This window comes from Micromonospora sp. NPDC049060, assembly GCF_040649055.1.
GTDB lineage: Bacteria > Actinomycetota > Actinomycetes > Mycobacteriales > Micromonosporaceae > Micromonospora > Micromonospora reichwaldensis.
In genome coordinates this window covers 1-53,193 of sequence record NZ_JBEZEV010000039.1, presented here as the reverse complement: position 1 = coordinate 53,193, position 53,193 = coordinate 1, and the positions used below count along the sequence as shown (strand labels likewise).

The 53,193-nt window shown below is 73.5% G+C and carries 52 protein-coding genes, 1 tRNA gene and 1 riboswitch; of the genes, 14 read left to right on the top strand and 39 right to left on the bottom strand.

The features are described from left to right. Positions 1–915: tetrahydrofolate dehydrogenase/cyclohydrolase catalytic domain-containing protein (locus AB0B83_RS16535; RefSeq protein ID WP_357578913.1), on the bottom strand; the 915-nt coding region annotated here is incomplete at its 3' end. A gap of 241 nt (positions 916–1,156) precedes the next feature. Here AB0B83_RS16535 and AB0B83_RS16530 point away from each other — a divergent pair. After that, the gene (locus AB0B83_RS16530; protein ID WP_357578912.1) at positions 1,157–2,311 is read left to right on the top strand and encodes a glutamate--cysteine ligase; all 1,155 of its coding nucleotides are present in this window, start codon (positions 1,157–1,159) and stop codon (positions 2,309–2,311) included. 44 nt (positions 2,312–2,355) lie between these two features. On the opposite strand, the gene AB0B83_RS16525 is transcribed toward AB0B83_RS16530, so the two are convergent. Together AB0B83_RS16525 and AB0B83_RS16520 are read right to left on the bottom strand one after the other, a co-directional pair. Next, a complete protein-coding gene (locus tag AB0B83_RS16525) occupies positions 2,356–3,936 on the bottom strand; it encodes an NAD(P)-binding domain-containing protein (RefSeq protein WP_357578911.1) in 1,581 nt (526 codons plus the stop codon). Positions 3,937–4,039: 103 nt separating this feature from the next. Next, positions 4,040–4,819 carry an endonuclease/exonuclease/phosphatase family protein gene (locus AB0B83_RS16520; RefSeq protein ID WP_357578910.1) on the bottom strand — a complete coding sequence of 260 codons (780 nt, stop codon included), beginning with the start codon at positions 4,817–4,819 and terminating at the stop codon, positions 4,040–4,042. A 192-nt stretch (positions 4,820–5,011) separates the two neighbouring features. On the opposite strand from AB0B83_RS16520, the gene AB0B83_RS16515 reads away from it, so the two are divergent. Beyond that, the gene (locus AB0B83_RS16515; RefSeq protein ID WP_327028355.1) at positions 5,012–5,791 is read left to right on the top strand and encodes a TSUP family transporter; all 780 of its coding nucleotides are present in this window, start codon (positions 5,012–5,014) and stop codon (positions 5,789–5,791) included. Positions 5,792–5,834: 43 nt separating this feature from the next. On the opposite strand, the gene AB0B83_RS16510 is transcribed toward AB0B83_RS16515, so the two are convergent. Next, positions 5,835–6,446: a malonic semialdehyde reductase gene (locus AB0B83_RS16510; protein WP_357578909.1), complete on the bottom strand. Its 612-nt coding sequence runs from the start codon at positions 6,444–6,446 to the stop codon at positions 5,835–5,837. Between the two features lie 100 nt (positions 6,447–6,546). On the opposite strand from AB0B83_RS16510, the gene AB0B83_RS16505 reads away from it, so the two are divergent. Both AB0B83_RS16505 and AB0B83_RS16500 read left to right on the top strand, forming a co-directional pair. Continuing rightward, positions 6,547–6,915 (top strand): helix-turn-helix domain-containing protein, encoded by a 369-nt coding sequence (locus AB0B83_RS16505; protein WP_357578908.1) that lies wholly within the window; start codon positions 6,547–6,549, stop codon positions 6,913–6,915. A 54-nt stretch (positions 6,916–6,969) separates the two neighbouring features. Then, positions 6,970–7,746, top strand: coding sequence for a GNAT family N-acetyltransferase (locus tag AB0B83_RS16500; RefSeq protein ID WP_357578907.1), 777 nt, complete (start codon positions 6,970–6,972; stop codon positions 7,744–7,746). Between the two features lie 49 nt (positions 7,747–7,795). Here AB0B83_RS16500 and def read toward each other — a convergent pair whose 3' ends face one another. After that, complete coding sequence (gene def / locus AB0B83_RS16495; protein ID WP_357578906.1) at positions 7,796–8,305, bottom strand: peptide deformylase; 510 nt, start codon at positions 8,303–8,305, stop codon at positions 7,796–7,798. A 10-nt stretch (positions 8,306–8,315) separates the two neighbouring features. Next, positions 8,316–9,104 carry a TetR/AcrR family transcriptional regulator gene (locus tag AB0B83_RS16490; RefSeq protein WP_357578905.1) on the bottom strand — a complete coding sequence of 263 codons (789 nt, stop codon included), beginning with the start codon at positions 9,102–9,104 and terminating at the stop codon, positions 8,316–8,318. A 73-nt stretch (positions 9,105–9,177) separates the two neighbouring features. On the opposite strand from AB0B83_RS16490, the gene AB0B83_RS16485 reads away from it, so the two are divergent. Then, positions 9,178–10,161 carry an ATP-binding cassette domain-containing protein gene (locus AB0B83_RS16485; protein ID WP_357578904.1) on the top strand — a complete coding sequence of 328 codons (984 nt, stop codon included), beginning with the start codon at positions 9,178–9,180 and terminating at the stop codon, positions 10,159–10,161. Continuing rightward, positions 10,158–10,955 carry an ABC transporter permease gene (locus tag AB0B83_RS16480; RefSeq protein ID WP_357578903.1) on the top strand — a complete coding sequence of 266 codons (798 nt, stop codon included), beginning with the start codon at positions 10,158–10,160 and terminating at the stop codon, positions 10,953–10,955. The genes AB0B83_RS16485 and AB0B83_RS16480 overlap by 4 nt, the downstream gene beginning before the upstream one ends. Before the next feature lie 21 nt (positions 10,956–10,976). Here the strand turns inward: AB0B83_RS16480 and AB0B83_RS16475 are convergent, their stop codons facing one another. The 3 genes from AB0B83_RS16475 to AB0B83_RS16465 all read right to left on the bottom strand — a co-directional run bounded on the left by AB0B83_RS16475 (position 10,977) and on the right by AB0B83_RS16465 (position 16,013). Beyond that, the gene (locus AB0B83_RS16475) at positions 10,977–13,676 is read right to left on the bottom strand and encodes a hypothetical protein (protein WP_357578902.1); all 2,700 of its coding nucleotides are present in this window, start codon (positions 13,674–13,676) and stop codon (positions 10,977–10,979) included. Positions 13,677–13,785: 109 nt separating this feature from the next. Beyond that, positions 13,786–15,402, bottom strand: coding sequence for a hypothetical protein (locus AB0B83_RS16470; protein ID WP_357578901.1), 1,617 nt, complete (start codon positions 15,400–15,402; stop codon positions 13,786–13,788). Between the two features lie 98 nt (positions 15,403–15,500). Next, positions 15,501–16,013 carry a MarR family transcriptional regulator gene (locus tag AB0B83_RS16465; RefSeq protein ID WP_357578900.1) on the bottom strand — a complete coding sequence of 171 codons (513 nt, stop codon included), beginning with the start codon at positions 16,011–16,013 and terminating at the stop codon, positions 15,501–15,503. Between the two features lie 50 nt (positions 16,014–16,063). Here AB0B83_RS16465 and pip point away from each other — a divergent pair, with 50 nt between their 5' ends. Next, positions 16,064–17,023 (top strand): prolyl aminopeptidase, encoded by a 960-nt coding sequence (pip, locus tag AB0B83_RS16460; RefSeq protein WP_357578899.1) that lies wholly within the window; start codon positions 16,064–16,066, stop codon positions 17,021–17,023. A 64-nt stretch (positions 17,024–17,087) separates the two neighbouring features. Here pip and AB0B83_RS16455 read toward each other — a convergent pair whose 3' ends face one another. Together AB0B83_RS16455 and AB0B83_RS16450 are read right to left on the bottom strand one after the other, a co-directional pair. After that, positions 17,088–18,743, bottom strand: a complete 1,656-nt coding sequence (locus AB0B83_RS16455; RefSeq protein WP_357578898.1) for an L-lactate permease — start codon at positions 18,741–18,743, stop codon at positions 17,088–17,090. A gap of 137 nt (positions 18,744–18,880) precedes the next feature. After that, a complete protein-coding gene (locus AB0B83_RS16450) occupies positions 18,881–20,080 on the bottom strand; it encodes a chorismate-binding protein (RefSeq protein ID WP_357578897.1) in 1,200 nt (399 codons plus the stop codon). Positions 20,081–20,203: 123 nt separating this feature from the next. Here AB0B83_RS16450 and AB0B83_RS16445 point away from each other — a divergent pair, with 123 nt between their 5' ends. Further along, complete coding sequence (locus tag AB0B83_RS16445; protein ID WP_151456036.1) at positions 20,204–20,404, top strand: DUF5999 family protein; 201 nt, start codon at positions 20,204–20,206, stop codon at positions 20,402–20,404. 127 nt (positions 20,405–20,531) lie between these two features. Here the strand turns inward: AB0B83_RS16445 and gcvP are convergent, their stop codons facing one another. Together gcvP and AB0B83_RS16435 are read right to left on the bottom strand one after the other, a co-directional pair. Continuing rightward, positions 20,532–23,378, bottom strand: a complete 2,847-nt coding sequence (gcvP, locus tag AB0B83_RS16440; protein WP_357578896.1) for an aminomethyl-transferring glycine dehydrogenase — start codon at positions 23,376–23,378, stop codon at positions 20,532–20,534. Positions 23,379–23,451: 73 nt separating this feature from the next. Beyond that, a riboswitch (glycine riboswitch) is annotated at positions 23,452–23,550 on the bottom strand. Between the two features lie 104 nt (positions 23,551–23,654). Then, positions 23,655–24,515 (bottom strand): NAD-dependent protein deacetylase, encoded by an 861-nt coding sequence (locus tag AB0B83_RS16435; protein ID WP_357578895.1) that lies wholly within the window; start codon positions 24,513–24,515, stop codon positions 23,655–23,657. 75 nt (positions 24,516–24,590) lie between these two features. On the opposite strand from AB0B83_RS16435, the gene AB0B83_RS16430 reads away from it, so the two are divergent. Next, on the top strand, positions 24,591–25,250 hold the full coding sequence (locus AB0B83_RS16430) for an SDR family oxidoreductase (RefSeq protein ID WP_357578894.1): 660 nt from the start codon (positions 24,591–24,593) through the stop codon (positions 25,248–25,250). 28 nt (positions 25,251–25,278) lie between these two features. Here the strand turns inward: AB0B83_RS16430 and AB0B83_RS16425 are convergent, their stop codons facing one another. The 15 genes from AB0B83_RS16425 to AB0B83_RS16355 form a co-directional block, all read right to left on the bottom strand. After that, complete coding sequence (locus AB0B83_RS16425; RefSeq protein WP_357578893.1) at positions 25,279–25,908, bottom strand: hypothetical protein; 630 nt, start codon at positions 25,906–25,908, stop codon at positions 25,279–25,281. Continuing rightward, positions 25,905–27,122, bottom strand: coding sequence for a globin domain-containing protein (locus tag AB0B83_RS16420; RefSeq protein ID WP_357578892.1), 1,218 nt, complete (start codon positions 27,120–27,122; stop codon positions 25,905–25,907). The genes AB0B83_RS16425 and AB0B83_RS16420 overlap by 4 nt, the downstream gene beginning before the upstream one ends. Before the next feature lie 3 nt (positions 27,123–27,125). Continuing rightward, positions 27,126–28,301 (bottom strand): nitric oxide synthase oxygenase, encoded by a 1,176-nt coding sequence (locus AB0B83_RS16415; protein WP_357578915.1) that lies wholly within the window; start codon positions 28,299–28,301, stop codon positions 27,126–27,128. 384 nt (positions 28,302–28,685) lie between these two features. Continuing rightward, positions 28,686–29,270, bottom strand: a complete 585-nt coding sequence (locus tag AB0B83_RS16410) for a MerR family transcriptional regulator (RefSeq protein ID WP_151454620.1) — start codon at positions 29,268–29,270, stop codon at positions 28,686–28,688. 187 nt (positions 29,271–29,457) lie between these two features. After that, positions 29,458–29,922: a bifunctional nuclease family protein gene (locus AB0B83_RS16405; protein WP_311413267.1), complete on the bottom strand. Its 465-nt coding sequence runs from the start codon at positions 29,920–29,922 to the stop codon at positions 29,458–29,460. A gap of 176 nt (positions 29,923–30,098) precedes the next feature. Beyond that, positions 30,099–30,800 (bottom strand): MerR family transcriptional regulator, encoded by a 702-nt coding sequence (locus tag AB0B83_RS16400; protein WP_357578891.1) that lies wholly within the window; start codon positions 30,798–30,800, stop codon positions 30,099–30,101. Between the two features lie 50 nt (positions 30,801–30,850). Further along, positions 30,851–31,303, bottom strand: a complete 453-nt coding sequence (locus AB0B83_RS16395; RefSeq protein ID WP_089000305.1) for an FHA domain-containing protein — start codon at positions 31,301–31,303, stop codon at positions 30,851–30,853. A 213-nt stretch (positions 31,304–31,516) separates the two neighbouring features. Further along, positions 31,517–31,897 (bottom strand): glycine cleavage system protein GcvH, encoded by a 381-nt coding sequence (gcvH, locus tag AB0B83_RS16390; RefSeq protein WP_151454622.1) that lies wholly within the window; start codon positions 31,895–31,897, stop codon positions 31,517–31,519. 54 nt (positions 31,898–31,951) lie between these two features. After that, positions 31,952–32,935 (bottom strand): DUF881 domain-containing protein, encoded by a 984-nt coding sequence (locus AB0B83_RS16385; RefSeq protein WP_357578890.1) that lies wholly within the window; start codon positions 32,933–32,935, stop codon positions 31,952–31,954. A gap of 10 nt (positions 32,936–32,945) precedes the next feature. Further along, positions 32,946–33,278, bottom strand: a complete 333-nt coding sequence (locus AB0B83_RS16380; protein WP_089000302.1) for a small basic family protein — start codon at positions 33,276–33,278, stop codon at positions 32,946–32,948. Then, the gene (locus AB0B83_RS16375) at positions 33,275–34,219 is read right to left on the bottom strand and encodes a DUF881 domain-containing protein (protein WP_357578889.1); all 945 of its coding nucleotides are present in this window, start codon (positions 34,217–34,219) and stop codon (positions 33,275–33,277) included. Before AB0B83_RS16375 ends, AB0B83_RS16380 begins: the two co-directional genes overlap by 4 nt. Then, on the bottom strand, positions 34,216–34,782 hold the full coding sequence (locus AB0B83_RS16370; protein WP_357578914.1) for a CDP-alcohol phosphatidyltransferase family protein: 567 nt from the start codon (positions 34,780–34,782) through the stop codon (positions 34,216–34,218). Before AB0B83_RS16370 ends, AB0B83_RS16375 begins: the two co-directional genes overlap by 4 nt. Before the next feature lie 389 nt (positions 34,783–35,171). Further along, a complete protein-coding gene (locus AB0B83_RS16365; protein ID WP_357578888.1) occupies positions 35,172–35,642 on the bottom strand; it encodes a MarR family transcriptional regulator in 471 nt (156 codons plus the stop codon). A 53-nt stretch (positions 35,643–35,695) separates the two neighbouring features. Further along, positions 35,696–36,874 carry a PP2C family protein-serine/threonine phosphatase gene (locus AB0B83_RS16360; RefSeq protein WP_357578887.1) on the bottom strand — a complete coding sequence of 393 codons (1,179 nt, stop codon included), beginning with the start codon at positions 36,872–36,874 and terminating at the stop codon, positions 35,696–35,698. Positions 36,875–37,190: 316 nt separating this feature from the next. After that, the gene (locus AB0B83_RS16355) at positions 37,191–37,940 is read right to left on the bottom strand and encodes an SAM-dependent methyltransferase (protein WP_357578886.1); all 750 of its coding nucleotides are present in this window, start codon (positions 37,938–37,940) and stop codon (positions 37,191–37,193) included. Between the two features lie 120 nt (positions 37,941–38,060). On the opposite strand from AB0B83_RS16355, the gene AB0B83_RS16350 reads away from it, so the two are divergent. From AB0B83_RS16350 to AB0B83_RS16340, 3 genes are all read left to right on the top strand, one after another. Beyond that, the gene (locus tag AB0B83_RS16350) at positions 38,061–38,942 is read left to right on the top strand and encodes a universal stress protein (RefSeq protein WP_357578885.1); all 882 of its coding nucleotides are present in this window, start codon (positions 38,061–38,063) and stop codon (positions 38,940–38,942) included. Positions 38,943–39,040: 98 nt separating this feature from the next. Continuing rightward, the gene (locus AB0B83_RS16345; protein ID WP_132237733.1) at positions 39,041–39,253 is read left to right on the top strand and encodes a phosphatidylethanolamine-binding protein; all 213 of its coding nucleotides are present in this window, start codon (positions 39,041–39,043) and stop codon (positions 39,251–39,253) included. Continuing rightward, on the top strand, positions 39,250–39,729 hold the full coding sequence (locus AB0B83_RS16340) for a hypothetical protein (RefSeq protein WP_357578884.1): 480 nt from the start codon (positions 39,250–39,252) through the stop codon (positions 39,727–39,729). Before AB0B83_RS16345 ends, AB0B83_RS16340 begins: the two co-directional genes overlap by 4 nt. On the opposite strand, the gene AB0B83_RS16335 is transcribed toward AB0B83_RS16340, so the two are convergent. Beyond that, positions 39,726–39,929, bottom strand: a complete 204-nt coding sequence (locus tag AB0B83_RS16335) for a hypothetical protein (protein ID WP_132237737.1) — start codon at positions 39,927–39,929, stop codon at positions 39,726–39,728. The genes AB0B83_RS16340 and AB0B83_RS16335 overlap by 4 nt on opposite strands. 120 nt (positions 39,930–40,049) lie before the next feature. On the opposite strand from AB0B83_RS16335, the gene AB0B83_RS16330 reads away from it, so the two are divergent. After that, positions 40,050–40,700, top strand: coding sequence for a hypothetical protein (locus tag AB0B83_RS16330; protein ID WP_357578883.1), 651 nt, complete (start codon positions 40,050–40,052; stop codon positions 40,698–40,700). Between the two features lie 5 nt (positions 40,701–40,705). Here the strand turns inward: AB0B83_RS16330 and AB0B83_RS16325 are convergent, their stop codons facing one another. From AB0B83_RS16325 to AB0B83_RS16280, 10 genes are all read right to left on the bottom strand, one after another. Continuing rightward, the gene (locus tag AB0B83_RS16325) at positions 40,706–40,891 is read right to left on the bottom strand and encodes a hypothetical protein (protein WP_148710079.1); all 186 of its coding nucleotides are present in this window, start codon (positions 40,889–40,891) and stop codon (positions 40,706–40,708) included. Between the two features lie 52 nt (positions 40,892–40,943). Continuing rightward, positions 40,944–42,233 carry a hemolysin family protein gene (locus tag AB0B83_RS16320; RefSeq protein WP_357578882.1) on the bottom strand — a complete coding sequence of 430 codons (1,290 nt, stop codon included), beginning with the start codon at positions 42,231–42,233 and terminating at the stop codon, positions 40,944–40,946. A 1-nt stretch (position 42,234) separates the two neighbouring features. Beyond that, positions 42,235–42,432, bottom strand: coding sequence for a hypothetical protein (locus tag AB0B83_RS16315; protein WP_089000292.1), 198 nt, complete (start codon positions 42,430–42,432; stop codon positions 42,235–42,237). Positions 42,433–42,472: 40 nt separating this feature from the next. Further along, positions 42,473–44,236 carry a selenocysteine-specific translation elongation factor gene (gene selB, locus AB0B83_RS16310; protein ID WP_357578881.1) on the bottom strand — a complete coding sequence of 588 codons (1,764 nt, stop codon included), beginning with the start codon at positions 44,234–44,236 and terminating at the stop codon, positions 42,473–42,475. A 3-nt stretch (positions 44,237–44,239) separates the two neighbouring features. Further along, entirely contained in the window at positions 44,240–45,544 is a 1,305-nt protein-coding gene (selA, locus tag AB0B83_RS16305) for an L-seryl-tRNA(Sec) selenium transferase (RefSeq protein WP_357578880.1), read from the bottom strand. A 19-nt stretch (positions 45,545–45,563) separates the two neighbouring features. Then, positions 45,564–45,659 (bottom strand) — tRNA-Sec (locus tag AB0B83_RS16300). Between the two features lie 45 nt (positions 45,660–45,704). Beyond that, positions 45,705–46,784 carry an NrfD/PsrC family molybdoenzyme membrane anchor subunit gene (gene nrfD / locus AB0B83_RS16295; RefSeq protein WP_357578879.1) on the bottom strand — a complete coding sequence of 360 codons (1,080 nt, stop codon included), beginning with the start codon at positions 46,782–46,784 and terminating at the stop codon, positions 45,705–45,707. Further along, positions 46,781–47,905, bottom strand: coding sequence for a 4Fe-4S dicluster domain-containing protein (locus tag AB0B83_RS16290; protein WP_357578878.1), 1,125 nt, complete (start codon positions 47,903–47,905; stop codon positions 46,781–46,783). Before AB0B83_RS16290 ends, nrfD begins: the two co-directional genes overlap by 4 nt. After that, positions 47,895–51,194, bottom strand: coding sequence for a formate dehydrogenase (gene fdh, locus AB0B83_RS16285; protein ID WP_357578877.1), 3,300 nt, complete (start codon positions 51,192–51,194; stop codon positions 47,895–47,897). Before fdh ends, AB0B83_RS16290 begins: the two co-directional genes overlap by 11 nt. Positions 51,195–51,646: 452 nt before the next feature. Further along, on the bottom strand, positions 51,647–52,237 hold the full coding sequence (locus tag AB0B83_RS16280; RefSeq protein ID WP_357578876.1) for a hypothetical protein: 591 nt from the start codon (positions 52,235–52,237) through the stop codon (positions 51,647–51,649). Positions 52,238–53,002: 765 nt separating this feature from the next. Here AB0B83_RS16280 and AB0B83_RS16275 point away from each other — a divergent pair. Continuing rightward, positions 53,003–53,193: hypothetical protein (locus tag AB0B83_RS16275; protein ID WP_357578916.1), on the top strand; the 191-nt coding region annotated here is incomplete at its 3' end.

Here is a 53,193-nt window from a genome sequence, read left to right as displayed (position 1 = left end):
CCACCACACCGGGACACGCGCGCGCCACGTGTCCGGACCACCCCACCGAGGAGAACCGATGATGGCGCGGCGGGCGGCGTCGAGGGCGTTGCGGAAGAGCATGGCGACGGTGGTGGGGCCGACTCCGCCGACGCGGGGGGTGATGGCGCCGGCGACGTCGGCGCAGGTTTCGGCGACGTCGGGCAGGAGGCGTCGGCCTTCGTAGCGGACGCCTCCGCCGATGACGACGGCGCCGGGGCGGACGTGTTCGGGTTGGATGATGCCGGGGACGCCGGCGGCGGCGATGAGGATGTCGGCGCGTCGGGTGTGGGTGGCCCAGTCGGGGACGCCGGTGTGCACGACGGTGACGGCGGCGTTGGCGGTGGGTCGTTTCTGGGTGAGCAGCAGGGCGAGGGGGCGGCCGAGGGTGGCGCCGCGGCCGAGGATGACGACGTCGCGGCCGGCGACGGGGATGTCGTGGAAGGCGAGCAGGGCTTCGATGCCGGCGGGTGTGCAGGGCAGGGGTCCGGGCAGGCCGAGGGCGAGGCGTCCCATGTTGAGGGGGTGCATGCCGTCGACGTCGAGGTCGGGGTCCATGGTCTGCAGGGCGCGGTCGTAGTCGAGGTGTGCGGGGATGGGGTGCTGGATGAGCAGGCCGTGTACGTCGGGTGCGGTGTTGAAGTCGGCGATGGCGTGGTGCAGGTCGGCCTGGGTGGCGGTGGCGGGCAGGTGTACGTGGGGTGAGGCGAAGCCGAGTTCGCTGGCCTGGCGTTGCTTGATGCGGATGTAGCCGGCGCTGGCGTCGTCGTCGCCGACGAGGATGGTGGCGAGGCCGGGGGTGGTGCCTGCGGCGCGTAGTGCGGTGACGCCGGCGGCGACGTCGGTGAGGATGTGGTCGGCGACGGGGGTGCCGGGCAGGAGTCGGGCGGTGGGCATGGTGCTCCTCTGCCGGCGGGGCCCAGGCGGTCGACCTCCGCGCGTGGAGCTCCCCGATGGTTTGGTGCCCATCCTCTGGCCGCCAGTCGCGTCTGGGGTCAGCTTGCCACAGGGGGTCGGGTGTGGTGTGTCCTGGTGGGTGGCTGCGGCGTCGGCGTACTGACTGTGGGTGTCCCGTTGGTCACTGGTTCGGGCTACCCTGTCGGCCTGTCGGTGTCGGGCGCTCGCCCGGGTGTCGTGAGTGGAGGCCGTGGTGCCGGTGCTGGTCGGCGGGGATGGTGTGGTGTCGGGTCCGCGGTTGGGGGTGGAGGAGGAGTTTCTGCTGGTGGATCCGGTGAGTCGGGGTGTGGTGCCGGGTGCGGGGGCGGTGGTGGATCGGGCGGTGGCGCGGTTGGGTTCGCGGGTGTCGGGTGAGATCACGACGTTGCACGTGGAGACGAGGACGGATCCGACGTCGTCGGTGCGGGGGTTGTTGGAGCAGTTGGTGGAGGCTCGTCGGGTGGTGGCGGAGTGCGCGGCGGTCGACGGGTTGCGGATCGTGGCGACCGGTACGCCGGTGTTGCCGGGTGCGACGTCGCCGCCGGTGACGCGGGGGCCGCGGCAGGATCGGGGTACGGCGACGTTCCGGGGGTTGCACGACGAGTTGGCGATCTGTGCGTTGCACGTGCATGTGGAGTTGCCGGATCGGGAGCGGGCGTTGCTGGTGAGCAATCATCTGCGGGCTTATCTGCCGTTGTTGATCGCGTTGACGGCGAATTCGCCGTACTGGGAGGGGCGGGATTCGGGTTATGCGGGTTGGCGGTCGGTGATCTGGTCGCGGTGGCCGGTGGCGGGGCCGCCGCCGCGGTTCACGTCGGTGGCTCACTACGAGCGGGTGGTGGAGATGTTGGCGGCGGCGGGGGCGGTGGTGGATCCGGGGACGTTGTTCTGGGACATCAGGCCGTCGGTGACGCATCCGACGTTGGAGGTGCGGGTGTCGGACGTGCCGGTGTCGGCGCGGGAGTCGGCGTTGGTGGCGGCGTTGGTGCGGGCGTTGGTGGTGCGGGGGTTGGAGGCGGTGGATCGGGGTGATCATGGTCCGGAGTTGCCCGGGGAGTGGTTGCGGGCGGCGTACTGGCGGGCGGCGCGGGACGGGTTGGAGGGTTCGTTGCCGGAAGTTGGTTCGGGTCGGTTGCGTCCGGCGCGGGAGGTGTTGGGTGAGGTGGTGGGGTCGTTGGCGCCGGTGTTGCGGGCGTGTGGGGACGAGGAGCTGGTGCGGGGCTGGTCGGAGCGGTTGTTGGCGGTGGGTGGTGGTGCGGTGCGGCAGCGGGCGGCGGCGGGTCGTCGGGGTCGGTTGACGGATGTGGTGGATTTTCTGGTGGCGCAGACGGTGGTGGACGAGTTGCAGCCGGCGTAGGTGGGTGGTGGTTCAAGTTGGACCGGTGGTGGGGTGGCCCGGGGTCAGCGGTTGCGGTGCAGTTCGCGGGTGAAGTAGTCGCGCAGGGGTGTGACGTGGCGGTCGGGGCGGCGCCATTCGGCGAGCAGGTCTTCGAGCAGGTGGAGTTCGTTGACGAGGGTGTCGCCGTGGTAGCGGCGGATGACGGGGTGGATGAAGGCGCTTTCGGCGGCGCGGTCGGGTTGGGGGTGGCGTTCGATGGCGAAGACGTCGCCGTAGTCGTCGCGGCCCCAGCGGAGGCTGACGGTGTAGTAGTGCGGGTGGTCGTGGAAGCGGGCGCGGACGTGGTCTTCGGGCAGGTCGGTGTAGTGGCGTAGTTGGCCGTGGGGGTCGACGACGAGGGCGTCGCAGAGGAATTCGAACTGGGTCCAGAGGGCGGAGCTCCAGTTGACCCGGTCGAGGACGAGGGTGGTGAGGGTGTCGGGGTCGGGGTCGACGAGGGTGTGTGGCAGGGGTACGCCGTCGTAGCGTTCGCGTAGCAGGGCGGTGAGGGTGCGCAGGTTGTAGCGGAATCCGTCGATGAAGGCGGAGGAGGCTTTCTTGAGGTCGCGGTCCTGGGCGAGGGTGCCGGCGAAGTAGAGGCCGTCGATGTTGGTGGACTGCCAGTCGCCGGTGGTGGTGGGCATGCGGCCGTTGGGGATCATGTCGGGTCGGCAGGTGGGGTCGAAGGGGCTGGTGTCCATGGTGAACCCGGTGCAGCGCAAGACGGTTTCGTAGTCCATGACGGCGGTTTCGCCGTCGGCGTGGGTGTAGGTGAGGTGCACCTGGTAGCGGTTGTCGACGGGGCGGATCTCGTCGATGACGCAGTCGAGTACGGAGTGCAGGGTCTTGAACTGGTAGCTGTCGAGGACGGCGCCGTGGTGGCCGCGGACGTCTCCGGGGTGTTTGGTGTTCCAGGCCAGGCGTAGTGGGCGGGGGCTGGCGAGGTGGATCATGGCGGCGTGGCCGAGGATCGCGGAGGCGGTTTCGAACGCGGAGTTGCCCTTGCCGAGGATGAGGACGCGTTGGCCGGCGTAGTGGGCGGGGTCGGTGTGCATGTCCTCGTAGCCGGTGGCGTGTTCGATGCCGCGGATGTCGGGGATGTTGGGGCGGCCCCAGCCGGTGGCGACGATGAGGCAGTGGCAGTGCAGGACGCGGTCGGGGGTGTGGACGAGGAAGCCGTCGTCGAGGCGTTCGATCCGGTTGGCGGGGGTGTCGAAGCGTACGGCGAGTTGGTGGTAGCGCTGGAAGTCGGTGAGGTAGCGCACCATGTCGTCGGCGTGGGGGAAGTATTCGCTGCTGTACTTGGCGAAGGGCAGGTCGGCAGGTTCGTGCAGCAGGGAGTTCCAGTCCCAGCGCAGGCGGATCTCGGGGTCGGTGCTGGTGGTGTGGACCTTGTTGAGGGAGATGAGCCGGCGGTGGCGGGGGAAGTGGCGGAAGAATTCGGCGGGTGCGGGGGCGCGTTCGAGGGTGACGTAGTCGCAGCCGGCCTGTTGGAGGTAGTAGCTGAGTTGGATGCCGGCTGGTCCGGCTCCGATGATGACGTACCGGTGGTGTTCGGTGGTGGGGTCGTGGTGGCTCGTCGGGCCTGGGGTGGGTGCCGTCACGCCAGAGACCTTCGCCGATGCGGCGGGTTGGTGTCAACGCTGGGTGGGGTGACGGTGACGCGACCGCTGGTGAGGGGTGTGGTCTCCCCCGCCGGGTGTGCGGTCAGCCGAGGTCGACCAGGAGGGGGCGGTGGTCGGAGATGGTGGACAGGGGGGTGTGTACGGCGGTGACGGGTGGCAACTGGTCGAGGCCGTGGCGGTCGGCGAGGATGTGGTCGAGTTGGACGCGGGGTTGCCCGGCGGGGTAGGTGGGGCGGCGGCCGAGGGGGTGCCAGCCGGTGAGGAGTCGGGCGGGGCCGGCGGGCAGGTTGAGGTCGCCGAGGAGGATGCGTGGGGCGGGCAGGGTGCGCAGGGCGCGGACGGTCTGGCGGAGTTGGTGGGCGTTCCAGCCGGGGACGAAGGACAGGTGGGTGGCGGCGACGGTGAGCCGTCCGTGTGGGGTGTCGAGGACGGCGGCGAGGACGACGCGGGGTTCGTCGCGCAGGAGGATGAGTCCGCCGCGGGGGCCGGGGACGTAGACGGGTGAGCGTACGGGGGCGGGGCGCAGTCGGGTGACCTGCCAGGTGTGGACGCGGTGGCGGGTGACGAGGCCGACGCCGTAGCAGGGTTCGCCGTGTCCGTCGTCGTCGTGGGTGAGGGGGCGGAACTGTTCGCCGGGGGTGCCGACGACGGCGGCGGCGAAGCGGTGTTCGCCGGCGTCGAGGGCGCGGGCGGCGATGGCGGTGAGGTCGAGTTTGCCGCTGCGGCTCTGGTCGCGGTCGACTTCCTGCAGGGCGAGGACGTCGGCGTCGAGGGCGGTGACGGCGGCGGTGAGCCGGTCGGGGTCGACGAGTCCGTCGGCGAGGGACCGGCCGTGCAGCAGGTTGAAGGTGGCCAGGCGCACGCTTGCACCCTACGTGGCCGTGGGAGGGTTGCCGGGTGTTGAAGGTGTTGTTGTGCTCGATGCTGCTGTTCGTGGCCCTGGGTTCGGTGGGTGTGTGGCTGCGCCGGCGGCGGGGTCGGTGACCTGGGGTTCTGGTGAGGCTGGCCACAGGCGGCGTCGTGGGGTGGGTGGCGGTGGGCAGAATGGCGGCCCGTGGATGTGGATCCCCTGTCGTTGACGACCCTGCTCGCCGCGGCCGCGATGGCCGGTTGGATCGACGCTGTGGTGGGCGGTGGTGGTCTGCTGCTGTTGCCGGTGTTGATGGTGGCGGCTCCGGGGATGCCGGTGGCGTCGGCGTTGGCCACGAACAAGTTGACGGCGATCGCGGGTACGACGACGGCGGCGGTGACGTACGCGCGGCGTACGAAGATCGACTGGGCGGTGGCGGGGCCGTCGGCGGTGCTGGCGATGTGTTGCGCCGGGGTGGGTGCGGCGTTGGCGGGGGCGGTGCCGGCGTCGGCGTACCGGCCGGTGGTGCTGGTGGTGCTGGTGTCGGTGGCGGCGTTCGTGGTGTTGCGTCCGCGGTTGGGGGTGGTGGCGCAGCCGCATCGGCGTACGCGGGTGCGGGTGGGTGTGGCGGTCGCGGTGGCCGGGGTGGGTATCGCCCTGTACGACGGGCTGGTGGGTCCGGGTACGGGGACGTTCCTGGTGGTGGCGTTCACGGCGCTGGTGGGGGCGGACTTCGTGCACGGCTCGGCGATGGCGAAGGTCGTGAACGTGGGCACGAACCTGGGGGCGTTGGCGGTGTTCGCGGCGACGGGGCACGTGTGGTGGCTGCTGGGGGCGGCGATGGCGGTGTGCAACATCGCGGGGGCGGCGTTGGGGGCGCGGATGGCGTTGCGGCGTGGCTCGGGTTTCGTGCGGGTGGTGCTGTTGGTGGTGGTGCTGGCGTTGGTCGGCAAGTTGGGCTTCGACCAGTGGGTGGCGGCCTGACGGTCGCCACCCACTGCTCGTCGGTCCCCCGTTGGTCGCCGGGTCAGGCGTGTCGGACGACGTCGGTGTAGTCGAGGCGGGGCAGGCGGGGGAACCAGGCGTTCTCGCCGGGGCGGCCGATGTTGACCACGAGCAGGGTCTTCCAGGTGTTGTCGGCGAAGAACTCGCGGTCGATGGCGGCGGCGTCGAAGCCGGCCATGGGGCCGGCGGCGAGGCCGGCGGCGCGGACGGCGAGCAGGAAGTAGCCGATCTGGAGGGTGGCGTTGAAGCGGGCCATGCCCTCGCGGACCTCGGGCTTGCCGGCGAGGTCGTCGCGCATCTGGGGTCGGATGGGGAAGATCTGCGGGATGAACTCGTGGAAGTCGGTGTCGGCGGCGAGTACGGCGACCATGGGGGCGCTGGCGGTCTTGGCCTTGTTGCCTTCGCTCATGTGGGCGACCAGGCGGGTGCGGGCCTCGCCGGGGCGGACGTAGAGGATGCGCAGGGGCTGGGTGTTGGCGGCGGTGGGTGGGAACTTGGCGAGTTCGAAGATGGCCTGGAGGTGTTCGTCGGTGACCGGCTCGTCGGTGAAGGTGTTGGCGGTGCGGGCGTCGGTGAACAGCAGCGCCTGGGCCTCGGGGTCCAGGTTGATCAGGGGCGAGTGGACGTCGGTCATCGGGGTGTCTCCATCGAATCGGCTGACTTGCTTCGGTAACGGTAGCAGCTAGCTTTTTACTAGTCCCTTGTTCGGGGGATGTCCGCCGTATCCTGGGGTCATGACGGTCAGGCCACAGGTGGGCGAGACGCCCCGCACGTGTGACGGGGGCGTCGCCCGGGCCTTCGCGTTTCTCGGCAAGCGGTGGAACGGCATGCTCCTGAGCACCCTCGCCGACGGGCCGGCCGGGTTCGCCGAGCTGGCCCGCGCCCTGCCCGGGATCAGCGAGTCGGTGCTCTCCGACCGGCTGGGCGAGCTCGTGCGGGTCGGGCTGGTCAGCCGCAGCGTCCGGCAGGGTCCCCCGGTGGGGGTGAGCTACGAGCTCACCGGGCCGGGCGCGGCGCTGCTGCCGGTGCTCGACGCGTTGGGCCGGTGGGCGCACGAGAACCTTCCCGCCGAGCCGGAGACGACCACGTCGCCGGGCTGCTGAGGACGCCCGGCGACCGGGCGCAGCGCCCCGCGCCGGATGTGTGATCATCGGCGGATGCCGGTACGCGCCGAACACGACCGGACCGTCCTGGCCGCGCTGCTCGGGCGGGACCCGGTGCTGCACGCGTACCAGCTCGGTGACCTGGACGACTTCTTCTGGCCGTACACCTCCTGGTTCCGCCGCGACGAGGAGGTGGCGTTGCTCTACCACGGCGCGGACCCGCCCACGTTGCTGGCGTTCGCGGCCCCGCCACGGGTGGACCGGCTGGCGACGCTGCTGCGCCAGCTGGCGCCGGTGCTGCCGGCGCGCCTGTGGGCGCACCTGTCTCCCGGCCTGGAGCCGGCCCTGGCCGGGGTGTTCCGGATTGACGCGGCCGGCCCGCACCACCGGATGGCGCTTACCGACGCGGCGCGGCTGGACGCGGTGACCCCGGCGGGATCGGTGCTGGGCGCCGACGACCTGCCGGCGCTGCGCCGGCTGTACGACGTGGCCTACCCGGGCAACTGGTTCGACCCGCGGATGCTCGACACCGGCCAGTACGTGGGCGTGCGCGACGGCGGGGAGCTGGTGGCGGTCGCCGGGGTGCACGTGTTCTCCCCCGCGTACCGGGTGGCGGCGCTGGGCAACGTGACCACCCATCCCCGGCTGCGCGGGCGGGGGCTGGCCGGTGCGGTGGTGGCCGCGCTGTGCCGGCGGCTGCGCGAGCACGTCACGCACGTGACGCTCAACGTGAAGGCGGACAACGCGGCGGCGTTGCGGCTGTACGGGCGGCTGGGCTTCACCCGGGTGGCCGACTACGGCGAGTACGCGCTGCGCGCTCACGACAGGTGAGCGCCCACGGTCGGGGCGCCCGCGCCGGCCGGCGCGGGCGCGGGCCGGGTCAGCCGCGGCGGCTGGGTGAGTCGAAGCGGCCGGCGCGGATCTCCCGCAGCGCCTTGCGGCGGGTGTCGCCGCGCAGGGTGTCGACGTAGAGGCGGCCGGCGAGGTGGTCGGTCTCGTGTTGCAGGGCCCGGGCGAGGAAGCCGCTGCCGGAGATGGTCAGCGGCTCGCCGTGCTGGTCGAAGCCGTGGGCGGTGGCGTGCAGGGCGCGCGAGGTCGGGAAGTAGAGCCCCGGGATGGACAGGCAGCCCTCGTCGTCGTCCTGCAACTCGTCCGACAGCTCCAGCGTCGGGTTGACCAGGTGGCCGCGGTGGCCGTCGGCGTCGTAGACGAACACCTGGGCGTTGACGCCGATCTGGGGGGCGGCGACGCCGGCGCGGCCGGGGGCGCCGAGCAGGGTGTCCATCAGGTCGGTGACCAGGGCGCGCAGGTCGGCGTCGAAGCTGGTGACGGGCTCGCTGGGGGTGCGCAGCACGGGGTCACCGATGATCCTGATGGGGCGCATCGTCATGTCGGCCAGGTTATCGCTCGCCGGTCGTGGCGGCGGCGTCCGGGCGGGTGGCGACGAGGACCTCGATGCCGTCGAGGATGCGGGCCAGGCCGAACTCGAAGGCGCCGTGGGGGTCGGCGGCGGCCTGGTACTCCTGGCCGGCGGCGGTGCCGACGCGGGCGGCGAGGGGGTAGCGGCGCGGGTCGAGGGCCTTCTCCAGGTACGGGGCGTGGGCCTGCCACCACTGCTGCTCGGTCATGCCGGTGCGCGCGGCGGCCTGGGCGGCCTCCACGGCGCTGCGCACGGCGCCGTGGACGTAGCCGGAGACGAGGGTGACGACGGCGTCCATCTCCAGGTCGGTCAGGCCGATGCCGTCGACGGCGCGCAGCTCGTACTCGTAGCGCGCGATGACGTTGGGGCCCAGCGGGGGGCGGGTGGTGGCGACCTGCAGCAGCCAGGGGTGGCGCAGGTAGAGCGCCCAGGTCTCGCGGGCGACGTGGGTGAGCCGCTCCCGCCAGCCGCCGGGCACGTCGTCGGGGCGGACGGTCTCGCCGTAGACGGTGTCGAGCATGACGTCGAGCAGTTCGCCCTTGCCGGGGACGTAGGTGTAGAGGGACATGGTGCCGACGCCGAGTCGTTCGGCGACGCGGCGCATGGACAGGGCGGCGAGGCCCTCGGCGTCGGCCACCTCGATGGCGGCGCGCACGATGCGGTCCACCGACAGGTCGGGCCGGCCCTTGCGGCTGGTGCGTTCGCGGGTACGCCAGAGCAGGGCGAGGCTGCGCGCGGGGTCGCCGGTGCCGCTGTACTCGGTCGTCATCCCGGCACTGTATCGTCCGCCGTACCGTATGCCGTACGGTACGGTGTACGGACCGAGTGGATGGAGGGCGCGGATGCACCACGACGGACCGGCCGTCGAGGCGGAGGGACTGCGCAAGCGCTACGGCGGCACGCAGGCCCTCGCCGGCCTCGACCTGACGGTGCCCGCCGGCACCGTGTGCGGCCTGCTCGGCCCCAACGGGGCGGGCAAGACCACGGCGGTACGGGTGCTGAGCACCCTGCTGCGGCCCGACGCCGGCGCGGCGCGGGTGGCCGGCGCCGACGTGCTGCGCCACCCCGAGCGGGTTCGCGCCCGCATCGGCCTGGTCGGCCAGCACGCCGCGCTCGACGAGGTGCTCAGCGGCCGGCAGAACCTGGTCCTGTTCGGCCGGCTGCACCACCTCGGCGGCGCGCGGGCCCGCGCCCGGGCCACCGACCTGCTCGCCCGCTTCGACCTGACCGACGCCGCCGACCGGCCGGTCGGCACGTACTCCGGCGGGATGCGCCGCCGTCTCGACCTCGCGGCGAGCCTGATCCTCGACCCGCCGGTGCTCTTCCTCGACGAGCCCACCACCGGCCTCGATCCGCGCGCCCGGGCGCAGGTGTGGGACGCGGTGCGCCGGCTCGTCGCCGGCGGCACCACCGTGCTGCTGACCACCCAGTACCTGGAGGAGGCCGACCAGCTCGCGCACACCGTCCGGGTCGTCGACGCCGGGCGGGTCGTCGCCGACGGCACCCCGGAGCAGCTGAAGACCGCCCTCGGCGGCGACCGCGTCGACGTCGTGCTGACCCGCGCCGACGACCTGGACCGGGCGGTACGCGTCGTCGGCGCCGCCGTCGCCGCGACCCCGCTCGTCGACGCGGCGGGCCTGCGCCTCAGCGTCGCCGTCACCGGGCGGGTGGCCGCGCTGGGCGCCGTGCTGCGGGCCCTCGACGACGCCGGCCTCACCGCCGCCGACGTCGCGGTGCGCCGCCCCACCCTCGACGAGGTGTTCCTGCGGCTCACCGACGGCCACTCCCCCACGACCCGCCTCGACGAGGACAGGGTGGGCGCATGAGCACGACAGGCGTGCGCTGGGCCGTCGCCGACACCGTCACCCTCACCGGCCGGGCGCTGGCGCATTGGCGGCGCCAACCCGGGCAGTTCGTCGTCGGGCTGCTCTTCCCGGTGCTGATGGTGCTGATGTTCGGCTACCTGTTCGGCGGCGCGATGAGCGTGCCCGGCGGCGGCGACTACCGGGAGTTCCTGCTGCCCGGCATGTTCGCCATGACGGTGCTCTTCGGCATCGAGTCGACGTACGCGGCCGTGGCCACCGACACCGCGCGCGGGGTCACCGACCGGTTGCGGTCCCTGCCGATGACGCCCTCGGCGGTGCTCACCGGTCGGGCCGCCGCGGACCTGCTGCACTGCGCCGCCGCGCTGGCCGTCATGCTCGCCTGCGGGGTCGCCGTCGGCTGGCAGTGGCGGGCCGGGGCACCGGCGGCGCTGGCCGCCGTCGGGCTGCTCCTGCTGCTGCGCTTCGCCCTGATCTGGGTCGGCATCCACCTGGCGCTGGTGCTGCGCGCGCCCGGGTCGGTGGTGGTGCTGCAGATCCTGGTCTGGCCCGTCGGGTTCACCTCCAACGCGTTCGTCTCCCCCGACACCATGCCCGGCTGGCTCGCCGCCGTGGCCGGGTACAACCCGCTGTCGGCGACCGTCGCGGCCTGCCGGGAACTGTTCGGCAACCCCGGCTGGGGCGGCGAGTCGTTCGCCGCGCAGCACGCCGTCGCGCTCGCCGTGGCCTGGCCGCTGCTGCTGACCGCCGTGTTCGGGCCCCTGGCGGTACGCCGGTACCGCGTGCTCGGCCGGTGACGGACACCCGAACCGGTGGCGTCACAACTGCTGGCCGGTCCTGGGGTCGTAGCTCACCTCCACCGCCACCACCTGGTCGGTGGGCAGCACCTCGATCCACTGGTCGAAGACCTCGTACGGGGCCGCCGGGCGGAAGCCGCCGTCGAGCGGGTCGAACCCGGTCTCGAAGACCTTCTCGGCCACGAGGGTGTTGGCGATCTGCGTGTTGTCCTTCTGCAACTTGAGCGCGAGGATGTTCAGGACCTGCCCGACCGTCTTGTTCCGGTACTCCTCGGGATCGCCCTCCTGGAACGGGTAGGGAAGCCCCAGCGCCGCCTGCCCCTCCACGTTGGCCTGCTTGAGCCACTCCAACGCCGCCTGTTCGCGCCCGGGTCGTACGGGCAGGACCGCCTTGGCCCACGCGGCGTTGAGGAACTCGTTGCGGCGCGCGTCGCCGTCGGCCTGGATCAACCAGCCCAGTGAGCTGCCCGAGGGGGCCGGCTGGGTCTGCTCGGTGATGAGGTAGTTCACCCGCCACTCGTCGGAGACCGTGCCGTCCGGGTTCATCGTGTTCGTCTTGTCGGTGTGGGAGTACCAGGTGACCACGGTCCGGTCCGCGAGGACGCTCGGGTCCCGCACCGGGTACTTGCCGAGGCTGCTCTGGGTGGGCGGGGCAGGCACCGGCGTGGTGGTGGGTGGCGGGGTGACCTCGCGGGGCCGCCAGTAGTCCGGTGCCACGAAGTACAGCATCTCGTCGACGTCGAAGATCTGCCGGAGCAGCTCCGAGCCCAGATACAGGTCCGCGAACAGGTCGAACGGCTTCAGCTTCTGGATCAGGCTCCCGTAGATCGCCTGCCGTTCCTCCGTGCGCAGGTCCTGCGACGGCCGCGGGCGCATGGCGCTGAGCAGACCGAGCCGGTCCCGCACCGCCGAGGCGTACGCCGTGCGTTGCAGCTCCGCCACCTGCGCCTGGTACGCCTTCAACTCCTCGTGGTAGCGGTCGTGGGCCTCGTTGGTCTGCGGCGGGTCCCACGTGACGTCGAAGGTCAGGCTGATCGGGCTCAGGTCGCCCGAATTGAAGAACTTCGCGAAGACCGCGAAACCGGTCTGCTCCTGGTTGGTGCGGATCAGGTCGGGCACGAACGCGCGACCCGGTGCGACGGAGACGAGTCGCGCGTCCTTCAGCTTGTAGCCCCGCTCGGGCGGCGACGGAGTGAAGTCGATGCGGGCCACCGCGTGGATGGCGTTGTCGTGGTCGGTGATCCCCTCGGCGTCCGGGGCGGTGTGGTGCACGAACTCCATGTTCGCTTCCGGCGGGTCCTGGGTGGCCCGCACCTTGCGGATGGGGAACGTCCCGGTGAACGGGGTCGTTTTGGCCACGAGCGGCGGTGGCGGCTCCGGCTTCCGCAGGGCGGTGAGGTCCGGCGCCGCGACGAGGTGCACCAGATCCCCCAGGCCCAGGTTGCGGCCCGGCGCGGGCAGGTACACCTGCCAGCACAGCCGCCCGCCGATGTGCTGCACCTGCACACCGACCTTGCGCATCTTGCGCCGCAGCTCGTAGTTCACCAGCTTGCCCGTGGTGTTCTGCACGAGGTAGCGGCGGCTGGACAGGTCGGTGCTCTCGGTCACCGTCTTGAACGTCGTCTTGTAGTTCCTCTTGATCTCGCTGGTGACCTTCGCGCTCTGCGTGCGGGAGTGCTTGTGGGTCTCCTCCGAGGACCGCTTCACCGTGGCGTTCAGGCTGAAGCTGGCGCTGGCGTCCGCGTGGTAGACACCGACGTTGGCGCCGCCGGAGGCGCTGATGCCGAGCTTGGTGTCGTTGGCGTTGTCCTCCTTGACGGCGTTGGCGATGTCCTCCTGCTCCGTCAGGCTCTCCTCGACCTTGCGGGTGGTCTCCTCGAACTGCTCGGCGGTCTTCTCGACCAGGGTGCGCCGCGTGCTGGTCTCGACGAGTTCCACGGTGCCGCCCGGGCTGAGCCACAGGTGCCCGGCGGGCGGACCGAGGAACGTGTCGAACTCGAAGAAGTACTGCCGGAACAGATTCACCAGCCCGACCGGCGAGAGCACCCCACGGATCGGGGCGTCGAAGTGCTCCGCCAGGGCGGTGAGCGCCGCGTCGTCGAGCGTGCTCGCCGCCTCGGCCCTGGAGAACGACTCGTGGTCGAGGTCCAGCAGGGCGCGGTCGGTGGCGCCGTGGGCGACGCGCAGCGCGTTCTGCATGCCGAACCAGCCCGCCAGCGGCTGGTAGATGCCGAAAAGTTCGCTGGCGTACGGCAGGGTGCCGGCGAACGCGGTCAGGGGCCGGCCGGTGTGCACCGGCGGGCCGTTGACGGGTGCGGTCAGCACCTGCGCCGGAGCCGACGTGCCGCCGGGGACGGTGGCGAAGGGCAGCGGCGCCGGCGACTGGCCGGTCACCAGCTTGACCAGCAGCGTCTCGGCGGTGGCCTCGGCGGCCGGCGCGACGAACGAGATGGTCTGCGTGCCCGCCGAGCTGGTGAGCCGGCCGGCGTACTGCCGCGACGAGCCGGCCTCGCGGATGAGGAACATGTTGGCCAGCGCGGGGGTGTTCGGGAACTCGCTGGGGTCCCGGACGTCCATGTCGCGTGGCAGACCGAGGGCGATCCGCTGGTTGGCCGGGATCTCTCCGGGCGGGTTGGGCTCGATCGTGTAGGACCAGATCCGGTAGCCGGGGTCGGCCCCGGCGACGGGAGCCTTGCCGCTGAACGTGACGGTGATCGCCATGATGCCCCTTCGGCCGATGCGCGGGGGTGACGCCTGGATCGTACGACCGGTGACGGGTTCACATCCTGCCGTAATCGGATGTCCGTCTGTCCTGTCCCGCCGCAGGCGGCTAGGGGCGCGGCGCTGCCGCCCGGCCGAGGGTGGTCATCGACAGGGCGTGCGAGAACCCGATCCGGGGGATGGTGTGGTGCGGGTCGAGGAACACCGGCAGCTGCGGTCCCGAACTGCCGTCCACGTACGGGTTCGACACCCGCAGGTCCGTCCAGCGGGCGTTCTGCAGCAGCCGCGCCCAGAACGTGCCCCGTGCCGGTGGCGTCGGGCGGTCGAGGTCGAGGCCGGCGCCGCGCAGGTCCTTCCACACCGGATGGGGGTCGGTCAGCGGGTCGGGCGGACCGGTGTCGCCCGAGTGGTAGCTGCGTACGACCCGGCCCGGGTCGTGGTTGAACCACACCCGCAGCAGGTCGAGGTAGGCGCGCCAACCGCCGGTGCCGCTGTGGTGGCCGTCGAGGTCCCACACCTCGCGGAACGCGCGGGCCCACTCCCGCCGGCCGTCGGTGCCGCCGCCCATCGGCACGCCCCAGAGAGTGGAGTTGAGCCCCACGGGAAAGGTGAGGTCGGACATGAGGGCCTTCACCGCGCCCATGCCCTGGCTGAAGCCGGCGACCGCCACCTGCCCGACGGCGGGCACCGCGCCGAAGTCACCGGAGTAGAGCGGCGGGAAGATCGTCCGCAGGTTGGGCCCGGCCAACTCGTGTGCGGTGGCGTCGGGCTTGCGCAGCCCTAGGCTGCTGGTGCGGCACTGCCGGTGCAGGAACACCGCGACCTCACGCAACATCCGCAGCAGCCCCTCGCCGGTCGCGAACGGGCCCCACTGCCCCTGCGGGAACAGCGGCATCACCAGCACCGAGCGGTTGCCCCAGCCCAGCGACTGGAAGGCGAAGAAGGCCTCGTCGAGAAGGTACTTGCGGGCCAGGTTCAGGTATTCCTGCAGTGGCGCCGCCGCGTTGACCAGCCCGTACGGGTACCGGGCGGTGTAGTCGCCGGTGCTGGGGCTGCAGTAGACGACGAAGTCCAGACTCGTCACGGGCTTGGGGTCCGGCAGGTTCGGCGACACCACGGCGACGACGAACTTCGGATCGGACTGCGTCGCGGCGTACTCCAGGAAGTGGAACCGACTCAACGCCGCGATGTTGACAGTGACCTCACGTTTCTCGCCGAACCGGTCCCAGCCCGCGTCGGTCTCGGCGGCGGCTGCGGGCTTCAGCAGCTCCCGGTTGGCCTGGCGGAACGTCAGCGTGTTGTTGTAGTGCCCCGCGTAGGTGTGGATCTGCGGGTTGTTGGGCCAGCCCACGACCCGTGCGGCCCTCGGGTCGCGCCCCCGGCTGGCCATGATCCGCGTGACGTCGGCGTCGGAGAGCGTGACGACCGGCGACGGGTCCATCCGCCCGAGTGTCACGGTCATCGTCACGTCGTCGCCGGAGACCGCGCGGCGGGCGAGGGAGTTGTCCCACGTGGCGGAGCGCATGTCTCCGGTGAAGGTCACCCGCTCGGCGACGTACGCCGGATGGCTGACCCGGATCTGCGGCACTGTCGGCTGGTGGGACACGACGGTGCTCCAGCGTCCGGCCCCGTCCGTGGTCCCCTGCCCTGCGTCGAGCACGACGAGCGCGCCGGGCACCGCGCCGAGGTTGGCGTCGAGCACGCGGACGGTGAGGGTGATGGCCACCGGCACAGTCTGCAACCGTCGGCCGGTGCACGTCAGGACAAATTGCCGACATCGGGTGCGGCGCCGGCACGCGGGGCCTGCGGGCGGGCCGGCCGCCGTCAGTGTGGTGCGGCCGGCGGCGGGCCGGGGTCCGGGGAGGGCGGCAGGCCCGCGTCGGCGATGCGTTGGCGCAGCGGCCGTCGGCGCATCGCGGCGAGGACCTCGTGCAGCACGTCGGCCAGCGGCACCGTCAGTTCCGTGTCCAGTTCGCGTATCGCGGCGGTCGTCGCCGCCCACTCCGCCTCGATCAGTGGAAGCAGCTCGCGGGCCCGGCCGCTGAGGTGCACGATGCGTTGCCGGGCATCCGCCCCCGCGGTCAGCTCGACCAGGCCGGCGCGGGCCATCTGCGCGACGGTCTGGCTGGCCGCCGAGTGGGTGACCCCGACCCGGCGGGCCAGGTCGCGGATGGGCAGTGGCCCGTCGGCGACAAGCACCCGCAGCGGTGGCGAGAACCGGGGCCGGTAGTCGGGCAGGCCCCGTTCGGCGTAGACCGTGGCGACGTCGCCATCGAGCACGTCGAGCACGTGCCGAAGCAGCGTGCCCAGGGCCTCACGTTCAGGTACGGCTGTCACTCCGCTAATGTAACAGCGCTGTTGTATCGATGATCACGAAGGGAACGACGATGGCGCAGCGATACCCCCCGATCGAGCCGTACGCGCACGGGATGCTCGACGTCGGCGACGGGCAGCGCGTGCACTGGGAGACCTGCGGCAACCCGGACGGCAAGCCCGCCGTGGTGCTGCACGGCGGGCCCGGCTCCGGCTGCACGCCCGGCTGGCGGACCCTGTTCGACCCGGCCCGCTACCGGGTGGTCCTGTTCGACCAGCGGGGCTGCGGCCGAAGCACCCCGCACGCCGCCGACCCGGACGTGGACCTGTCCACCAACACCACCGACCACCTGATCGCCGACATCGAACTGCTGCGCGAACACCTCGGCGTGGACCGCTGGCTGGTGCTCGGCGCCTCCTGGGGCGCCTCCCTCGCCCTGGCGTACGCGCAGCGGCACCCGCAGCAGGTCAGCGAGCTGGTGCTGTTCAGCGTGACCTCCGGCACCCGACGGGAGATCGAGTGGCTCACCCGGGAGATGGGGCGGATCTTCCCGGCCGAGTGGGCGCGTTTCCGCGACGGCGTGCCGCCGGCCGAGCGCGACGGCGACCTGGCCGACGCGTACGCCCGGCTGCTGGCCGACCCGGACCCGGCGGTGCGCGAACGGGCGGCGCGGCAGTGGTGCGACTGGGAGGACACCCACGTCGCCACCGCCCCCGGTCACCGGCCCGACCCCCGCTACGACGACCCGGTGTTCCGCATGCTGCAGGCCCGGCTGGTCACCCACTACTGGCGTAACGGATGCTTCCTGCCGGAGGGGCAACTGCTGCGCGAGGCGGGTCGGCTGGCCGGCATCCCCGGCGTGCTGCTGCACGGCAGGCTCGACATCAGCAGCCCACCGGAGGTGGCGTGGCAGCTGGCCCAGGCCTGGCCCGACGCCCGGCTGGAACTGCTGGAGACCGCCGGACACGGATCCGCCAACGGCATGGCGGAGCGGGTCGTGGCGGCGCTGGACGACTTCGCCGAGCGCCGCTGACGAAGCACCGCGCACCTGAGGACGAGCCGCCACTGTCCCGGCCGCGAAGCGCCCAAGGCGCCGGCTACGGCACCATCCAGGACAGCAGGGGCGTCGCCTGTAGCCCGACCAGCACACACATCAGGGCGAGCAGCAGCACGCTCGGGCCGAACATCCGCCGGAACAGGTCGCCCTCGCGGCCGGTGAGTCCGACCGCCGCGGCGGCGATCGTGAGGTTCTGCAAGCTGATCATCTTGCCGAGGGTGCCGCCGGAGGCGTTGGCCGCGGCCAGCAGGACCGGATCGAGGCCGGCCCGCTGCGCCGCGGCCACCTGGAGCGCGCCGAACAGGGAGTTGGACGACGTGTCCGAGCCGGTCAGGGCGACGCCGAGCCAGCCGAGCACCGGCGCCAGCACGGCGAAGAGGCCGCCCGCGCCGGCCATCCAGACGCCCAGGGTGGCGACCTGCCCGGAGGCGTTCATGGTGAACGACAGCGCCAGCAGCCCGACCACAGTCAGCACGGCCCACCGCAGTTCGAACAGGGTGCGCCCGTAGAGCCCGACGGCCTCGCGCGGCGGCACCCGCAGCAGCGCCACCGTGATCAGGCCGGCCACCAGCAGCAGCGATCCGGGGGCCGCGAGCCAGGCGAACCGGAACGTGGTCAGCGGTGACGGGGCACCGGAGGCGGTGACGACGTGCAGTCCGGGCCAGGAGAACGCGAGCGTGCCGGCGTCGAGCAGCCGCTTGACGGCCGGCACCTGGGAGACGGCGAAGACCGCCACGATCGTCGCGTACGGGGCGTACGCCCGCCAGCGCGAGCCTGCCGGCGCCGGCGCGTCGGGCTCCGACAACCCACCGGCGGCGCGCTCCGGCAGCAGGCCGGCGTCGCGCTCCCGCGGCCCGCCGCCGACCGGCACGGGGACCGTCCGCCGCACCACGCCACGGCGGACGACGAGCAGCAGGACGCCCGCCCCCGCGAACGCGGCGGTGATGTCGGCGAGAGCGGCCGTCAGCCAGTTCGCCGTGACGAACTGGGCCACCGCGAACGCGCCGCCGCACGCCAGCGCCGGACGCCACAGCTCGCGCACGCCCCGGCGGCCGTCGGCGACGACGAGCAGGACCAGCGGGACGACGACCGCGACCACCGGGACCTGCCGGCCGGCCATCATGCCCAGTTCCGTGGCGGGCAGCCCGGTCACCCCGGCGAGGGTGGTGATCGGCAGGCCGAGGGGCCCGAAGGCGGCCGGCACCGTGTTGCCGACCAGCGCCACGGCGGCCGCCCGCAGCGGGGTGAAGCCGAGGGCCAGCAGCATCACCGTGGTCACGGCGACCGGCGTGCCCTGCCCGGCCAGGGCCTCGAGCAGCGACCCGAAGCAGAACGCGATCACCAGGGCCTGCACGCGGCGGTCGTCGCTGATCCGGGCGAAGCCCTGCCGCAGCGTGTCGAAGTGCCCCGTGTGCACGGTCAGGCGGTGGATCCAGATCGCCGTCGCGAACGTCCAGACGAGCGGGAAGAGGGCGAAGGTGGCGCCCTGGCTGGCGGCCAGCAGCGTCTGCGGCAGCGGCATCCGCCACAGCCACCAGGCCAGCACGACCGCCACGCCCAGCGCGCCGAACGCCGCCACCCACGCCCGCGTACGCACGACTCCGAGCAGCACGAACAGGGTGAGCAGGGGCAGCGCGGCACAGGCGGCACTCAGCGCGAGCGACCCACCGACGGGTTGCAGGGGTTGCTGGTACATCGGGACCGCCTCGGCTGCGCACGCCCCGGCCCGGGTGGCGTGGAGTACGGCCCATCTCACCGGACGCGGCCGGCGCGGCGCCTCTTCCAACGTGCGCAGCCCGGCGGCTGCGCCGACCGGCCGGTGGGGTTCGCCGCTCAGCCGCCGGCGAGCGCCGCGCGCACCGGGGCGGCCTTCGCGGCGGCCTCGGCGACCTCGGCGTCGGGATCGCTGCCCCACGTGATGCCCCCGCCCGCCCACACGTGCACCCGCTCGGCGTCCACGGCGGCGGTGCGGATGGTCAGGCCCAGGTCGATGCGGCCCGGGGCGACCCAGCCGAGCGCGCCCATGCTGGCGCCCCGGCCGACGGGCTCCAGCGCGGCGATGCGGTCGAGGGCCGCGAGCTTCGGAGCACCGGTGACGGAGCCGCCGGGGCAGACCGCGCGCAGCAGGTCCGCCAGGCCGAGCCCGTCGGCGACCGCCGCGGAGACCGTCGACTCCGCCTGCCACAGGTCGCACCACCGGCGTACGGCGAACAGCTCGTCGACGCGCACGCTGCCGGTGCGGGCGACGCGGGCCAGGTCGTTGCGTTCCAGGTCGACGATCATCACGTGCTCGGCGCGTTCCTTGGCGGAGGCGAGCAGTTCGGCGCGGCCGGCGGCGGTGGCCGGTCGGGTGCCCTTGATCGGCCTGGTGATCAGGCGTCCGTCGGTCAGCTCCACCAGGGTCTCGGGGCTGGCGCAGCCGATCGCCCAGCCCGACCCGGCGAGGGTGCCGCCGTAGCGGGCGCCGGGCAGCGCGGCCAGCCGGCTCAGGGCCGGCAGGGGGTCGCCGGTGTAGCGGGCGGCGGCGTGGCCGACGACGTTGACCTGGTAGACGTCGCCGCGGCCGATCGCCGCGCGGACCGCGCTCACGGCGTCGGCGTGCTGGCGGGGCGTCCAGCTCTCCGCGAAGGTGCCGCGCCACCAGGGGGCGGCGGGCGCACCGACTGCGCCGGGCGGCGTGCCCGGGCCGTGGCCGTAGACGACCACGACGACCTCGGGCAGCCCGGTCACGGGGTTGGCGGCGCCGGCCGACGCGCCGACCAGGGCGGCGCCGGCGGCCGCGGAGACGTAGAGAGCGGCCCCGCACACCCCGGCCGCGTCGTGGCGGCCGGCGGGGCGGGCCAGGTCGTGCAGCGGCAGGCCGTGCGCGGCGAGGAACTCCTCGGCCCGCGCCGCCGGGTCGCCGCCGTCGGCGGGCCGCCACTGCCAGCGGGCCCGCTCGACGAGGGTACGGCGGCAGCCGGCCGGCGCTCCCGGCGCGCCGACCGTCAGTCCTGGGAGCGTGTCCACGCCGTCCGGCCCATCCTGTCTCATCCGTTCAGTGGATTTCGGAAAAACGACGCGCATACCTGCTCGATGCCGGCCACTTTCGCTTGGTACTGTGCGTCACTGGTCATGTGAACCATGACACAGTGCCCCCACAGTCCGGAGAACCCGATGTGCCAGCACCAACCCACCTGCCCCTCCGCCGAAGCGACCGACCGGGACGCCGCCCGGGTCCTCGCCTGCTTCCCTGAGCAGGGCTGGAGCCTGCTCTGCAACGGTGTCATCGTCTTCGAGGACACCGGCGAACTCCTCCCCGACGGCAGCAGCATCGCCCCCCACCGCGGCCCCGCCCGACACGCCCTCGTCGCCTGACCCCTGTCACGCTGCGTCACGCCTTTTACACTCGTCGATCTGAGCCGGTCCCCCGGTCGGGACACCCCCCGCCCAGGTCGACGCACCCGCCGGGGCGGCACCACGACCGCCCCGGCGTCACGCGACGTCAGTCCTCGAACGCCTCCGGCGCCGGGCAGGAACACACCAGGTTCCGGTCGCCGTACGCGCCGTCGATGCGCCGCACCGGCGGCCAGTACTTCCCGGCCCGCTGCACCCCGGCCGGGTACGCGCCGACCGACCGCGCGTACGGGTGCGGCCACTCGTCGCCCGACACCATCGCCGCGGTGTGCGGGGCGTTGGCGAGAGGATTGTCGCCGGCCGGCCACTCCCCCGAGGCCACCCGGTCGATCTCCGCCCGGATGGCGATCATCGCGTCGCAGAACCGGTCCAGCTCGGCCAGGTCCTCGCTCTCGGTGGGCTCCACCATCAGCGTCCCCGCCACCGGGAACGACATCGTCGGCGCGTGGAACCCGTAGTCGATCAGCCGCTTCGCCACGTCGTCCACGCTCACCCCGGTCGCCTTCGTCAGCGGCCGCAGGTCCAGGATGCACTCGTGCGCCACCAGGCCCTTGTTGCCCGCGTACAGCACCGGGAAGTGCCCGCGCAGCCGCGCCGCCACGTAGTTCGCCGCCAGCACCGCCACACCGGTGGCGCGCACCAGCCCCGCCGCGCCCATCATCCGCAGGTACGCCCACGGGATCGGCAGGATCCCCGCCGACCCGTACCGCGCCGCCGAGATCGCCGGCCGGCCGTCGACGTGCACGCCCAGCGGATCGCCCGGCAGGAACGGCGCCAGGTGCGCCCGCACCGCCACCGGACCCACCCCCGGACCGCCGCCGCCGTGCGGGATGCAGAACGTCTTGTGCAGGTTCAGGTGCGACACGTCCGCCCCGAACTTCCCCGGCTTGGCGAACCCGACCAGCGCGTTGAGGTTCGCCCCGTCGACGTACACCTGACCGCCGGCGTCGTGGACCTTCGCGCACAGCGACGCGATGCCCGTCTCGTACACCCCGTGCGTCGACGGATACGTCACCATGATCGCCGCGAGGGCGCCCCGATGCTTGTCGATCTTCGCGTCGAGGTCCACCAGGTCGATGTTGCCGCCGTCGTCGCAGCCCACCACGACGACCCGCATGCCCGCCATCACCGCGCTGGCGGCGTTCGTGCCGTGCGCCGACGACGGGATCAGACACACGTCCCGGTGCCCCTCACCCCGGTCCCGGTGGTACGCCCGGATCGCCAGCAGGCCCGCCAACTCACCCTGCGAACCGGCGTTCGGCTGCACGCTGACCGCGTCGTAGCCGGTCACCTCCGCCAGCCACCCCTCCAACTGGGAGATCATCTCCCGGTAGCCGGTGGTCTGCGCGTCCGGCGCCAACGGGTGCACGTGCGCGAACTCCGGCCAGCTCACCGGCTCCATCTCGGTGGTGGCGTTGAGCTTCATCGTGCACGACCCGAGCGGGATCATCCCCCGGTCCAGGGCGTAGTCGAAGTCCGACAGTCGCCGCAGGTAGCGCAGCATCGCCGTCTCCGAGTGGTGACTGCGGAACACCGCGTGGGTGAGGAAGTCCGACGTACGGGCCAGCGCCGCCGGCAACGCGCCGGTGACCGGCGCGTCCGCCACGGCCACCGGCCGCCCGGCCACCGTGGCCCCGAACGCGTCGCACACCTTCCGCAGGTGCGCGGGGGTGGTGGTCTCGTCGCAGGACACCCCCACGTGGTCGGCGTCGACCAGCCGCAGGTTCACCCCCCGGGCCGCGGCGTCGGCGACCACCGCCTCCGCGCCGCCGGGCACCCGCACCAGGACGGTGTCGAAGAACGCCTCGTGCACCACCTCGACGCCGTCGACACCCCGCAGCGACGCCGCCAACCGCACCGCCATGTCATGGGTACGGCGAGCGATGCGCCGCAGCCCCTCCGGGCCGTGGTAGACGGCGTACATGCCGGCCATCACCGCCAGCAGCACCTGCGCGGTGCAGATGTTGCTGGTCGCCTTCTCCCGCCGGATGTGCTGCTCCCGGGTCTGCAACGCCAGCCGGTACGCCGGGTTGCCGTCCGCGTCACGCGACACCCCCACCAGCCGGCCCGGCAGCATCCGCTCCAGCCCCGCCCGCACCGCCAGGTAGCCGGCGTGCGGCCCGCCGAAGCCCATCGGCACGCCGAAACGCTGGGTGGTGCCGGCCGCGATGTCGGCGCCGATCTCCCCCGGCGCGCGCAGCAGCGTCAGCGCCAGCAGGTCCGCCGCCACGGTCACCAACGCCCCGACCGCGTGCGCCGCCTCGACCAGAGCCGCCTGGTCACGCACCGCCCCCGACGCCCCCGGGTACTGCAGGTGCAGCCCGAAGAACTCCGCCGGCAACTCGTCGCGCCCGGTGTCGACGATCCGCACGTCGATGCCGAGGGGCTCGGCCCGGCTGGTGATCACCGCGATGGTCTGCGGCAGGGTGTCGGCGTCGACCACGTACACCGGGCTCCTGCTCTTCGACGCGCGGCGCGCGAGCGTCATCGCCTCCGCCGCGGCGGTGCCCTCGTCGAGCATCGACGCGTTCGCGGTGGCCAACCCCGTCAGGTCCGTGACCATGGTCTGGAAGTTCAGCAGCGCCTCCAGCCGCCCCTGGCTGATCTCCGGCTGGTACGGCGTGTACGCCGTGTACCAGGCCGGATCCTCCAGCACGTTGCGGCGGATCACCGCCGGGGTGTGCGTGCCGTGGTAGCCCAGACCGATCATCGACACGGCCACCGTGTTGCGGGCCGCCAGGGCCCGCAGCTCAGCGAGGGCGTCGTGCTCGCTGGCCGGCTCCGGCAGGTCCAGGGTGCCGTGCCAGCGGATCACCTCGGGAATCGCCGCGTCCATCAACTCTTCGACCGAGCCGTAGCCGACGGCCTCCAACATCCGGCGCTCGTCGTCCGGATCAGGGCCGATGTGGCGGGCGGCGAACTGCTCTGCGGTCATGGGCGGCGCTCCCGGGGGCGAGGTCGACAGGTCGGCCTCCCCCTCTGTCGCGCCCGCGAGGCGCTCCACAGTGCCTGCCCACGAGGTCCTTTTGCCTGAGAGGTTCCGGGGAGGATTTGCCCCTTCGGCGCCGCCCCGGATGCTGCTGGGCGGTCTCTCCCACGTGGGTGCTGCCGGCATGGTCAACGCTACCAGCGCCGCACCGCCCACCGGAGGTCGTACCCCCGCCGGCGACAACCGTCGATGAGCAGCCGGCCCCGCACCCCCGGCAGGCCGCTACCGGCCCACGCCCGCCAGCCCCGCCGCGGCATCGCCAACCATCCGGTCGGCCAGCGCCGGCAGCAGCCGCCCCAACGGCGCGTCGACGGTCAACGCCGCATACCCGTCGCCCCGGGTCGGGCCCTGGTTGACGATCACCACCGGAATGCCCAGCTTCGCCGCGCGCACCACGAACCGGCGACCCGACATCACCGTCAACGACGAACCCAGCACCAGCAGCAGCCGCGCCCGCGCCACCAGCTCGAAACAGCGGGACACCCGGGCCGCCGGCACCATCTCCCCGAAGAACACCACGTCCGGCTTCAGCATGCCGCCCCGGCAGAACGTGCAGTCGACCGTACGGAACCGGGCCACCTCGTCGTCGGCGAGATCCACGTCACCGTCCGGGTTGACCGCCGCGGCCCGCGCGTCGAAGCCCGGGTTCGCCTCCCGCAGCCGCCGGTCCAACTCCTCCCGCGACGTCCGGTTACCGCAGCCCAGGCACACCACCTCGTCGAGGCGCCCGTGCAACTCCACCACCCCCGGGCTGCCCGCAGCGGTGTGCAGCCCGTCCACGTTCTGCGTGATGATCCCCTCGACCAGCCCGCCGGCCTGCAGCCGCGCCACCGCCCGGTGCCCCTCGTTCGGGGCCGCCCGCGCGATCACCCGCCACCCCAGGTGGCTGCGCGCCCAGTAGCGCCGCCGCGCCTGCGCGTCGCGCGTGAACGCCTGGTACGTCATCGGGGTGTGCCGCCGCGCCGCGCCGCTGGGCCCCCGGTAGTCCGGGATGCCCGACTCGGTGGACAGGCCCGCCCCGCTCAACACCACCACACCACCGCCGGCCACCAGGCCAGCCAGCGCGTCGACCGTCTCCGTCACCCGTCCATGCTGCCTCAGGCGACCACCCTGCGGCGACCGGCCACGTCGTGGCGGGACGGCGGCTAGGTTGGCGGTATGCGCGTCGTCATCGCCGGAGGACACGGCAAGATCGCCCAGCTGACCCACCGCGAACTCGCCGGACGCGGCGACACCGCCGTCGGGCTGATCCGCAACCCCGACCACTCCGCCGCGCTGCGTGCCGCCGGCGCCCAGCCCGTCGTGGCCGACCTCGAACACGTCGACGCCGACGAACTCGCCACCCACCTCGCCGGCGCCGACGCCGTCCTCTTCGCCGCCGGCGCCGGCCCCGGCAGCGGCGCCGCCCGCAAGGACACCGTCGACCGGGCCGGCGCCGTCCTGCTCGCCGACGCCGCGCAACGCGCCGACGTCCGCCGCTACCTGCTGCTGTCCTCGATGGGTGTGGAAGGCGAACCACCCGCCGGCACCGACGAGGTGTTCGCGGCGTACCTGCGCGCCAAGAAGGCCGCCGAGGACGACCTGACCGGCCGCGACCTCGACTGGACGATCCTGCGACCCGGCCGGCTCACCGACGATGCGCCCACCGGGCGGATCACCCTCGCCCGACACGCCCCCGCGGGCGCCGTGACCCGCACCGACGTCGCCCGCGTCCTCGTCGCCCTGCTCCACCACCCGCACAGCGCCGGCGCGATCCTGGAACTCGTCGGCGGCAACACCCCCATCGCCGACGCCGTCGCCGCCGTCGACCGGCACTGACCCGCGTCCCGGCGGGCAGGCGACGCCGCTACTCGCCGAGCACGGCGCGCAGCTGCGCGCCGACCGCCCCGGCCGCCTCCGCGTCGGAGCGCAACTGCTCCGACTGCTCCGACAGGTACGCCTGCCACCGGCCCAGGTGCTGCTGCGCCGTCGTCACGGCCGCCACCAACGCCGCCTGCCGGCCCTCCAGCTCCCGCACCTGCCGCCGCAACTCCTCGCCCCCCGCCCCCGACGGGCCGGCGACACCCCCGGCCAGCACGTGCGCCTCGGCGATGATCTCGTCGGCCTGCCGCCGCGCCTCCGCGATGATCTCCGCGCCCTCCGCGCTGGCCTCACCGATCGTCCGGTTCGCCTCGTCCTGCGCCCGCACCGCCAACTCGATCACCATCGGATCCGGGCCCTGCGCGCCGGTGCTGGGCAACGCGCCGTGACGCAACATCTCCACCTGCCGCGCCAGGCCCTCGTTCTCCCGCCGCAACCGGTCCACCTCACCGCCCAGCAACGCCACCCGCTCGTCGGCCGACCGGGCCAGGCCCGCCACCTCGTCGGCGGACAGCCACCGACCGCCCCGGAACCGGCGCGCCTCCAACGCGCCCACGGCCCGGGTCAGCTCACCGTGCGCATCGGCGACCACCCGGTCGCCGTGGTCGACGCTCATCGCACACCCGTCCAACTGAAGTCGTCCGGCGCGGCGGCAGCGCCCGCCAGCGGCGGATACAGGCAATGGTCGTAACTCTCCACCAGGATCCGCTCCCGCGGCACCCCCGACGCCGTCAACGCCGCAACCGTCGCCCCGGTCATCTCCGGGCTGCCGCACACCAGCACCTCGGTGTCGTGCCACGGACCCAACCGCACCGCGGTCTCACCGGCCGTGCCCACCGCCCCCTGCCACTGCCAGCCGGACTCCACCGTCGGCACGTACCGCAGCCACCCGGACTGCCACGACTGCGCCGGCGCGCCCGCCGCCAACTCCCGCAACGCCACGTCGTCGTACAGGTCGTCGGGGGTCCGTCCCCCCACCACCAGCGTCGTCGAGCGCCCCGGCCCCAGCCGCAACGCCTCCACCACCGCCCGCAGCGGCGCCACCCCCGTGCCCCCCGCCACCAGCAGCAACGGCAGGCCCGGCGACCGGTCGTACGACGACAACGCCGTCCCCACCGGCGAGCCCAACAGCACCCGGTCACCCTCCCGCAGCCTGCGCACCAGATGCGTGGAGAACCGGCCCGCCGCCCGCACGTGGAACTCGATCGTCCCGTCCGGACGCGGCGCGTTCGCCGGCGACAGATACCGCCACGTCCGCAACTGCGGCACCTGCACCGGCAGCGACTGCCCCGGCAGGTACTCACACAGGTAGTTCGGACGGACCGTGAACACACACACGTCGGCCCGCCGCCGCTGCACCGCCAGGACCTCCGCCTCCCAGTACGGCGGCGACGTCCGCTCCGCCTCCACCGCCCCGGCAAGCATCAACCGCGCCACCAACTCGTACGCCCCGGCCCACTCGGCGTGCAGCTGCGGCGTCCACCGTGGACCCAGGAACCGCTCCAACGTCGCCAGCAACGCCTGCCCGACCCGGATGTAGTGCCACTCCGTCAACGGCACCGGCCGGCCCTGCCGGTCCTCGCCCTGGAAACGCCGGTGATCGGCGCCCAACCGCTGCGCGAACGCCGTCACCTCCCGCTCGTCGTCGACGTGGGTGACGATGTGCCCCAACGCCGCCAGCAACTTGTCCTGCTGGTACTGCATGTTCGTCGGGAACATCGCACGCGTCTCCGGCGCGATCAGGAACAACGTCGCGTAGAAGTACTTCGCCGCCTCCGGCCCGGCCACCGAGAGCTGGGCCCAACTCTGACGCAGCGCCACCACGTCCATGCCTCAGCCCTCCCGCCGACGAGCCGCATCGTGCCGCTGCCGCAGGGACAGCGCCTCGACACCCGCCGGACCGTACGCACGATCGGTCTGCCACAGGTTCGGGTTCGGCACCCGCGTGTCGTAGTAGCGGTGGTGCACCGCGTGCAACGCCGCCCACCCCACACTGCCGTTGAGCCACGACCAGTCGCCGTGCACCGGCCGGCCCGCCCGCTCCTCCTGCGCGCAGAACCGCATGAACAGCTCCGACTCCGTGTGCGGATCCGACACCCGTACCCCCGCCGAACGGAACGAGTGCAGCACCGCCTGGTTGATGACCAGAGCCGCGTGCTCCCGCCACAGGGTGTCCTCCCGCGAGGTGTCCAACCCCAACCCCCGCGCCACCGGCAGCAACTGGTCGTACCGGTCCCCGTCACCCATGTTCCGGGTGCCGACCTCGTCACCCAGGTAGTGCCCGTTGAACGGGGCGCAGCTGTAGTCCACCCCACCCACCCGCAACCGCATGTTGCTGATCACCGGCAGCGCGTGCCAGCGCAACCTCAACTCCGCGAACCACGGATACGCCGGATGCGTCAGGGCGACCTCCCGCACGAGCTCCCGCGGCGCCTCCACCAACGTCGGATCCTCGTACGCCGTCTCGATCACCCACGGCAGCAGATCGAACCGGCCCGGCACCGGCGGCGGATGCCACCCCAGCGCCCGCACCGCGTCCGTCATCGCCACCTGCGCCGGATCACCCAGGATCGCCCCTTCGTCCATCCGGTGCCCGCAGTAGCGGATCAGCTGGTCGTTCCAGAGCCGCGCCCGCGGACCCACCCCCGGCCGGTCCGGCGCGAACACCGTCATCACCGACTGGATCCGCCCGCCGTTGTCCGCCACCGCCAGATGCCGCGCCAACTCCCCCGCGATGCCCGCCACCGTCGTCACCCCACGGCGGTCGCGGACCCGCAACCCCGCCCACCGGACCCGCCCCACGCAGCGCGCCGACTGCCGCCACGCCACCTTCGCGCCGTGCACCAACTCGTCGCCGGTGTGCCGGTACGTGCCGGTCACCGCGATCTCCTCCCGCACCCGCGCGACCCGCTCAGCCACCCCCGGCAGCCGACGCTCCTCGTGGTACAGGTGCAGGAACTCCACCGCCTCCGCCGTCACGTCCACCGGCGAGCCGGACGCGTGCGACACGGGACAGCGCTCCGCGCCCCCGGCCCGCACGTCGGCGCCCGCCGCCCTCGCGCCGGCATCCACGTCGGTCTGCACTTCGCACTCAATCCGATCGTCGGGCAAGCGTCGCCGCCCGCTGCCTGCGTCGTCGCGCACACCGGGCCCGCTACTGCCCACACCCGACGGACAGCGACCCACGTGCGAAACAGGCGCAACGACGCAGACAGGATTGCCATGATCGTCAGAAGTGTCAACAAGCCGACAGGTCAGGACGTGGCGCACGCCACACCGCCGCAGGCCCCCACCCCACAGCGGCCGGAACGGCCCGGTCGTGGACGACGATCGCGGGGCGGGCCACGTCGTGCGGGCACTGTGCGCCCGTCGGATCAGCCGAGCGCCGAAACCTCAGCCGGCCCGGCGACGCGCCCGACGCGCCGCCAACTCGTCACCCACCGGCTCCGCCGCCACCTGCGGCTCCACCGACGTCGCCGGCTCAGACGGCAGGTGCGACAGGGACCCCTGGATCTCCTTGAACGCCCCACCGATCGCGATACCGAACACGCCCTGGCCACCCTGCAACAGGTCGACCACCTCCTCCGGCGACCGGCACTCATACACGGTCGTGCCATCGGAGATCAACGTGATGCCCGCCAGGTCCGCCACCCCACGGGAACGCAGCGCCTCGATCGCCTTGCGGATGTTCTGCAACGACACCCCGGCGTCCAGCAGCCGCTTCACCACCTTCAGGACCACCAGGTCCCGGAACGAATACAACCGCTGCGTGCCCGAACCCGAAGCGTCGCGCACACTCGGCACCACCAACCCGGTACGGGCCCAGTAGTCCAACTGCCGGTAGCTGATCCCCACCGCATGGCAGGCCGTCACACCCCGGTAGCCCACGGCACCGTCACCCTCGGTCGCCCACCCCGGCGGCGCCACACCCGGCTCGTCCAGCTCCGTACCCGGATCGGGATCTCGCGGCTCGTGCATCCGGACAACCTCCCCGCCAGTGCGGTGACACGTCGTTTCCGGGACGTGCACCCCTCGACACGGCAACCCTATAGCCGCCTTCAGGAATTGCCCCGCAGAAGCCGCCGCGACACGCCGCGACACGACAACGAAGATCACCCACAGCACCGGAACGTCACCGAAAGTGACATCCCGAAGAAGGCCGGACTCAGCCGGCGAAGTCCTCCGGACGCACCTGGTCCAGGAACTCGCGGAACTTCTCCACCTCGTCCTCCTGCTCGTCCGGGATCACGATCCCCGCCTCGCTGAGGACCTCCTCCGCACAACGAATCGGCGCACCGACCCGCAACGCCAGAGCGATGGAATCACTCGGCCGGGCCGACACCCGCACCCCGTCCCCGAGCAACAGATCGGCGTAGAAGACGTTCTCCTTCAGCTCGGTGATCTCCACCGCCTGCAACGGCGCCTTCAACGCCGTCAACACGTCCCGCAGAAGATCGTGGGTCAGCGGCCGGGCCGGCTTGACCCCCTGCTGCTCGTAGGCGATCGCCGTCGCCTCGACCGCACCGATCCAGATCGGCAGATAGCGGTCCCCGTCGACCTCCCTGAGCAGGACGATCGGCTGGTTGCTGGGCAGCTCCACCCGAACTCCGACCACGCTCAGCTCGCGCACCGCCGCCTCCGTGTCGTTGTCACCTACGCCGCACCGCGCCCTTCCCTGCACGGTACACGGACCGCGACACGGCCGTCCCATGCGCTACCCGCACACGCCCGCGCCAGAAAGGGGTTACCCCGGCAAGCCTACGACACGCTTCCCGGGGAAGATCTTTCCGCACGGCCCCCGCCGGATCACCGACCCAACGTCGACCGCAACCCCACCCGCACCAACGCCGCATGCAACTGCTGCGACAGCGCCACCAACTCCCGCGCCGTCTCCGCCGCCCGCGCCCGCGCCGCCGGATCACTCTGCCGCGCCAACGGCGTCAACAACTGCGCGAACAGGCCAGCCTCCCGATCCGCCGCCGTACGGAACGCCCGCAGATGCCGCGGCTCCAACCCGTACGCCGCCAGGCCCGCCACCGCACTCGCGATGATCAACGCGTCGTCGTCGTACCAACCCGGCGGATCCGACACCACCACACCGAGGCGCTCCAACTCGCCCAGCGTCGACTCGTCGATCCCGCTGCGCGCCACCAGATCCAGCCGGCCGAGCCGCACCTGCGGCGACCCGACCGGCTCCTCCGGCACCCGCCCCGGAACCTCACCGTCCGGACCCACCGCCACCAACGTCGGCCGCTGCCGACCCGGCGACTCCCCGGACGCGTCCCACTGCGCCAACTGATCACGGATCACCCGCAACGGCAGATACTGGTCCCGCTGCGCGGTCAGCACGAACCGCAACCGCGCCACATCGTCCCAGCTGTACTTCCGGTAACCCGCCGCCGTCCGCTGCGGCTCCACCAGGCCCTCGGCCTCGAGGAACCGCAACTTCGAGATGGTCACGTCCGGGAAATCGACCCGCAGCTGACCCAGCACCTCACCGATACTCATCAGCGGGCGCGCACGGGCCGCCTCGGGCGGCGTGGAGGCCGCAGGCTCGTTCACCCCCGGCCGGCCCCCTCCTCGGGACGCGGACCGGCGATGAACACCACCCGGAACTTGCCGATCTGCACCTCGTCACCATTGCTCAACGTGGCCGCCTCGACCCGCTCCCGGTTCACGTACGTGCCGTTCAGGCTCCCCACGTCCCGCACCGTGAACGTCCCACCGTCACGGTGGAACTCGGCGTGCCGCCGCGACACCGTCACGTCGTCGAGGAAGATGTCACTGTCCGGGTGACGGCCACTGGTCGTCACATCGTGATCCAGCAGGAACCGGGCACCCGCATTCGGACCCCGGCGAACCACCAGCAGCGCCATACCCGGCGGCAACGAACCGGACATCCGGCTCGGCACCACATCGGTGTCCGGCCCCTCCAGCACTTCGTCGAGCGAACCGAGATTGAGCGTCGAAGTGACGTCGAGTGGGGGGAACTCGTCGTCTGGGCGCGTCATGGGACCACCTCACGGATCTGTTCGGTCGGCGTCGGGTAATGGCGGGTCTGGCCGCCGGGCAGTGCAACACCCGGCGGCTGGCTCCCCGTGCCCGGAAAGGCAATTCCGCAACGCTGAACTATTGGTTCTCGGTCGACTGGGCGAGCCTAGCCAGCGCCGAAATGCAGGGCAACCGGACGCGCGGAACACCCGCCACGCCCGAAGGGGACGCACTCAGCTCTCGGTGAGCTCACGATACGCGTCCGCGGACAGCAGACCATCGACCGCCGCCGGATCGTCCGGGGTGATCTCCAACAACCAACCCGCACCGTACGGATCAGTGTTGATCACCTCAGGGGTGTCGCCGAGCGCCTCGTTGCGCGCCGCCACCGTACCGCTGAGCGGGGCGTAGATCTCCGACACGCTCTTCGTCGACTCGATCTCACCCAACGACTCACCGGCCGCCACCACCACACCCGCATCGGGCAGCTGGACATACACGATGTCACCCAGGGCGTCCTGCGCGAAGTGCGTGATGCCGACCCGGACAGTGCCGCCGCCGTCACCCGCCACCCACTCGTGCTCGGCGGTATACCGCAGATCCTCAGGAATCACCAGACGCGTCCTTCATCCATCGGCGCACCGGAAACCCGGTGCGGGCCGCGCCGGTCAGGAGACCGGACGGGCGTGTTCCAGCTTGATCGGCGCGTGCAGCGCCGAAACCTCGGCAGCCTCACGATCCTCGACGATCAACTTACCGCCGTCACCCGTCACCGACGCCACCACCCCGCCGGGAATGTTCAAGGCCGTACGCATCGTCGCCGGATCACCGATCACCGTGATCGTGAACGGACCCGTCAACCGACGCCCGTCCACCACCAACGACCCGCCCTCCCCGTCCAGGAAGAACGTCGACGCGATGATCCGCACCGTCGCCCGGTCACCACCGGAGATCTGCATCGCCTCCGCGCCCGCGCCCCGCAACTCCTGCACCGCGTCCAACACCCGCGACGCCGAGATCGGCTTCTCACCCGCCTCGAACCGCACCGACAACCCCGGCCCCGTCGCCGGCAACGTCCCCGCCAGGATCCCCAACTCGTCGGCCCGCCGCGTCGCCTCCTCCAACGCCGCCTGCCGCCCCTGCTGACCCGAACGCAACTGCCGCTGACTCTCCTCCAGCGTCGCGATGTCCTGCCGCAGCCGGACCTCCCGCGAGTTCAGGTCGTACAGGATCCGCACCAGATCCTCCTGCCGCGTCGCCGCCACCGTCGGATCCGTCGACGTCGACTTGAACTGCACCACCAGGGTGAACCCCAGCAACGCCAACAGCGCCGCGATCATCACCCCGGCCGAACTCACCCGCCGCCGCGGCGTCCCGCCATCCCCGGCCGCCACCGCCGGCGCGGACGGGGTGGCACCGGCGGCAGCCCGGCTCAACTCCACCGTCGCGCCGTCGTCGGGCTCCACCACCGCCGGCTCCTGCACGGGCGGCTCCACCGGCGGCGCGGACCGCTCCGGCGCCAACGGGCTCAACTCGTCCGGATCCGGCGCGTCCGGCCGCGGATCGGGCGCCCCCGCCGGACCCGACGGCCGCCCCGGACCCGCCGGCTGCGGCCAACCCGTGCCCGTCTCGGTGTGCTCGTCGCTGCTCATCGCCACCAACCTACGCCCGGAACAGGTGCCGACGGATCGCCGCCACATTCCCGAAGATGCGCACCCCGAGCACGACCACCACGCCGGTGGAAAGCTGACCGCCCACCCCCAACTGGTCACCCAGATACACGATCAGACCCGCCACCAGCACGTTCGAAATGAACGACACCACGAACTGCTTGTCGTCGAAGATCCGGTCGAGCTTCGCCCGCACCCCGCCGAACACCGCGTCCAACGCGGCCACCACCGCGATCGGCAGGTACGGCTGCAACGCCGTGGGAACCGTGGGGTCGAGCCACACACCGAGGACCACACCGGCGAGCAACGCCAGCACCGCGATCATCGACCACCTCCGGAAGGGCTGGGAGACGTCCTCGAACCGGTCGGCCCAGGACTGACGGAACGGTCGGCCCCCGACGGCGACGGCGTCGGGCTCACCGAGGGCTGCGCGTAGCGTAGCCGCGGGTCCGGAGCGGCCGGCAGGGTGAGGTCCTCCGCCTCGCGCACCCCGAACGACAACCCGGTGTCCTCGGCCACCTTCCGCATCGTCAACGCGCTGCGGCTGTCCTCGTACCGGTCCCGCATCGACCCCGGACCGATCGCCGACACCTCGTACGGGCCCGTCACCGGCCGGAAGTCCACCAGGATCGCCTGCCCCGCCGAACGGATCGTCGACATCGCCGTCAACCGCTGACCGTTGATCGCGATCGCCTCAGCCCCCGCCGCCCACAGGTCGTTGGCCACACCCTGCAGATCGCTGTAGATCACCCGGGACGGCCCCACGTCCGCGCCCGTCACCGCGTCCTGGTTCTGCGGCGCGTCCGCCAGGCGCACCACCACGCCGTCACCGCGCACCCGCCCCAGGCCGGTGCCCGCCTCCAGGTTGTGCAACCGCGCCGCCTCCGAGCCACCCAGCGCCGCCGCCCGCTGCCGCGCCACCTCCGCCCGCAGCTCGTCGGCCCGCACCGACAACCGGTCCGTCTCGGTCTCCCGCTGCTTGATCTGCTCGACCAGGCCGGACCGGGCCTGACTGCGCCCCGGCTCGGCCTCCAGCGTCTGCCGGTACGCCACCGCGAACAGGAAACCCAGCAGCAGCGCCACCACCACGGTGACGGAACGCGCCGACCACCGCCGCCACCTCGGCGACGGCGTCTGCCGCTCCTGACGCCGGGCCGCCGCGTCGGCGTAGCCGGGATCCAGCGGATTACGGAACAGCTCGGTGAGGAAGTCCGGAGCGTACACCCGGTCGCCGCGGCCCGGGCCGTCGCCCGGCGTGCCCGTCATGCCGGCGCTCCCCCGGCCCGAACCGCCCTGACCAGCCGGCCGGCCTGCACGACGTAGAGCGCGCCGGCCACCCAGTAGAGGACCAGGCCCCACCAGGCCAGGCCCCAGCCGATCGCCCCGGCGACGGTCGCCGCACCCGGCACCGCCGCGGCGAGCAGCAGGACCGGGAAGGCGGCCAGCAAGAGGAAGGTCGCGGTCTTGCCCACGTAGTGCACCGGCGGCGGGCCGTACCCGTGCCGGCGCAGTACCGCCAGCGAACCGAGCAGGAGCAACTCCCGGGCCAGCAGCGCCGCGGTGAACTGCCAGGGCACCACGTCGCGGGCGGTGAACCCGAGCAGGGTGGCGAGGATGTAGAGCCGGTCGGCGAGCGGGTCGAGCAGCTCACCGAGCCGGCTGACCTGGCGCATCCGGCGCGCGACCCAGCCGTCCACCCAGTCCGTGGTGCCGCCGATGGCCAGCACCACGACTGCGGCCACGTCGGCGTGCGCGACGAGCAGCAGGTAGAGGAAGAGCGGCACGCCGAGCAACCGGACGAAGCTGATGACGTTCGGCAGCGTGAGGATCCGGTCGCCGACGGCCGATCCGCTCGTGCCGGCGGTGGCCCCCGGGTGCTCTTCCCGAGCCGGCGGACGCGACACCGAACCTCCTCCGCGGCACGCTCCGCCGCCCGGCCGAGGACCGGCGGCGCGGAGAACGTGGGCGCTGTCGGGCCGGCTGCCGCCGGCGTCCCCTGCGGTCCCCCGTATACGGGACCTTCGCCTGACATCGGCCCGCGATCGTGACGATCACGGGCCGGTTGCGCTGCCACTATATCGGGCCCTCGGCGCCTCCTCCGGCCTCAGGCAGCCGGGCCCGTCGACGACGGTGTCGTCGGGTGTGCTGCGTCACCACCCGTAAGGCATCCTAGGACACTAGTGGAGAAGGTGGGGAGGGCGCGTACGGCGGGAGACCGTCAGGCGGTGCGGGCCTGGGAGTCCGCCGGCGACTCGGTCGGGGTGGCGGTGGCCGCGCGTTCGAACGCCATCAACGCCAGCAGCAGCTCGTGCTGCGCCCGACCGGGCATCCGGTCCAGCACGGCCTGCACCGCCCGGTGCCGGCGCTCCTGCAGCTCACGCAGCAGCGCCTCGGCGGCGGCCGTCGGCATCAGCCGCACCTCCCGCCGGTCCCGGGGATCGGGCACCCGGCGCAGCAGCCCGGTGGCCTCCAACCGGTCGCAGAGCCGGCTCGCCGAGGACGGCACGACGTCCAGCAACTCGGCCAGGCCGTTGACGTTGGTCTCCGGCCGGCCGCTGATCAGCGACAGCACGCGCAGCTGCGTCGGAGAGACGGCCATCTGGTGCCGGGGCACCGCCGAGTCGAGCACACCGACGAGCGCCTCGGCGGCAGCGTCGATCGCCGCGGCGAGATTCGGAGGTCGCTCCACCCGGTGTCCCCTGCGATCGTCCCGCTCGTGCCCTGCCGGTGCGACGACGGCTCTCACCCGTCGCCCCGCCCGGCGGAACCACGCCAGTCCAGGCAGACGACGACCGCGTCGTCGCGCAAATCGGCGTCCGCGTGCCAGGCGTGTAGTTCGCGCATCACCGTACCAACTGCCTCCGCCGGCGGTTGCAGCCGCGTGGACCGCATCGCCCGCGCCATCGTCCGCTCGCCGTACGCGCCGCGGTCACCGGGGTCGGCGGCCCACACCCCGTCGCTGACCACGAACAGCCGGTCCCCCGGTTCCAGCGCGAACTCCTGGACGTCGTAGCGGGCCTCGGCGAACATGCCCAGCGGCAGCTGCTGCTCCAGGTCGATGGGCGTCACCGTGCCGCCGCGCACCCGCAGCAGGTGCGGGGAGCCGGCGTCCACCGCCCGCACCCGGCCGGTGACGGTGTCCAGTTCGAGGAGCAGCGTGGCCACGTACCGGCGACCGCGGTGCTGGTAGAAGACCGTGTCGGAGGCCAGCTCGGCCTGCTCGACGAGGCTGCCTCCGGAGCGCCGGGCGTTGCGCAGCGCGTTCACGGTGACGGCGGTCAGCAGCGACGCCGACAGCCCGATGCCGGCGCCGTTGAGCACCGTCACGGTGAGCCGGTCGTCGTCCACGGACCAGTCGAAGTGGTCCCCGCCGACCGTGTACGCCGGTTCCAGCTGGCCGGCGAGTTCGAACGCCGCGTGGCTCACGCCGCGTCCCGGCAGCAGTTCCCACTGCATCTCGGCGGCCATGCTGAGTCGCTCCCGCCGGCGGACCCGGCGGTACCGGTCGGTCTCCCGGTCCGCCGCGCGCAGCACGACGGCCAGCTCGCCGGCGATGTCCGCGGCCCGCTCGACGACGTCCGGTTCGGGCTGGTCGGGCAGCTCGACCAGCAGCACGCCCAGCCGCTCCCCCCACACCGACAGCGGCAGGTAGAGCCGGCACCGGCCCTCGTCGTCGGTGTCGGTCATCGGCTGCTGGCTGCTGAAGCAGCGCTGCGCCGCGTCGTGGCAGGCGAGGAAGCCGCCGCCGGAGAGGTCCGCGTCGAGCACCGGCCAGAGCCCGGTGATCCGGTAGTCGGCGATGAACACATCCGTTCGCGAGGCGCCCAGGGCGGACCGGATAGCCTGGTCCGCCGCCTCCACCACCTGGTCGGGCGGGGCCGCACGAAGCGCACGCGAGACCTGGCCCGGTGCCTCCAACATGATCATCCTCCGGAAGCTTGCCGTAGGGCAAGCATCATACGGAGCCCTCTCCCCCACCCTCCGGGCGGGCGGGCACACAGCGGGTACCCGCCGCCGCGCCCCTCGCACGCGGGCAGCACCCGGCGCCCGGCGCCCACGTCGCCTCGGCCGGCGGGTGCTGCGGGGGCAGCCGCACGCACCCACGACGGCCAGGTTGCTGCGGCGGCGGGCGACGACCGGTGTTCAGGCGACCGGTGTCCAGGCGGCGACCCGGGTGCCGCGGTGACGGCCGGTCAGGACGGCAGGCCGCACACGCGTACCTCGCCGTCCGAAGGCGTCAGCACGCCGGGGAGTGGACGGCGACCCCGCCGTGGAAGGCGTCGGGCACCTGCGCGGGCGGGCCGTCCGGCCGCCACCGGGCGATCGGGACGATGCCGTCCCCGGTGGGCGTCCAGCGGCCCAGCAGCGGCACGAACGCGGCCGGCGGGCGCATCCGGAACGCCGGGCCCATCATCGCGAGGGCCGCCGGGAAGCCGGCCAGTTCCTCCGTGTCGAAGTCGACGGCGAGCAGGCTGCCCGGCACGGTGGCCTCGGAGAGCTCGTCGAGGGTGCGGGCCAGCGTCTCGTCGTCGAGGAACGCGGCCAGACCGAGGAAGACCACGCCGACCGGTCTCCTCCCCCACCCCGGCACGAACCGGTGCAGCTGGGCGCGGTCGACCGTGCCGATGTCGGTGGCGTCGCCGTAGCCGTAGCCGGCCCGGTCGCTGCCGGCCAGCAGGCGCTGGCCGAGGCGGATGGTGACCGGGTCGACGTCGGTGTAGAGGACGGTGGCGTCCGGGGCGACCTCGTGCACGTTGCCCATGGTGGGCACCCCGGCGCCGAAGACGAGGAAGCTGTCGACCCCCCGCGCGGCCATCGCCCGGACCGCCCGGCCGAGAAACGCGCGCAGCTCGCGGAAGACCGGCTCGCACGGCCCGTACGCCTGCTCGAAGTCGCGGGCGGCCGCCACGTCGACCGGGAAGTGGTGCTCCCCGCCGAGCCAGAAATCGATCATCCGCGCGGTGCTCGGCTGGTCCGGCTCAACCATCGACGACGCTCCCTCCCCGGTGGGCGTGGACAGCGTACCCACCGGTCGGCCTGCGCGGTATCGGCCCGCCGACGGGTTCCCGGCCGCGATACTGGCCGGGAAGCGGCGGGAGGTGGGCGGGTGAACTCGGCGAACGGCGCGGCGGTGGTCGTCGGCGTGGACGGCTCGGACTCGTCGCTGCGCGCCGTGCGGCTCGCCGCCGTCGAGGCGGCCCGCCGGCACCGGCCACTGCGGATCGTGCACGCCTTCATCTGGCCCCTGCTGCGCGTGCCGGTCGAGGCCCCCGCCGCCGGCCCACCCGGCGCCGGCCTGCGGCACCAGGCGGAGCAGGTCGTCGCCGCCGCCACGGACGAGGCCGAGGCGACGGTGCCCGGGTTGCGGATCTCCGGCGAGATCATCGACGGCGAGGCCGCCGCGGTGCTGCTCGGCGAGTCGCTGGCCGCCGCGATGATCGTGCTCGGCGACCGGGGGCTCGGCGGCTTCTCCGCCCTGGTGGTGGGGTCCGTCGCGGTGCAGGTCGCCGCGTACGCCGACTGTCCCGTGCTGGTCGCCCGGGGCACCGACCACCCCGACGGGGCCGTCGTCGTCGGCGTGGACGGCTCCGAGACGGCCCGGCTGGCCGCGGAGTTCGCCATGGAGGAGGCGTCGGTGCGCGGCGCGGCGGTGGTCGCGTTGCACGCCTACCGGCATCCGACCTCCACCGGCCCCGGGGACATGCGACCACTGGTGTACGACGACGCCGAGCTGCGTTCCGAGGAGGAGCGGGTGGTCGCCGAGTCGATGGCGGGGCTCACCCAGCGGTGGCCGGACGTGCCGGTCGGCCGGGAGACGACGCGGGGCCGCCCCACCACCGTGCTCGCCGAGGCGTCCCGGCGGGCCCAGCTGCTGGTGGTCGGCCGGCAGGGACGCGGCGAGCTGACAGGGCTGCTGCTGGGCTCGGTCAGCCAGTCGCTGCTGCACCACGCCGACTGCCCGGTCGCGGTGGTCCGCGCGCCGCGCTGAGCCGGGCACCACGCCGGACCGGTCGCGGGGTTGGCCCCCGCGCAGGCGGGTAGACGAGCGCGGTACGCCAACGGCGACGACGACCGGAGGAGGCAGTGATGCCAGGACCACGGCCGGGCAGCAACGCGTACGACAAGCAGCGGGCACGCATCCGGAACGCGATCGACGATTCGGGACGACGGGTGCCGGACGACAAGGCCAACGACGTGGCCAACCGGATCCTGCAGTCCGACCGGGGACAGCGGGGGGTCGTCCGCGGCGAGCGGGTCTACGGCCCCAAGGGCGAGCGCGAACCGGGCGACCCGAGGTGAGGGCGACGAACCTGGCCGACGGGGCGATCGCCGGCGCCGTCGGCAGCGCCGCCCTGAACATGGTCAGCTACCTCGACATGGTGCTGCGGGCGCGGCCCGCGAGCAGCACCCCGGAGGAGACCGCCGGGCGGGTGGCCCAGGTGGCACACGTCGACCTGGGGCCCGAGGATCGGGCGGCCAACCGCCGCTCGGGCCTCGGGCCCCTGCTCGGCTACGGCATCGGCGTGGCGGCGGGCGTCGGGTACGCCCTGCTCGCCCGGGGCCGCCGGATGCCGCTGCCGCTGGCCGCCGGGGTGCTCGGCGGCACCGTCATGACGATGTCCGACGGGTCGATGACCGTGCTGGGCGTGACCGATCCGCGCACGTGGCGCCGGTCGGACTGGCTGGCCGACCTCGTGCCGCACCTCGCGTACGGCGTGGCGGCCGCAGCCACCTGGAACCGGCTGCGGCCGCCCGTCGCGGGCCGGAGCTGCTAGCCCCGGGCGCTCTCGTCGTCGGCGACCGGCTCCGTGGCCGGGCCGTACGGCGACACCTGCCCCCGGGGCACCGGGCGCCCCTCGTCGCCGTGCGACGAGCCGCGGTTGCGCGGGTGCCCGGCGGGGTTGGGGCCCTTGCTGTCCTGGCTGGTGGCGCCCTTGTTGTTGCGGCGGAACTCCTCCTGCTGCGGGTTCACCACGGGTTTCTCCTTCCGGGATCCGGCCGTGTCCGACGTCGGTTACCCGTCCGCCCCGGCCGCATACCCGCCGGGGCGGACGGTCGCAGGGGTGGCCGGGCGCAGGGCGGGTACACGCCGAGGATGGGCGACGACCGGAAGGTGGCGCGGGTCCTGCTGGAGCGGCGCGGCCGCACGTACGCCGAGGAGGCGGGCATCACGCTCGCCGACCGGCCCGCCCCGCTCTACCAGCTGCTGGTGCTCGCCACCCTGCTGAGCACCCGGATCCGGGCCGGGGTGGCCGTGTCGGCCGCCCGCGAACTCTTCGCCGCCGGCTACCGGACCCCGCAGCGGATGGAGGCGGCGAGCTGGCAGGACCGGGTCGACGCGCTGGGCCGGGGCCACTACCGCCGCTACGACGAGCGGACCTCGACGATGCTCGGCACGGGGGCACGGCTGTGCCTGGACCGCTGGCGGGGCGACCTGCGCCGGCTGCACCGCGACGCCGGCGGTGAACCGGCCGGGCTGCGCCGGCTGCTGACCGAGTTCCCCGGCATCGGCCCCACCGGCGCCGACATCTTCCTGCGCGAGGCGCAGGTGGCCTGGGCCGACCTGCGCCCGTACGCCGACCGGCGGGCCCTGGCCGGCGCGAAACGCCTCGGCCTGCCCGGCTCGGCGGACCGGCTGGCCGGGCTGGTCGCCCCGGGCGACTTCGGCCGGCTCGCCTCGGCGCTGGTCCGGGTGGCCCTCGGCGAGGAGTCCGCCGGGGAGGTCACCCGCGCCGCCGCCGCGTGAGCGGGCTACTTGGCCGTCTTGTCGCCCGGCTTCGTCAGGTGCCACACCAGCAGCGCCGCCAGCAGCGCGAGCACGACGAGGCCGCCGGAGACGCCCCGGCCGTCCTCCTCGCTGCGGCCGGTGGTGCCGAAGTAGATCACCGCGAGCCCGGCCAGCACGGTGACGAACGTCCGCATCCCTCGGTCCTTCACGCACCGGACGGTACGTCCTGATCCACGCCGTTCGTGGCGGTTCCCGCCGCCGTCACCCGACCGGGTCGGGGCCGGCGGAGAAGCCGCGCAGCCGGACCCGGCGGATCGTGCGGCCGGCCACCTCCACCACCTCGACGGTCAGCCCCGGCAGGTGCACCGTCTCCCCCGGTCCGCTCGGCAGGTGCCCCAGCCCGGCCAGCACCAGCCCGGCCACCGTCGTGTACTCCCGCGACGGGCGGAAGTGCAGGCGTACGCCGACGTCGGCCAGGTCGTGCAGCGGAAAGTCGCCGGGCATCAGCAGCGAGCCGTCCGGTTCCCGGGTCACCCCGGTCACGTCCCGGTCGGTCTCGTCGTACAGCTCCCCGACGACCTCCGCCAGCAGGTCCTCCATGGTGATCATGCCGTCGACCCCGCCGTGCTCGTCGACGACGAGGGCGAGCTGCTGGTGGCACAGCCGCAGCTCGCGCAGCGCGTCGGCGACGGGCAGGGTGCCGGGCAGCAGCAGCGGCGGACGGGCCCGGTCGGCGACCGTCGCCGCCTCCGCCCCGACGAGTTCGCGGATGTGCACCACGCCCCGCACCGCGTCGAGCCCACCCGGCCCGACGACCGGGGCGCGGGAGCGGCCGGCGGCGGCGAGCCGGCGCAGCCCGTCGGCCGCGGGCATCGTCTCGGGCAGCATCGTCACGTCCAGCCGGGGCACCAGGATGTCCCGCAGCGTCCGGCCGGCGATGTCGAACGCGCCGGTGAGGATCTCCCGCTGCTGTGCCGACAGGCCCCGCTGGCTGACCAGGATCTCCCGCAGCTCGTCCTCGGTCATCTCCGTACGGCTGGCGCGCGGGTCCCCGCCGGCGAGCCGCACCACCACGTCGGTGGCCTTGCTGAGCAGCCAGACCGCCGGCCGCGACAGCCGGGCCAGCAGGTCCAGCGGCCCGGCGCTGACCAGCCCCCAGCGTTCCGCGCGCTGCATCGCCAGCCGCTTGGGGGCCAGTTCGCCGACGACCAGGGTGACGAACGTCAGCAGCACGGTGACCAGGACGATCGCCGCCCCGCGCGCGGCCCCGCCCAGGAAGCCCAGCGGCCCGACCAGCGGCTCGGACAGGGACACCGCGGCGGCGGCGGAGGCGAGGAACCCGGCCAGGGTGATGCCGAGCTGGATGGTCGCCAGATACCGGTTGGGGTCGCGAACCAGCCGGGCCAGCCGCTCACCGGACCGGCTGCGCCGGCCCAACTGCCGCACCTGCCCCTCGCGCAGCGTCACCAGCGCCATCTCGCTGCCCGACAGGGCCGCGTTGACCAGCACCAGCACCGCCACCAGCGCGAGCTGACCGAGCTGCGCCCCCATGTCAGTCGACCTCCAGGTCGTCGAGGGAGATCTTGTGCGTCATCAGCCACCGGGCCAGCGCCGACATCCCGAACAGCCACAGCGGCGCGGACTCGGTGGTGCCATTGGTGGCGAAGATCGCGAAACGCAGGTCCGGCGCCCGGTACGCCTCGATCCGCCACTTGTGCTGCCGGTCCCGCCAGACCGCGGAAGGGTCCATGGCGCCACGCTAGGCGACCGCCGGCCCCGCCGGGGCGGCTTCAGGAGCGGGCCGTCACCACGACCCGCGCGTCGTCGGGCAGCCGGCGGGTGGCGCCGCGACGGTCCAGCAGCTCCAGCAGCGGCACCGCGACCCGGCGGGTGGTGTCCAACGCCCGCCGCGCGGCGCTGAGCGTGAACGGCTGGGGCAGCCCGGCCAGCACCAGCACGGCGTCCTCGGCCGCGCCGGGCAGCAGCACCACGTTCTCGGCGAGCCGCAGCAGCGCCCCCGCGCGGACAGCCGCGCCGATCTCCCGGGGACCCAGCCCCAGGTCGGCGAGGTGCTCGGCCTCGGGGGCACGGAACGGGCGGTCGGCGTACTCGGCGCGGACCCGGGCCACGGCCCGGGCCACCGGTTCCGGCAGCGCGTCGACCGCCGACGCGGTGACCCGGCCGGCGCGCAGCCGCAGCGGCGGCCGGACCAGCGCCTCGACCAGCACCCGCTCGGGCAGGTCCATACGCTGGCGCAGCAGCTCGACCGGCGCGCCCGCCTCCAGCGGGTGCTCCCGGGCGTGCCGGGCGACCTCCTCGACCAGCCGGGCGCCGAGGCCCCGCCAGTGCTCCGGGTCGGCCAGCCAGTCGCCGGCGACCGGCCGCCCGGTGACCTCGACGCCCATGCGGATCAGGTCGGCGGCCCGGGCCAGCCGCCGCCGGCGCAGCTCGCCGGCCAGCTCGGGGCGGCCGTCCACCGTCGCCAGCACGGCCGCGCGGGCGACCGCCGCGCCCCGGCGGGTCAGCGGCGGCGGAGCCACGTCCAGCACGGTCACCCCGCCCGCGACGTGGTGCCGGCCCGGGTCGCGCAGCAGCGCCCGGTCGCCGACCAGCAGCGGCAACGGCCGGGCCAGCCGCAGCCGGGCCGTGTCCGGGCCGAGCGGCCGGACCCGGGCCGGCACGGCCGCCGCGCCGATGTGCAGGGTCAGGGTGGCCGGCAGCTCCCCGCTCGGGTCGCCGGCCAGCCGCACGTCCAGCAGGTCCGTGCGGTGGAACCGGCCGGGGGTGAGCAGCGCGTCGCCGCGCCCCAGCCGGTCCCGGGGCGTGCCGCGCAGGTTCACCGCCACCCGGGCGACCGGGCCGACCTCGGGCCGGGCCACGCCGAGGGAGTGCAGGCCGCGTACCCGCACCGCCTCCGCGCTGCCGGCCAGCTCCAGCTCGTCGCCCACCCGCAGCCGACCGGCGCCGAGCGTGCCGGTCACCACCGTGCCGGCGCCGCGGACGGTGAAGGCGCGGTCCACCCACAGCCGCACCGGGGCGTCGGCCCGCGGGGCGGGCAGCCGGGCGGCGAGCCGGTCCAGCGCCGCGCGCAGCTGCGGCAGGCCGGCGCCGGTCACCGCGCTCACCGCCACCGCGTCGACCGCGCCGAGGGAGGTGGCGGCCAGCTCCGCCCGGGCGCGGGCCGTCGCCGGCCCCGGATCCGCCAGGTCCGCGCGGGTCACCACCAGCAGGCCGTACGACACCCCGAGCGCGTCCAGTGCCGCCAGGTGCTCGGCCGACTGCGGCATCCAGCCCTCGTCGGCGGCGACGACGACCAGCGCGGCGGGCGCCGGGCCGACGCCGGCGAGCATGTTCGGCACGAACCGCTCGTGCCCCGGCACGTCGACGAACGCCACCGTCACGCCCGAGGGCAGCGTGCTCCAGGCGAAGCCGAGGTCGATGGTCATGCCCCGGCGGCGTTCCTCGGCCCACCGGTCGGGTTCCATCCCGGTCAGGGCCCGGACCAGTGTCGACTTGCCGTGGTCGACGTGCCCGGCGGTGGCCACCACGAACACGCCTCAGCCCTCCCCGGGCACGCGCAGCACGGCGGCGCGCAGCGCCGCGTCGGCGTCGGCGGGCACGCAGCGCAGGTCGAGCAGCAGCCGCCCGCGTACCACCCGGCCCAGCACCGGCGGGTCGCCGAGGCGCAACGGAGACGCGTACCGCTCGGGCAGGGCGAGGGCCCAGGAGGGCAGCTCGACGCCGGGGGCGCCACCGCCGCCGACGACCGCCCCGGCGGGCACCACCTGCGCGTCGCACCCGTCGGCGGCGAGCGCGGCGCACAGCCGCTCGGTGCGCGCCCGCAGCGCGCCCGGGTCGGCGTGCAGCGCGGCCCGGGTGGGGGTCGCCGGATCGCCGAGGGTGGCGGCGAGCGCGGCGAGGGTCAGCTTGTCCACCCGCAACGCCCGAGCGAGGGGGTGCCGGCGCAGCCGCTCGACCAGGTCGGCGGCACCGAGCAGCAGCCCGGCCTGCGGGCCGCCGAGCAGCTTGTCGCCGCTGGCGGTGACCAGCGCCGCCCCGGCCCGCAGGGTGCTGGCGGCGTCCGGCTCGGCGGGCAGCAGCGGGTCGGGCGCGAGCAGCCCCGAGCCGATGTCGGCGACCACGGGGACGCCGAGGGTGGCCAGCGCGCGTACGGGCACGGCGGAGGTGAAGCCGGTGACCTGGAAGTTCGACGGGTGCACCTTGAGCACGAAGCCGGTCCGGGGACCGATCGCGGCGGCGTAGTCGTCGAGCGTGCTGCGGTTGGTGGTGCCGACCTCGCGCAGCCGGGCGCCGGTGCTCTCCAGCAGGTCGGGCAGGCGGAACCCGTCGCCGATCTCCACCAGCTCGCCCCGGCTGACGACGATCTCGGCGTCGGCGGCCAGCGCGGTCGCGGCGAGCACCAGCGCGGCGGCGCCGTTGTTGACCACGTGCACCGCGCCCGCGTCCGGCACCGCCGCCGCGAGGGCGTCGAGGGCGTCGCGCCCACGCCGGGCCCGCCGCCCGGTGCCCAGGTCCAACTCGACGTCGGTGTGCCCGCTGGCGGCGACGACCGCCGCCACGGCGGCGGGCGACAACGCGGCGCGACCCAGGTTGGTGTGCAGCACCACTCCGGTGGCGTTGAGCACCGCCCGGGGCGCCGGCGCCGGCAGGGCGGCCAGCGCGGCGTCGCGTACCGCCTCGGGGGTGATCTCGCCCCGGCGGGCGCGCTCCTGGGCGCGGTGGACGGCGGTCTTGACCCGCTCCCGCCCCAGGGTGCCCGCCGCGGCGGCCAGCCGGGGGTCGGCGAGCAGCGCGTCGGTGCGCGGCACCCGCCGGCGCGGATCGGCCGCGACGTCCCCCATGATCCCCACTTCCGCAGCATGGCGGAGACGGACGGGAATCGAACCCGCCTGGCCCGGATCCCGGACCACACCGGTTTTGAAGACCGGGAGGGGCACCAGCCGCCTGAACGCCTCCACGCAGCAGTGAACCACAGGCCCGGCGGGCGTGTGCGGGGAGGCGTCAGCCCTCGGCGGCGCGCCGCCGCTCGAGGCGCTCCCGCTGCGGCAGCACCGTGTACTTCGGATCCTTCGCTGAGGCCACGCCGCCCTCGAAGATGCCGAACCGGGTGGCCACCGAGGCGCCCAGCAGCGCCACCCCGGACAGCGCGGAGAGCGTGCGGCTGCGCCGACCCAGCAACGCGCCGGCCACCCCCGCAGCGGTCAGGGCCCGCCCCGCGCGCAGCAGGCGACCGGGCCGGCCGGTGCGGTAGGGCTCGCTGAGCAGCCCGAGCCGGGTTTCCACCCGGTGCGCGCCGTACAGCTCCAGGGCCGCGCCCGCCACCGCCATCCGCCGGGCGGGACCGGCCTGCGCGGCGGGCGCGGCGATCAGCCCGACGCCCGCGCCGCTGGCCAGGGCGCTGCCCGCGAAGATGACAGGCAGTTCCGGGTACGCCTCGTGCCACGACGGCACGGCCGTGTCGGCCAGCAGCACCCCCGTGTACGTCGCCAGCGCCGGCGCGGTCGCCGCGGCGGCCAGCCCGGCGGCGTGCCCCACCGGCGGCAGCACCCGGCGGGCGAGGCCGGGCAGCCCCCGCTCGGGCAGCCACGCCGCGCCCTCGGCGACCGCCGCGAGCCCGGCGGCCGGGCCGAAGGCGCCGAGGATCCAGGTGCCCACGGACATGGGCGAGGTGGGCTTGGCCACCCGAAGCATGTGGTGGAACCGGGCGGGCCGCCCCAGGTCCTTGATCAGGAAGACGGTGCTGGCGGTGACCGCCGCCAGCGAGGCGACCCGACCGGCGCGGCGCAGCGCGGGACGGCCGGTGAGCTGCCCGCCCGCCGCGAGCAGCGACGAGCCGGCGGCCAGCCCGCCGGTGAACAGGTACGCGGCGATGTCCCACTTCCAGACCGGCGCCTTGAGGATCGGCCGGCCGTAGTAGGAGGTGAACTCGGCCTCCGGGACCCTCAGCTCCTCGCCGCCGCGCCGCCTGCGCCCGCCCCTGCCGTTCCTGGGCGGGCCGACCGGGCCGGTGGCGGGGGTGTCCTCGTCGAGGCGGTCGCGGAAGCGGCGGAACCGGTCGCCGACCGGGCGGTCCGTGCTCACGAGGAACCTCCGACGAACGCGGCCACGGCCGCCGCCGCCATGGCCAGGGCGGCCAGGCCGGCGCGCTTCCACATCTTCGGCAGGTCCCGGGTGGTGACCACCGGGTCCGGCGGCAGCCCGTACACCTCGGGCTCGTCGAGCAGCAGGAAGAACGCGCCGTCGCCGCCGACCCCGTCGCCGGGGTCGTGCCCGTAGAGCCGCGCCTCGGGCACGCCCCGCTCGTGCAGCGTCGCCACCCGGGCCGCGGCCCGCTCCCGCAGCTCGTCGAGGGGGCCGTACTGGATGGACTCGGTCGGGCACGCCTGCGCGCAGGCCGGAGTGTTGCCCGCGCCGATCCGGTCGTAGCACAGCGTGCACTTCCACGCCCGGCCGTCGCCCTTGCGCTGGTCGATGACGCCGTAGGGGCAGGCGGAGATGCAGTAGCCGCAGCCGTTGCAGATGTCCTCCTGCACCACCACCGTGCCGAACTCGGTGCGGAACAGCGAGCCGGTGGGGCAGACGTCGAGGCAGGCCGCGTGGGTGCAGTGCTTGCAGACGTCGGACATCATCAGCCAGCGGAAGTCGGTGCGCCCCTCCGCGCCCCCGGCACGCCCCGGCGGCTGCGCCCCGGGCATCCCCAGGAACTCCGGCCCGCCGGTCCGGCCGGCCGTGCTCGTGCCGGCGGGGCCCGTGCTCGTGCCGGCGCCGGTTCCCGGTCCGGCCCCGGTGCCGGCGGCCATCCGCGCGGCCGCGTCCGCCGCGCCCGGCGGCACCCCCGGGTCGGTGCCGGTCGGGTTACCGACGCCGGCGGCCACGGCCGCCGACGAGGCGCTGACCGAGCCGCCCGTCGGCGTGCCGGCGAACGGCGGGCTGCGATGCCCCGCCGGGCGGGGCTGCTCGACGAACGCGACGTGCCGCCACGAGTTCGCGGTCAGCGCGCCGGTGTTGTCGTACGACATGCCGAGCAGGTCCAGCCCCGAGCCGGGGACGTCGTTCCACTCCTTGCACGCCACCTCGCACGCCTTGCAGCCGATGCAGACGCTCGTGTCGGTGAAGAAGCCCATCCGGGGCGGCGCGTCGGTCCAGCCGGCCTCCGGAGCGGGATCCAGCGGCCCGGACAGGCTGTGCGGGTCAGGAAGCATCGGTGCCCTCCCCGGCGCCGTCGGCGGGCTCCGGCGGGGCGAGCGCCCCCGGGGTGAGCGTCGGGGGCGGGCTGCCGGGAACGATGCCCGCCCGCCGCTGGTAGTCGGCCACCAGGTCCAGCAGGGCCGGGCCGGTGGGCCGCCGACCGGGCCGCACGTCACAGGTACCGATCTTGCTCTCCTGGATCAGCACGTTCGGGTCCAGGGTGATCCCGAACAGGTCGTTGGCCGAGTCGCCCGTCACCAGGCCCTCGAACCCGAAGTGGTACGGCAGCCACACCTGGTGGATCACCCGGCCGTCCACGCGCAGCGGGCTGAGCCGGTCGGTGACCAGCACCTTCGCCTCGATGACCGCCCGCCCGCTGATCAGGTGCGCCCAGCCCAGGTGCGCCAGGCCCACCTCCGCGGCCAACTCCGGGGACACCTCGACGAACATCTCCGGTTGCAGCTCCGCCAGGGGCCGCACCGTACGGCTCATCCCGCCCGCCGTGTGGTGCTCGGTGAGCCGGCTGACCGTGAACACGTACGGAAAGACCTGGCTGTGCTCCTGCGGCGGGCTCGGGTTCACCGAGTTCACCGGGTGCGCGTACACCTTGCGGGTGGGGTTGGCCTGCTGCCGGTAGAACGGGTTGCGCACCGGCGACTCGGCCGGCTCGTAGTGCGTCGGCAGCGGGCCGTCCAGCACGCCGCTGGGCGCGTACAGCCAGCCCTTGCCGTCGCCCTGCATGACGAACGGGTCGTCACCGGCGATCCCCTCCGGGCCGGACGCGCCCTCCGGCGGCCGGTACGTCGGCGGCTTGGTCCGCTCGAAGTCCGGCACGTCGTAGCCGGTCCACTCCCCGGCGTCCGCGTCCCACCAGACGTAGCGCTTGCGCTCGCTCCACGGCCGGCCCTGCGGGTCCGCCGAGGCCCGGTTGTAGAGGGTGCGCCGGTTCGCCGGCCACGCCCAGCCCCACTCGGCGGCCACCCAGTCCTGCTCATGGCGCGACCTGCGCCGGGCCGCCTGGTTGACGCCGTCGGCGTACACCCCGGAGTAGATCCAGCAGCCCACTGCGGTGGAACCGTCGTCGCGGGCCTCGGCGAACGCGGACAGCGGGCGGCCGGTCGCCACCTCGTACCCGTTGATCTCGCGCAGCACCGCCTCGGCGCTCGGCTCGGCGTGCGGACCGCGCGTGGGATAGTCCCAGGCCAGGTCGAGCAGCGCCCGGTCGCGCGGCAGGTCGGAGCCGGCCAGCTTCTCCCGCAGCCGGCGGCCGAGGTGGTAGAAGAACCACAACTCGGAGCAGGCGTCGCCCGGCGGTTCGACGGCCTTCTCCCGCCACTGCAGCAGCCGCTGGGTCTGGGTGAAGGTGCCCTCCTTCTCCACGTGCGAGGCGGCCGGCAGGAAGAACACCTCCGTCTTGCACTGCTCCGGCACGATCTCGCCGGTGGCGACCTCGGGGCTGTTCCGCCAGAACGTGGCGCTCTCGATCATGAACAGGTCGCGGACCACCAGCCAGTCCAGGTTCGCCATGCCGAGGCGCTGCGCCCGGCCGTGCGCCGAGCCGACCGCCGGATTCTGGCCGAGCAGGAAGTAGCCCCGCACCTTCCCGTCGATCATGTTCAGCACCTGCTGGTACGTCCCGTGGTCGCCGGTCATCCGGGGCAGGTACCCGTAGCAGAAGTCGTTCTCCGGCGTCGCCGCGTCCCCCCAGTACGCCTTGAGCAGGCTCGCCGCGTAGGCGCGGGCGTTGCCCCAGAAGCCCTTCTGGCCCGGATGGCGGATGCTGTCCACCCACTCGTCGAAGGTGGGGTGGTCGGCGTGGTGCGGCATCGGCAGGTAGCCGGGGAGCAGGTTGAACAGCGTCGGGATGTCGGTGGAGCCCTGGATGCTGGCGTGCCCCCGCAGGGCCAGGATGCCCCCGCCGGGGCGGCCCATGTTGCCCAGCAACAGCTGGATGATCGCGCCGGTACGGATGTACTGCACGCCGACGCTGTGCTGCGTCCACCCCACGGAGTAGATCAGCACGCCGGTGCGCTCCCGGCCCGAGTTGGCCGTCCACGCCTGCGCCAGCTCCAGGAACTTCTCCCGGGGGATGCCGCAGACCCGCTCCACCATCTCCGGGGTGTAACGGGCGAAGTGCCGCCGGAGGATCTGGTAGACGCAGCGCGGGTGCTGCAACGTCTCGTCCCGCTCCACCTGCCCGCCCACCTCGGCGCCGTGCGACTCGTGGCGCAGCCCGGCGGCGGTGTCCCGCTCCTTCGCGGTGTGCCCGCTGCCGGAGTCGGACTCGTGGCCCGCGTACTGCCAGGAGTCCTGGACGTAGCTGCCCGTCTCCGGGTCGAAGCCGGAGAAGAAACCGTCGCCGTCCTCGGTGTCGACGAAGCGCTCGCTGACGATCGTCGCGGCGTTGGTGTAGGCCAGCACGTACTCCCGGAAATCCAGCTCGTTCTCCAGGATGTGGCGCACCACGCCACCGAGCAGCGCGATGTCGGAGCCCGCGCGGATCGGCAGGTACGTGTCGGCCACCGCGCTGGTGCGGGTGAACCGCGGATCGACGTGGAACACCTTGGCGCCGCGCCGCTTGGCCTCCATCACCCACTGGAAACCCACCGGATGGGCCTCGGCCATGTTCGAGCCCTGGATGACGATGACGTCAGCGTTGGCGACGTCCTGCTGGAAGTCCGTCGCGCCACCGCGACCGAAGCTGGCCCCCAGACCGGGGACGGTGGCGGAGTGTCAAATGCGCGCCTGGTTCTCGATCTGGAGCGCCCCCATAGCCGTGAAAAGCTTCTTGATGAGGTAATTTTCCTCGTTGTCCAGCGTCGCCCCACCCAGGCTGGAGATGCCCAGCGTGCGGTTGAGCGGCCGGCCCTGCGCGTCCACGTCCTCCCAGGTCTCCGCCCGCGCGGCGAGGATCCGGTCGGCGATCATGTCGAGCGCGACGTCGAGCTCCAGATCCTCCCACTCGGTGGCGTAGGGCCGCCGGTAGCGGACCTTCGTCTGCCGCAGCGGACTGGTGACGAGGCTCTTGCTGGCCGACCCCTTCGGGCACAGCCGGCCCCGCGAGATCGGGCTGTCCGGGTCGCCCTCGATCTGGGTGACCACGCCGTCCTGCACGAAGACGCGTTGGCCGCAGCCCACCGCGCAGTAGGGGCAGACCGAACGCGCCACACTGTCGGCGGTCTCGGTGCGGGCGGTCAGCTCCGCCGACCGGCCCGACTGCGCCGCGGCGCCCCGGCCCAGCGGGTCGGTGCCGGTGAGCTGCCGGTATACCGGCCAGCCCTGGATGAAGGTCCGCAGGCCCACGCGCGACACCCCCTCTCCCGGCCCGTCCGACACAGCCAACATGAACATAGGCCAGGCCGCCCGGGACCGCGACCCGTGCCGCCGGATCACCACCCCGACGGTCACCGCCCGCTTCCCGCGGCGTCGCCCATGGCCGTACGCGGCCGGTGTCCTGGCGGCGGTCCGCTCGATGTCGGCTGGCGGCGAAGACAGCGCCGCCCCCGGGCCCGGAGGCTCGGGGGCGGCGCCGGTGTCGGTGTGCAGGTCGCCTCTCGGCGAGTGGCGCGACGCGGCTCCAGCCGGACGGTATTCCGCGAAGGCAATTTAGGTGAGGCCCGGGGACACTGGACACACCGACACCTCATTCAACCAGCCGACGGCCTGCGATGTTCCACCGGCGGTGGATGTGCCGCTGGCCGGCACCCCGTGTTCGGGTGCCGGCCAGCGATCCCCTTGTGGTGGAAAGTCTGTGATCAGCTGTTCCAGTGCTCGGCGACCAGGTCAGCGGCCTGCTGCTCCCACTGGGCGTAGTGGTCCGGGTACGCCGACACCTGCACCGTCTGCGCGGCCTTCGTCAACGGCATGTCCTGCCACCCGTCGACCTGCTTCAGACCCTTCAGGAAAGCCGTCGTCGAGTACTCGGGGTCGGTGATCTGCTCGACCGTGCCCCACCCACTGGACGGGCGCTGCTGGAACAGGCCCTGCGAGTCGTGGTCGTTGCGGTCACCGAGGTGACCCAGGTTCTCCAGCTTCGACTCCTGCAACGCGGTGGCGATCGACACGACGGCGGCGCGCTCGTCCATGCCGGCCTTCTTCGTCGCCGCGATGATCGCCTTCACGTTCGCCACCTGCTCGTCGGACAGGTCGACGTGCGACTGCGCGCCCTGCACACCGTGCGGAATCAGCTTGGCCTTGTCGACCGACGGCTTGTCGGCCTGCACAACCGCCACCGGGGTCGACTCCACCGACGGGGCCGCGTGCGCGGTCGCGGGACCGGCGAACACGCCACCGGCGAACGCGAGACCAGCAATACCAAGAACGCTCTTACGGATGATCGTGTTCATCAGAAACGCTCCATTCGGGGGTTGGCACCCACACGCCGAAGGGGGATCGGCTTCACGCGGGTGCAAGCACCGTCCGGCGCTCATACGAACTCACGGGGGAATCTCCAGCGAAACCTGGAGAGGATCTCCGACGAATCAGCCGGAGGAAAGTTCAGAGGGAAGATCAGCTCGGCCGTGCCGGCCGGCGTTCGAACCCGTGCGGGCCGGAAACAGGGGGCCGGACTGTCGTGCGGGGCGGGGGGACGCCCTCGCGTCGGCCGGACCATGTGTAACCACCGCCGGCCCGCCATCATTCCGGGGCCCCGGGCCCGCCATCTGTCGGAGCGGCATGACCTCGGCGGCGTGGGTCTTGCTCGGTCGTACGCAGGGTGTAACGACCCCGCCCCCGCCACGATTCCGCCCCCACGATGCCCCCGGTCACACCCACAAACCGCACACCCGGCACCATCACGCCACCCACCGACGACCAACGAGCCCAAGCCGCCCGGGGCAGCCACCACAAACCGGACACCGTTCACACCCGGGTCCACGGGCTACCGACTCACCCGCTTCCCAGGTCACCCGACTCACCAAGGGCTCACCGGGCTCCCGGCTCACGAGGGCTCAACGACTCATCCGGCGCATCCAGCGCGCATCCGGCCCATCCGGCGCCTCCGAGGGTGGACCCGGGTGAGCCGGTTGAGCGGGTCACTCCGCCATTTCAGTCACTCGGTCCACCGGTCACCCCCGGTCCCCGGTCCGGGTTCGGGTTCGGGTTCGGGTCCGGTGGAGATCTTTGGTAGAAGACTGCCCCTGGAGGGGCGGTTCCTTGCCAAGATCTCCGGTGCGGGAGGTCGGCGGACGGGCGCGAGGGTGGGCACCGACGGGGTGTGGGCCCGGCTGGACGCGGACGCCGACCGCTGCCGCCCGACGGCCGAGTCCTTCGTCAACCCCGCGAAGTCGCTGGCCCTGGGCCT

Bases quoted from the DNA above. Each gene is read 5' to 3' on its own strand.
- AB0B83_RS16360 (WP_357578887.1), bottom strand. From the start codon at position 36,874: ATGTTGGAGGCACCGGGCCAGGTCTCGCGTGCGCTTCGTGCGGCCCCG.
- AB0B83_RS16320 (WP_357578882.1), bottom strand. From the start codon at position 42,233: ATGGGGGCGCAGCTCGGTCAGCTCGCGCTGGTGGCGGTGCTGGTGCTG.
- AB0B83_RS16315 (WP_089000292.1), bottom strand. From the start codon at position 42,432: ATGGACCCTTCCGCGGTCTGGCGGGACCGGCAGCACAAGTGGCGGATC.
- AB0B83_RS16395 (WP_089000305.1), bottom strand. From the start codon at position 31,303: ATGACGCGCCCAGACGACGAGTTCCCCCCACTCGACGTCACTTCGACG.
- AB0B83_RS16430 (WP_357578894.1), top strand. From the start codon at position 24,591: ATGCGCGTCGTCATCGCCGGAGGACACGGCAAGATCGCCCAGCTGACC.
- AB0B83_RS16450 (WP_357578897.1), bottom strand. From the start codon at position 20,080: ATGAGACAGGATGGGCCGGACGGCGTGGACACGCTCCCAGGACTGACG.
- AB0B83_RS16455 (WP_357578898.1), bottom strand. From the start codon at position 18,743: ATGTACCAGCAACCCCTGCAACCCGTCGGTGGGTCGCTCGCGCTGAGT.
- def (WP_357578906.1), bottom strand. From the start codon at position 8,305: ATGACGATGCGCCCCATCAGGATCATCGGTGACCCCGTGCTGCGCACC.
- AB0B83_RS16330 (WP_357578883.1), top strand. From the start codon at position 40,050: ATGGGCGACGACCGGAAGGTGGCGCGGGTCCTGCTGGAGCGGCGCGGC.
- AB0B83_RS16425 (WP_357578893.1), bottom strand. From the start codon at position 25,908: ATGAGCGTCGACCACGGCGACCGGGTGGTCGCCGATGCGCACGGTGAG.
- AB0B83_RS16420 (WP_357578892.1), bottom strand. From the start codon at position 27,122: ATGGACGTGGTGGCGCTGCGTCAGAGTTGGGCCCAGCTCTCGGTGGCC.
- selA (WP_357578880.1), bottom strand. From the start codon at position 45,544: ATGGGGGACGTCGCGGCCGATCCGCGCCGGCGGGTGCCGCGCACCGAC.
- AB0B83_RS16505 (WP_357578908.1), top strand. From the start codon at position 6,547: ATGACGGTCAGGCCACAGGTGGGCGAGACGCCCCGCACGTGTGACGGG.
- AB0B83_RS16400 (WP_357578891.1), bottom strand. From the start codon at position 30,800: ATGAGTATCGGTGAGGTGCTGGGTCAGCTGCGGGTCGATTTCCCGGAC.
- AB0B83_RS16510 (WP_357578909.1), bottom strand. From the start codon at position 6,446: ATGACCGACGTCCACTCGCCCCTGATCAACCTGGACCCCGAGGCCCAG.
- AB0B83_RS16280 (WP_357578876.1), bottom strand. From the start codon at position 52,237: ATGAACACGATCATCCGTAAGAGCGTTCTTGGTATTGCTGGTCTCGCG.
- AB0B83_RS16375 (WP_357578889.1), bottom strand. From the start codon at position 34,219: ATGACGGGCACGCCGGGCGACGGCCCGGGCCGCGGCGACCGGGTGTAC.
- AB0B83_RS16490 (WP_357578905.1), bottom strand. From the start codon at position 9,104: ATGACGACCGAGTACAGCGGCACCGGCGACCCCGCGCGCAGCCTCGCC.
- AB0B83_RS16480 (WP_357578903.1), top strand. From the start codon at position 10,158: ATGAGCACGACAGGCGTGCGCTGGGCCGTCGCCGACACCGTCACCCTC.
- AB0B83_RS16380 (WP_089000302.1), bottom strand. From the start codon at position 33,278: ATGATCGCGGTGCTGGCGTTGCTCGCCGGTGTGGTCCTCGGTGTGTGG.
- AB0B83_RS16385 (WP_357578890.1), bottom strand. From the start codon at position 32,935: ATGAGCAGCGACGAGCACACCGAGACGGGCACGGGTTGGCCGCAGCCG.
- AB0B83_RS16410 (WP_151454620.1), bottom strand. From the start codon at position 29,270: ATGCACGAGCCGCGAGATCCCGATCCGGGTACGGAGCTGGACGAGCCG.
- gcvP (WP_357578896.1), bottom strand. From the start codon at position 23,378: ATGACCGCAGAGCAGTTCGCCGCCCGCCACATCGGCCCTGATCCGGAC.
- AB0B83_RS16485 (WP_357578904.1), top strand. From the start codon at position 9,178: ATGCACCACGACGGACCGGCCGTCGAGGCGGAGGGACTGCGCAAGCGC.
- AB0B83_RS16500 (WP_357578907.1), top strand. From the start codon at position 6,970: ATGCCGGTACGCGCCGAACACGACCGGACCGTCCTGGCCGCGCTGCTC.
- AB0B83_RS16345 (WP_132237733.1), top strand. From the start codon at position 39,041: ATGCCAGGACCACGGCCGGGCAGCAACGCGTACGACAAGCAGCGGGCA.
- AB0B83_RS16355 (WP_357578886.1), bottom strand. From the start codon at position 37,940: ATGGTTGAGCCGGACCAGCCGAGCACCGCGCGGATGATCGATTTCTGG.
- AB0B83_RS16475 (WP_357578902.1), bottom strand. From the start codon at position 13,676: ATGGCGATCACCGTCACGTTCAGCGGCAAGGCTCCCGTCGCCGGGGCC.
- AB0B83_RS16290 (WP_357578878.1), bottom strand. From the start codon at position 47,905: ATGCTTCCTGACCCGCACAGCCTGTCCGGGCCGCTGGATCCCGCTCCG.
- AB0B83_RS16445 (WP_151456036.1), top strand. From the start codon at position 20,204: ATGTGCCAGCACCAACCCACCTGCCCCTCCGCCGAAGCGACCGACCGG.
- pip (WP_357578899.1), top strand. From the start codon at position 16,064: ATGGCGCAGCGATACCCCCCGATCGAGCCGTACGCGCACGGGATGCTC.